Below are 41,528 nucleotides of genomic sequence, written 5' to 3'. Positions count from 1 at the left end.
CATAGATCAACCTCGCGTCTATCTGACACGAATTGATCTAACAGGCCTGTTTCCGCCGCATAATGCGGGCAATTCAGATTGCCCGCCCCTCTACTCTAGCGACCGCTCCGGGCCCTGTAAGTTGCCAAGGCTTCGGATATCCCCGGATGTTCTAGCGTGCTGACAGAGTAGTCGCGAGAAGGATCATAAAATCGAGCCAAGCCGGGCAGCGCCGTCCAACGGCAATCATCCCCGCTGGCCTTCGTCAGCACATCGCTCAGCATCTCAGAATTTACCAGAACCTCTGCCAGTATTTCCCTGCTGAGCATCATGCTGTTGATCGTTCTGCCGCCCACGCTCGATCCACCGCGCCCGTCGGATCGAGCAATTCCTACTGCAGCCCATAGGTGCGCCACAGAGGAATATTGAGAAAAAGCTCTTCCCAGCCTACGCGGCTCCCTAGGATACGATCCTCCATCCTCCGTCCTGCGCTTCGCAAACATCTCATGAACCACGTGAGCGGCTTTCGATTTGCTGTACGCCTTTCCATTCAGGTGGTCCTCTACGAGCTGTAGCGCCATCTCACCGACTAATGTTAAGAGCGGCATGTTAACCGCCCCCATCACCGCTCGGAAAAGAGTTCCTTCTCGATATTCGCTCCCCGCGATCCAGGCCTGATTCTCCTGCACGATAATCTGAGAGAACTGCCGCGCACTGCGCTCGCACTCTGGGTACACCATGAAGCCGAATAGAAGCGCTCCTGGGTTTTCCACGAACCCGCTGTCATCAAAGAGCGGAAGGCTTTTTGTCACTGCTGGTCGCTCCCATCTCTATCCACTGAGCTATGACCGATTGCCGCCAGCCTACGGCACGTTGACCGATCCGCGCTGGGCGGGGGAACTCGCCCCGGTCCATCATGCGGTACAGGGTGCTGCGGCTCAGTCCGGTCATCTCTTCCACGGCGGCGCGGCGAAGGATCTTGTCGTTCATGGTGTCTGCTCTCGTGTTGTCGTTGCCTCGACACACGGCATACAGAGGCCCGGTTTAACCGTGGTTAACGATCCGTTACCGAGCAAGCTGCACAACCTTGCCGGCCCCCTCGCCAGTTACGAGTTGCGCCCAGCGCTCCATCAGCACTCGCCGCTGATCAAGGTAGTCAGTGCGGTTGTAAGTCCGTTGCACCGCTGTCCCAACAACATGCTGCAAGACGGTCTCCGCGACCTCGTATGGAGCATCTGTCGCTTCTGCTAGCCATGTCCGAAGACTTGACCGAAAACCGTGGGGACGCTCTGGCATTCCCCGCCGCTCCATCAGACGTGACATGGCAGCATCGCTGATGACGCCTTGGCGCGACGAAGGAAAAAGGTAGCCGCCTCGCTCGAATGGCTTCGCTTGCTCGATGACCTCTAGTGCCTCTCGCGACAATGGCACCCGGAAGTCCTCGGTCTTGCCCTTGCGGCCCTTCAGGCTCTCACCCGGCACGGTCCAAACATCGCCGTCAATCTCATCCAAGCGGATATGGCGGAGAGGACGGGAACGGAGGCCCGTGAGGATCAGCAGCCGCAGCGCCAAATGCGTGACAGTCGGATCTTCAAGCGTTGCATAGAACGCCGGGACCTCCTGCCAGGGCATGGACGGAATGTTCTTCGCGATATGCCGTGTTTTTCCGAGAAGGGCCTTCGCCTTGTCTGGAGCTTGCAGATCCACGTTCAGGCCCAGCGCCGCCGCGTGTTTCATGACGATGCTCAGCCGGTTCATGGCTTTGCGTGCGGTGTCTGCCTTCGAATGCCAGATGGGCATGAGAGCGTTCTTGATGTCCTGCTGGTCCAGTTCCTCGACCGGGATCTTTCCCAGCTTGGGCAGGACGTGGAGTTCGAGAGGCGAGAACCAACGTCCCGCTTTCCCGTCGCCCTTTAGCTCTGCCTTGCGACTCTCGAATGCATCGAGCGCGATGTTCTGAAGCGTGTTCTCAGGACGTGCGGCTTCCCGCCTCTGGCGCTCGCGCTCCTTGATCGGGTCCTGCCCCCTCCGCACCATGGCTCGCCACTTCTCAGCCTGCGCGCGGGCCTCCTTGAGCGGAACGTCAGACAAGCGGCCAAGGCCCATCTCTCTGCGCCGACCATGAACAGTGACCCGGAGCACCCACTGCGCTCCACCGTCCTCGCGCTTGTGCAGCCAGAGGCCGCCCCCGTCAGAGTACTTGCCCGGCCCCTTGGCCCTCACCTCGACCGCACTCAGCTTATTCAGGGCCGCCATATTCTATCCCCCGCCCAATCCACCTCTAGGTATAGTATGGCCTGAGAATGAATGATACCCCCTGAGAACGTCAGTCTGTTGTTTGCATGGGACTTGCGCGGATAGCGCGATTACATGAGAACACATGATATAGGAATTCAATGCCCTATCCGGGCACCGACCCGCATGGGATGATGCTCGAGACCTTCTATTCCAGCGCCACGATCGACGGCCATGAGGGCGCGCTGGTGGTCAAGCGCAACTACGGCCCCGAGGGGGTGACGGTGGACGAGGTGCTGGGCGCGCCCGAAGAACATCTCGGCGCGGTGACGGTGATGTTCATGCGCGAGGCGGGCTATGACGACGAGACGGGCAACTGGTTCTACGCCAAGTACCTGCCCGACGGATCGCTCGACCAGAACCCCAAGGGCATGTCGCTGGCCGGTCTGGTGGGCAAGAACGCCGATGCGGGCTGCATCGCCTGCCACCAGAACGCGGGCGACAACTACCTCTTCACCACCGATGCCGACATGGGCACGATGATGATGGAGTGAACGGGACGCCGCGCGCGAAATGCGCGCGGCCCTTTTCAGAGGCTGAAGAAGCCCGGCCCGGCGATGCGGCGCAGCGCCTCGCCCAGCTCGCGGCCCAGATCCGCGCCATCGGCGATGGCGCAATCGCCCGCCTCGGCCAGCACCTCCGAGCCGTCGGGGCGCAGGATCTCGCCGCGAAAGCGCAAGCGCCCCTCCGACAGCTCCGCCAGCCCCGCGATCGGCGTCTGGCACGAGCCGTCGAGCGCGGCGAGAAAGGCGCGCTCGCAGGCCAGCCGCTGCGCGGTTTCCTCGTGGTGGATCGGCTCCAGAAGCGCCGCCACGCGGGTATCCGCGCCGCGCCGCTCGATGCCGATCGCACCTTGCGCGATGGCGGGCAGCATCTCGTCCTCGCCGATCGCCGTGGCCGGCACCTCGCCGAGCATGCGCAGCCGGTTCAGCCCCGCCATGGCGAGGAAGGTCGCCTCGGCCACCTCGTCGCCGAGCTTTCTCAGCCGGGTCTGCACGTTGCCGCGAAACTCGACCACCTTCAGGTCGGGCCGCCGGGCGAGGATCTGCGACTTGCGGCGCAGGCTCGAGGTGCCGACGGTCGCGCCCTCGGGCAGGTCGGGGATCGCGGCGTGCTTGAGGCTGACGAAGGCGTCGCGCGGGTCCTCGCGCTCCAGATAGCCGTCGAGCACCAGCCCCTCGGGCTGCGCGACCGGCATGTCCTTCATCGAATGCACCGCGATGTCGATGCTTTCGTCGAGCAGCGCGTCCTCGATCTCCTTGGTGAACAGCCCCTTGCCGCCGATCTGGCTCAGCGGCCGGTCGATCACCCTGTCGCCGGTGGTGCGGATGACCACCACCTCGAAGGCCTCCGAGGGCAGATCCCAGGCCCGCCCGAGAAGCGCGCGGGTCTCGTTGGCCTGCGCCAGCGCCAGCGGCGAGCCGCGGGTGCCGATGCGAAGCGGTTGGGCGGGGGTGGGAAGAGCATGGGTCATGCGCCTGTCTCTACGCGCAGGCCGCGGGCGCGGCAACACGTGCGGGCCGCGCGCGCGGCAACCGCGACCGCCTGCCGCGGCCCCGCCCGGCTTGACTTTGCCCGCCCGGGGCGGGACGAGGATGCATGAGCATTGCCACCACCCCCCCGTCGAAGCTTCTGCTGCGCGCCCTCGCGGGCGAAACCCTGCCCGTGCCGCCGATCTGGATGATGCGGCAGGCCGGGCGCTATTTGCCGGAATACCGCGCGACGCGGGCCAAGGCGGGCGATTTCCTGTCGCTGTGCTACAACCCCGAGCTTGCCGCCGAGGTGACGCTGCAGCCGATCCGCCGCTACGGCTTCGATGCCTCGATCCTCTTTGCCGACATCCTGCTGGTGCCGCAGGCGCTGGGCCTCGACCTGTGGTTCGTCACCGGCGAGGGGCCGCGGCTGTCGCCGATCATGGAAAAGGGCGGCGTCGCGGCATTGAAGCCCGCCGACGCGATCCATGAGCATCTCGCCCCGGTCTACGAGACGGTGAAGATCCTTTCGCGCGAGTTGCCGCGCGAGACGACGCTGATCGGCTTTGCCGGCGCGCCATGGACGGTGGCGACCTACATGATCGCCGGGCGCGGCACGCCCGATCAGGGCCCGGCCCATGCGCTGAAGGACGAAAACCGGGCCGAGTTCGAGGCGCTGATCGAGCGGATTACCGAAGCGACGATCGAATACCTCTCCGCGCAGGTCGCGGCGGGCGCCGAGGTGGTCAAGCTGTTCGACAGCTGGGCCGGATCGCTCAAGGGCGACGATCTCGACCGCTATTCCATCGCGCCGATGGCGCGGATCACCGCCGCGCTCAAGGCGCGCCACCCCGGCCTTCCGGTCATCGCCTTTCCGCGCGGCGCGGGGACGCGCTTTGCCGATGCCGCGCGCGCCATCGGCGCCGACTGCATCGCCATCGACGACGCGGTGAGCCCCGAATGGGCGGCCGAGCATGTCCAGCCCATCGCCTGCGTGCAGGGCAACCTCGCCAGCCGCCACATGGTCACGGGCGGGCAGGACCTGATCGACGAGACGCGGCGCATCCGCGACGCGCTCTCGAAAGGCCCGCATGTGTTCAACCTCGGCCACGGCATCACGCCCGATGCCGACCCCGAGAACGTGGCGCTGATGATCGAGACGCTGCGCGAGACGCGCTGAGGCCTATCCCATGCCCGAGGGGCGCTGGGTCGAACCCCAGCGCCGCCGGTCGTGCAGCCAGCTCTGCAAGGCCCAGCCCGCCCAGGCAAGGACGTAGAACGCCCCGGCGGCCAGCACGATGAGCCCCGGCACCGGGCCGATATCGGCCCGGTCCACGAACATCTCCAAGTTCTCCACCGGCGTCGGATGCACGATCAGCTTGCCGATATAGGCGGCCGACTGGATCAGCAGGATCCACAGGTAATTGCGCCGGATGCGCCGCCCGACCGAGACCCGGAACGAGACGTGGTAGCGCGGCACCCAGTAATCCTCGGCCAGCTCGCGCTGCCAGCCCTCGCCCAGCCGCAGATTGCCGTCCTGCAGCATCGGCGCGTAGAAATGCGTCTCCATCCAGCGGCAGCGCGCGCGCCAGACGTTGAAGTAGCGGTAGCGCCGCGCCTCCAGCATCAGGAAGAACAGGATCAGGATGCCGACGAGCACGAGAGGCAGCGGCGAGGCCTCGCGCGAGGCGAAGGCGATCGACAGCGCGATCCCCAGCGTCACCACCGCCCAGTTGGTGGTGGTGTCGAGCCGGGTGCGCCAGATGGTCGAGCGGTAGACCTCGCCGCGCCACAGATGCGCCAGCGCCCCGATCTCGGCCGAGCTCATCTCGCGCTGCGCGTCGCTTTCGTCTCTCACCATGCCGCGATCCTCCCCGCGCCCATCTGACACGGGCGCGGGCGAGCGGTCAAAGCCCTTGGAAGATCAGGCCCATTTCGCCAGCGGCGGCAGGCTCATCAGCACGGCGTCCGGGTCGTGCCCGGTGGCCAGCCCGAACTTGGTGCCGCGATCATAGACGAGGTTGTACTCCGCATAGAGCCCGCGATGGCGCAGCTGCGTGTCGCGGTCGGCCTCGTCCCAGGGCGTGGCGCGGCGCGTCTCGGCCAGCGGCAGCCATGCGGGCAGGAAGGCGCGGCCCATGTCCTGCGTCAGGGCGAAATCGGCGCGCCAGTCGCCGGTGCAGCGATCATCCATGAAGACACCGCCGACGCCGCGCGCGCGCTTGCGGTGCGGGATGTAGAAATACTCGTCGGCCCAGTCCTTGAGGCTGGGGTAGAGATCGGCCCCGTGCGGGTCGAGATGGCGCTTCAGCGTGTCGTGGAAATGCGCCGTGTCCTCGGCGTATTCGATGCAAGGGTTGAGATCGGCGCCACCGCCGAACCACCACGCACCCGGCGTCCAGAACATGCGGGTGTTCATGTGGACCGCCGGAACATGCGGGTTCTGCATATGCGCGACAAGGCTGATGCCCGAGGCCCAGAAGCGCGGGTCCTCCTCGATGCCGGGCACGCCGCGCGCGGCCATGGAGGCCTGCGCCGCCTGCCCGAGCGTGCCATAGACGGTCGAGACATTGACCCCGACCTTCTCGAACACCCGGCCGCCGCGCATCACGCACATGCGCCCGCCGCCCGCATCCTCGCCGTCATCCCCGGTGCGTTTCGTCGGCGTGATCTCGAAGCGGCCCGGCGCGCGATCCGACATCGGCCCCTGCGTCTGGCTTTGCTCCAGCGCCTCGAAGGCGGCGGTGATCTCCTCTTGCAGGCTGCGAAACCAGCCTGCCGCCTCTTCCTTCTCGACCGTCATGATGTCCGAGGTCATGCGCGCCCCCTGCTATTGAATATCGCGCCCGTCTAGCATCCTCTCGGACGGCCCGCCATGCGACCTGCTGGCCCGACCGAATCGACCGGAGATCTGCCGATGCGCCCCGCCTTGATGCTCGTCCTGCCCCTCGCCCTCGCCGCCTGCGCGACCCCGCGCGAAAGCTGCCTCTCCTCGGTCGGCCGCGAGGGCCGCGTGCTCGACGCGCTGATCGCCCAGACCCGCGGCAACGTCATGCGCGGCTATGCCATCGAGGAGCGCGAGGAGCTGCGCACCAGCCGCCAGCTCTGCCGCTACCGCACCGATGAGGGCGCGATCGCGCGGCGCTTTTGCGATCGCACGGTGGTCGAGGAGCTGCGCGTGCCGGTGACGATCGACATTGAGGAGGAGAAGGTGAAGCTCGACCAGCTGCTGCAGCGGCGCGAGCGGGTCGCCCGCGTGCAGGCCGAGGCACGGGCGCAATGCGTGGCGCGCTACCCCGAGTGAGGGGGCCGGGCGGCGCCTAGTGCGCCGCCACGTGGCTCGGGTCGATCAGGCTGCGCCCGCCATCGACGGTGATCACCTGTCCCGTGACGAAGGCCGAGGCGTCGGAGGCGAGGTATTGCACCGCGTCCGACACCTCTCCCGCGCCCGCGATGCGGCCCAACGGCGTGCAATGCAGGATCGCCTCGCGCATGTCGTCATGCTCCGACAGCGTCTGCTTGAGCGAGGCGCTCATCACCGAGCCGAAGGCCACGGCGTTGACCCTTATCCGCTTGGGCGCCAGCGCCACCGCCATGGAGCGGGTCATCTGATCGAGGGCGGCGCAGCTCACCGAATAGGCCAGAAGCTGCGGATGTGTGAGCCGCGCGGCGATCGAGCTGAGATTGATGATCGAGCCCAGCGGCGCGTCGCTGTCGGGATCGGCCTGCTTGATCATCCGCTTGGCCGCCGCGCGGCTGAGCCGCAGCGCCGACATCAGGTTCTGATCGAGCAGCCGCTCGACCGAATCATCCTCCGTGTCGAAGGGGTCGGACATGCGCACCTGCCGCGCCGCGTTGACGAGGATGTCGATCCGGTCGAAGGCGTCGATGGTGAAGGACAGAAGGTTGGTGATGGTCAGCCGCTCGCGCAGATCGCCCGCGAAGTGGCGCACCGGGCCGTCGGCCTCGCGCAGCACGCTGGTTTCGCGTTCGAGCGCGGCCTCGTCGCGGTCGACGAAGACCACATTGGCCCCCGCCTCGACCATGGCGCGGGCGATGGCGAGGCCGACGCCATGCGCCGCCCCGGTCACGATCGCGGTCTTGCCGGCGATGGAAAAGCTCATGACGATCTCCTGTGGAGGGAACGTGTCAGCGGTGTTTCTTGTCGGTGGGCTTCAGGGGCCGGACCGCGTGGAACAGCTTGAAGGCGCCGTCGCCGCCGATCTCCTCGACATGGCGGAAGCTGTCGCGCAGCGCCGCCTCGTAGGGCAGGTGCCGGTTGGCGACCATCCAGAGCTGCCCCGAGGGCGCGAGCATCCGCGCGGCGGCGGCGATGAAGGCGCGGCCCAGCGCGGGGTCTGCGGCGCGGCCGACATGGAAGGGCGGGTTCGACACGATGCCGTCATAGAGGTGATCGGGCCTGAAGCGCGTCGCATCGGCCCAGTGGAAGGCCGCGCGCGGATCGGTGACGTTGCGCCGCGCGCAATCGAGCGCCAGCTTCTCGGCCTCGACCAGATCGAGGGATTTCACGCCCTCGCGCTCAAGCACCGCGCGCGCGAGATAGCCCCAGCCCGCGCCGAGATCGGCCATGCGCGACGGCAGTTTCTTCGGCAGCGCCGCCACCAGAAGCTGCGAGCCGCGATCGGGGCCGTCAGAGGAGAAGGCCCCCCATTGGGTGACGAAGCCGCCCTCGACCTCGGCCGGTGCGGGCGCCTGCCAATCCGACAGGTCGACCGCCTCGGAGGCGAACCAGAACAGCCGCCCATGCGCGCGGGTCACGCAAGGCAGGTCGTTCACCCGCGTGCGCATCTCGCGCCACAGGCTGTCGACGCCGTCGGTCTTCTGCCCGTCGACGATCACCATAGGCGCGAGGGAAGCGGCCTGCGCCACCATGGCACGGGCCAGCGGCTTGGAGCGCGGCAGGAAGACGACCACGGCGCTGGCGGGCGCGGGCTCGGCCACGCTCCAGCCCTGCGCCTCCCAGGCCTCGATATCGGGGCGAAAGCCATGCGCGATGCGGGTGCGGTCCTTGGGCAGGGCCGAGATGTCGGTGCCGGCGGCGGGGCGCAGCGCGAGGATCGCGCCCTCGGGCAGGACGAGCGTGCCGCTCTCGATGGCGGTGGTCAGACGGGCATCGGCCATGGGCACTCCGAAGGCAGGGGATCAGACAAGGGCATCGCGGCCCCTATTCCCTTTCCATCGTGCATTGCAACGGGTGCTGGTGTCGCTGGGCGAAATCCATCACCTGCGCGACCTTGGTCTCGGCGATCTCGTAGGAGAACACGCCGACCACGGCGAGCCCCTTCTTGTGCACGGTGAGCATGATCTCGAAGGCCTGCGCGTGGCTCAGCCCGAAGAACCGCTCCAGCACATGCACGACGAATTCCATCGGCGTGTAGTCGTCGTTGAGGATCAGCACCTTGTAGAGCGGCGGCCGCTTGGTCCTGGGGCGGGTCTCGACCTTGATGCCGGTCAGGTCGTCGCCCTCGCCGTCATCCCGGCCCGCCATCCGCACCGCCATCCGCGTCGTCATGCCTTGCATCGTCATCCGCTCTCCGGCCATCACGGCATCTGCCTTCGGGTTACGTTGCCAATCTCGTTCGCGCTTCGTTATATAAGCGCCTGCGCCCCGGTGAAAAGCCCGCGCGCCGAGCAGGAGTGTTCCCCGATGCCGCACCGCTGGACCATAGGCTTCGATGCCGATGACACGCTGTGGCACAATGAGCGGTTCTTCCGCTCCACCCAGTCGCGCTTCGTCGAGCTTTTGCGCGACCATGCGGGCGAGGATCACCTGCGCGAGCGGCTTCTCGCGGCCGAGCGGCGCAACCTCGGGCGCTACGGCTTCGGGGTGAAGGGATTCGTGCTGTCGATGATCGAGACGGCGATCGAGGTCAGCGAGGCGCGGGTGCCGGCCGGTGCCATCGCCGAGATCATGGCGCTGGGCCGGGAGATGCTGGCCCATCCGATCGAGCTTCTGCCGGGCGCCGAGGAGGCGATCGGGGCGCTGGGCGATCGCGCGCGGCTGGTGCTGATCACCAAGGGCGACCTGCTCGACCAGGAGCGCAAGCTGGCGCAGTCGGGGCTGGGCGAGGCCTTCGAGGCGGTGGAGATCGTCTCGGACAAGACCGCCCCCGTCTATGCCTCGATCTTCGCGCGCCATGCGATCCGCCCCGAGCGCGCGGTGATGGTCGGCAATTCGCTCAAATCCGACGTGATCCCGGTGATCGAGGCGGGCGGCTGGGGCGTTCACGTGCCCTCGGAGACGGTCTGGGCGCTCGAACAGGCCGAGGCGCCAAAGACGCATCCGCGGTTTCGCCGGATCGAAACCCTTGCGGCACTGCCCGCCATGGTTGCAAATCTGGGCGACTGACTGGCTGTTTTGGCATCTTGCCTGCGCCTTTCGCATCACACCCCGGCGGCGGTGCCGATGCGCTAGCGCCCTGTGGGGGCTGCAATCCTTTAGTATAGGACGAGTCGCGCGGCACCGCTTCGGGCATCGCTCGAACTCCTTCGCCAAAGCGATTGGAAACATACCTATTTTCGTGACGTCACGTTCATGCTACGCTTTCAGGATAATTTGAGGTGACCGCGACATGACGGTCACCCGCGAGGCAAGATAAAGGGCAATCACGTGAGCAGTCGTCTGTTGCGGACGGCCCGTTTGGGGCTGTTTCTGATCACCACCCTCTCGGCGGGCATCACCATCGCCACCGGCGTGCAGGCCGCGCCCTACGCGGCGATGGTCGTGGACGCCAAGACCGGGGCCGTCATCCACGAGGAAAACGCCGACACGCGGCTGCACCCCGCCTCCCTGACCAAGATGATGACGCTCTACATCGCCTTCCAGGCGATCCAGCGCGGCGAGATCAGCCTCGATTCGCAGATCACCATCCCCAAGGCCGCCGCCGCCCAGCCGCCCTCGAAGCTGGGGCTGCGCACCGGCCAGAAGATCAAGTTCCGCTACCTGCTGCGCGCGGCGGCGGTGAAATCGGCCAACGACGCCGCCACCGCGATCGGCTTTGCCATCTCGGGCAGCGAGGAGGCCTTTGCCAAACGGATGAACGCCACCGCCCAGGCGATGGGGATGCGCAACACCACCTTCGTCAACCAGCACGGGCTGACCCACCCCAACCACCTGTCGAGCGCGCGCGACATGACGGTGCTGGGCCGGCACATGATCTACGATTTCCCGCAATATTATAACCTGTTCTCGCGCCGCACCGCCGATGCCGGGATCAAGCAGGTCAACAACACCAACCGCCGCTTTCTCGCCGCCTATGAGGGCGCGGACGGCATCAAGACCGGCTTCACCAATGCCGCGGGCTACAACCTCGTGGCTTCGGCCAAGCGCGGCGACCGCCGGATCATCGCCACCGTCTTCGGCGGCACCTCGACCGCGAACCGCAACGCGCGGGTGATGAAGCTGCTCGACAAGGGCTTTGCCAGCCCGGCGGGCAAGCCCGCGACCGGGCGCGCCCCCGCCCTCGTCGCCGCCGCCCCCGCGCTCGGCCCGACCAGCGGCGCGCATACCATCCGCGTGAGCGGCGTGGTCCGGCGCAGCCTGCGGCCGCAGACCCGCCCGGGTGCCGCGGCCCCCGCGCCGGTGCAGGTCGCCAGCACCTCGGGCATCGAGGATGCGCTCGCCGCGGCGCTGCTCGTCTCCGCCGCGCCCGCGGCGGCGGCCACCGCGCCGCAGGAGGCCCCGGCCCGCGTTGCCGTTGCCGCCCCCGTCACCGAGTTCGACGACATGGCCCCCGAAACGGCCGAGATCTTTGCCGAGGCCGGGATCGCGCCCGAGACCACGCCGCAGCCGCGCCCGACCGAGCGGATCATGACCGCCGCCGCGATCGCGCCGGTCGACGCCTCGCGCATGCAGGCGGTGCCCGAGGTCGTCACCCGTGTCTCGACCTCGGGCGGCCGGCTCTGGGGCATCAATGTCGGGCGCTACAACAGCCGCAACGCCGCCGAGCGGGTGTTGATCCAGACCGCGCTGAACGAGCCGGGCGCGCTCGACGGCGCGCTGCGCCGGGTGACCCAGCGCGCGGGCGGCTTCGACGCCAACTTCATGGGGCTGACCAATGAATCCGCCGATCTCGCCTGCCGCAGGCTGCAGGCGCGCGGCGCGATGTGCTTCATGATCGGGCCGTCCTGAGCCTTTTCCTCCCGGGCCCTGCACGACCCTTGCGCCGCCGCGATCTCCTCCCGGATCGCGGCGGCGTCTTGTCTTCGGGGCGGCGCGGGCGTTTCATGCCCCTGTCTTGAACCGGAGCCCGCATGACCCGTCTCGCCGTCACCCCCCCTGCCCCGCCACGCTTCGCCACGACCGACCCGGAGGTCGAGGTCGGGCTGCACCGGATCTTCTGCGTCGGGCGCAACTACGCGGCCCATGCCCGGGAGATGGGCAATGACGATCGCGAGCCGCCCTTCTTCTTCACCAAGCCCGCCTGCGCCGCCGTCGCCACCGGCGCGGTGCTGCCCTATCCCCGCGCCACCGCCAACCTACATCACGAGGCGGAGCTGGTGGTGCTGATCGGCGAGGGCGGCGCCGACATCCCCGAGGCGGAGGCGCTCGATCATGTCTGGGGCTACGCCGCGGGCAACGACCTGACCCGGCGCGACCTGCAGGCCGAGGCCAAGGAGATGCGCCGCCCCTGGGACATGGCCAAGGGATTCGACGCCTCGGCGATCCTCGGGCCGTTCCACCCTGCCGCAGAGATCGGCCACCCCGCGCAAGGCCGGATCACCGCCCATCTGAACGGCACCCTGCGGCAACAGGGCGACCTCTCGGACATGATCTGGAGCGTGGCCGAGATCATCTCGCACCTGTCGCACCTCGTGACGCTGTATCCGGGCGACCTGATCATGACCGGCACGCCCGAAGGCGTGGGCTCGGTCGCGCCGGGGCAGGACTGCGTCGTGGCGATCGAGGGGCTGGGCGAGGCGCGGTTCAGCTATCGAGGCTGAGCCGCGCGGCCCCCTTCCCGGCGTGGCGCGGCCTGCCGCCGTCGGGATATGCGTATTTTCGGAAAGATGAACCATGGGGGCGCGCCCTATGGTTCATCTTTCTTCAAATACGCATGGCGACCGGCCGCCGCCGGGCGGCCGGCTTCGGATTCAGAACGCCGCGGCCATCAGCTCGCGCGTGTAGTCGCTGCGCGGCGCGTCGAAAATCTCCTCCGCCGGCCCGGCCTCGACCACGTCGCCGTTCCTCATCACCATCACCTTGTGGCTCAGCGCCCGCACGACCTTGAGGTCGTGGCTGATGAAGACATAGGCGAGGCTGTATTTGCGTTGCAGATCGCGCAGCAGGTCGACGATCTGCACCTGCACCGTCATGTCGAGCGCGCTCGTCGGCTCGTCGAGCACGATCAGCCGGGGCCGCAGGATCAGCGCGCGGGCGATGGCGATGCGCTGGCGCTGCCCGCCCGAGAACTCGTGTGGGTAGCGGTCCATCGCCGCCGGATCGAGCCCGACCTCGCGCATGATCTCGGCCACCATCCCGCGCTTGTCGCGCCCCTTCTCGACGCCGTGCACGCCCAGCCCCTCGGAGATGATCTGCTGCACCGTCATGCGCGGAGAGAGCGAGCCGAACGGGTCCTGGAACACGATCTGGATCTCGGAGCGCAGGGGCCGCATCCGGCGTTCGTTGAGCGACTGGATCTCCTGCCCGTCGAACAGGATGCGCCCCTCCGAGCCGATCAGCCTGACCATGGCGAGCGCCAGCGTCGTCTTGCCCGAGCCGCTTTCGCCGACGATGCCCACCGTCTCGCCCGCGCGCACGCTGAACGTCGCGTCGTTCACGGCCTTCACATGGCCCACCGTGCGCTTCAAAAGCCCGCGCTGGATCGGGAACCAGATCTTGAGATGCCCGGTCTCGGCCACCACCGGGGCGGCCTCGGGCACGGGCTCCGGCAGGCCGGTCGATTCGGCCTCGAGCAGCATTCGGGTATAGGGGTGGCGCGGATTGGCGAAGATCTCCGCCGTCGGCCCCTGCTCGACGATCTCACCATCCTTCATCACGCAGACCCGGTCGGCGATGCGGCGCACGATGCCGAGGTCGTGGGTGATGAACAGCATCGACAGGCCGGTGTCGCGCTTGAGCTCGGCCAGAAGCTCCAGGATCTGCGCCTGGATCGTCACGTCGAGCGCGGTGGTCGGCTCGTCGGCGATCAAAAGCTCGGGGTTGTTGGCCAGCGCCATGGCGATCATCACCCGCTGCCGCTGCCCGCCCGAAAGCTGGTGCGGATAGGCGCCGAGCCGGCTTTCGGGATCGCGGATGCCGACGCGGGTCAGAAGCTCGAGGATGCGCGCGCGCACCGCGCCCCCCCGCAGGCCCTGATGCAGTTCGATCGATTCCGACAGCTGCCGCTCCAGCGTGTGCAGCGGGTTGAGCGAGGTCATCGGCTCCTGGAAGATGAAGGAGATGTCGTTGCCGCGTACGCGTCTGAGATCGGCCTCGGGCGCGCCGACCATCTCGCGCCCCTCATAGGCGACCGAGCCTTCGAGCTGCGCCGTCTCGCCCAGAAGCTGCACGGTGGAGAGCGCGGTCACCGATTTGCCCGAGCCGCTCTCGCCCACCAGCGCCACGGTCTCGCCGCGCGCCACGTGAAACGACACGCCGCGCACCGCCGGGATCAGCGCGCCGTCCTGCCTGAAGCTCACGCGCAGATCGGAGACGTCGAGAATCCTGTCGCTCATGAAAAAGTCTTTCTGGGATCGAAGGCATCGCGCACGCCCTCGAAGATGAACACCAGAAGCGACAGCATGATCGCGAAGGTGAAGAAGGCGGTGAAGCCGAGCCACGGGGCCTGCAGGTTCTGCTTGGCCTGCAATGTCAGCTCGCCCAAGGACGGTGCCGAGGATGGCAGGCCGAAGCCGAGGAAATCGAGCGCGGCCAACGTGCCGATCGCCCCGGTGACGAGGAAGGGCAGCATGGTCACGGTGGCGATCATGGCGTTGGGCAGCATGTGGCGGAACATGATGGTGCTGTCGGAGACCCCGAGCGCGCGGGCGGCGCGGATATATTCGAAATTGCGCGCGCGCAGGAATTCGGCCCGCACCACGCCCACCAGCGCGGGCCAGCCGAACAGCACGGTGAGAAAGACAAGCAACCAGAAACTTCGCCCCAATATCGCGAAGACGATGATGATCACGTAAAGCGAGGGCGTGCCGGTCCAGATCTCGATGATCCGCTGGAATATGAGATCGGTCCAGCCGCCGAAATAGCCCTGCACCGCCCCCGCCACGATGCCGATCAGCGAGGAGGCCAGCGTGACGATGATCGCGAAGACCACCGAGAGGCGGAAGCCGTAGATGACGCGGGCCACCACGTCGCGCTTGGTGTCGTCGGTGCCGAGCCAGTTGGTCTCGGAAGGCGGCGCAGGCGCGACACCGGGCACGTCGACGATGGTGTCGTAGGAATAGGGGATCGGCGGCCAAAGGAGCCAGCCCTTCTCGAACTCGGAGATGTCGTTGGCGATGAGCGGCAACGCCTCGCCGGCCTCTGCCGCGGCCATGATCTCATCGGGCGCGTCGAAGCAGTCGGTCAGCCCGCCGGTGACGATCAGGCATTGCACCTCGGGGTCCGAATAGGCGGCCTCGGTCGGGAAATCGCCGCCGAAATCCTGTTCGGAGTAGAAGCTCACGATCGGGCTGCGGATCTCGCCGCGATAGCTCACCAGCAGGGGGCGGTCATTGGCCAGAAGCTCGGCAAAGAGGCTCAGCCCGAACAGCACCGAGAAGATGATGAGCGACCACAGCGCCCGGCGGTTGCGCTTGAAATTGCGCCAGCGGCGCGCGTTGAGCGGCGACAGCGCCATTCAGCCTCTCCGTTCGAAGTCGATGCGCGGGTCGATCAGCACATATGTGAGGTCGGTCACGATGCCGACGACCAATCCCAGAAGCGAAAAGGCGAACAGCGTGCCGAAGACCACCGGGTAGTCGCGCGCCACCGTCGCCTCGAAGCCGAGGCGTCCCAGACCGTCGAGCGAGAACAGCGTCTCGATGATCAGCGAGCCGCCGAAGAACACGCCGATGAACAGCGCCGGAAAGCCCGAGATCACGATCAGCATCGCGTTGCGAAAGACGTGGCCATAAAGCACGCGGCGCTCGGTCAGCCCCTTGGCCCGCGCGGTCATCACGTATTGCTTCTTGATCTCGTCGAGGAAGGAGTTCTTGGTCAGCAGCGTCAGCGTGGCAAAGGCCGAGATGGTCGAGGCGAGCACCGGCAGCGCGATGTGCCACAGGTAATCGAGCGCCTTGCCGATCAGCGACAGCTGCTCCCAATTGTCCGAGGTCAGCCCGCGCAGCGGAAAGATCCGCCAGTAGGAGCCGCCGGCGAAGAGCACGATCAGGAGGATCGCGAAGAGAAAGCCGGGGATGGCGTAGCCCACGATGATCGCGCCCGAGGTCCAAGTGTCGAAGGAGGAGCCGTCGCGCACCGCCTTGCGGATGCCCAAGGGGATCGAGATCAGATAGGCCAGAAGCGTCGACCACAGCCCCAGCGTGATCGAGACCGGCATCTTTTCGAGCACGAGATCGACCACCGAGATCGAGCGGAAATAGCTCTCCCCGAAATCGAAGCGCATGTAGTTCCACATCATGGTGAGGAAGCGTTCCACGGGCGGCTTGTCGAAGCCGAATTCGCGCTCCAGCTCGGCGATGAATTCGGGCGGCAGGCCGCGCGCGCCGACATAGTCGCTCTCGCCGCCCTGGCTGACCTCGCTGCCGCCGCCGGCGATGCCCTCGAACACGTCGCCGCCGCCCTCCATCTGGGCGATGATCTGCTCGATCGGTCCGCCGGGCACGAACTGCACGAGGGCGAAGTTGATGATCATGATCCCGAGCAGCGTCGGGATCACGAGCAGCAGTCGTCTGAGGATATAGGCGCCCATGCGGTCGGAAGCTCTCCCTTATCGCAGCGCGCCTTCGGCGCGCAGCTCTTCTGCGGCTTCGGCGTCGTACCACCAGAAGTCCATCTCGCCCAGAGCCAGCGGCGGCATGTTCTCGGGATGGCGGTACTGGTCGTAATAGGCGACCGTGTGGACGTCCTTGTACCACTGCGGCACCCAGAACATCTCGGCGCGCAGCACCCGGTCGAGCGCATGGGTCGCGGTGGTCAGCTCATCGAGCGTGTCCGCGTCGATCACCGCCTTCACCAGCCGGTCCACCGCCTCGCTGCGCAGCCGCATCAGGTTGCGCGAGCTGTCATCGGCGGTCTTGGAAGCGTACCACTGCTCCAGCCCGACGCCCGGCTCGAAGCCCATCGAGAAGGTGTGGTTGACGAGGTCGAAATCGCCCGAGCGCAGGCGCTCCACATATTGCGAGGTGTCGACCCGCTCCAGCACGCCGCGCACGCCCAGCCGCGCGAGGTTCTCGATGAAGGGGTTCACGACGCGGTCGAATTGCGGGCTGCGCTGCAGGAAGACCACTTCGAGCAGCTCGCCATCCTTGCGCCGCAGCCCGTCATCGCCGACGGTCCAGCCCGCCTCGTCGAGAAGACGCCCCGCCTCGCGGTAGGTGCTTCGCGCGGGCGTGTTGCTCGCCGCATCGAGCACCGGCGCGCGGCGCGCCTCCTCGGTCAGGATGCTTTCGTCCAAGAGCCCCTCCTCGACCAGCGGCGCGAGGATCGCGCGCTCGGCCTCGGACGGCGTGCCGGTGGCTTCGAGGTCGGAGTTCTCCCAGAAGCTCTCGACCCGCTCGTAGAGCCCGTAGAACAGCGACTCGTTGGACCATTCGAAATTGAACATCAGGCCGATCGCCTCGCGCACGCGCGGGTCCTGCCATGTCGGATCGTCGAGATTGAAGACGAAGGCCTGCGCCGTGCCGATATCGCCCCTCGGGATCTCCTCGGTCACGACCCAGCCCTTCTGGATGGCGGGGAAGTCGTAGCCGGTGGCCCAGTCCTTGGACGAGTTCTCGATGCGGAAGGTGTATTCGCCCGACTTGAACCCCTCGAAGGCGGCGGCGCTGTCGGCGAAATACTCGATGCGGATGCTGTCGAAGTTGTTGCGGCCGATGTTGAGCGGGTGATCGGCGCCCCAGAAGTTCTCGTTGCGGCCATAGACCACGCGGCGGTTGATGTCGAAATCCTTCAGCTCATAGGCGCCGGTGCCCAGAAACGGCTCCTTGCGGCTCTCGTCGATCCGCGCGCCGGTCTTTTCGAACCAGTCCTTGGAAAAGGCGATGGTGCCGCCCGCAAAGCCGATCACGTCGCGGCGCGGCGCCTCTTCGGCGAAGGTGAACTTGATGCGGTGCGGGCCGAGCACCTCGACGCTGTCGAGAAAGCCGTCGACCACGTTGCGGTATTCGGTGATGCCCTGTTCGAGGAACAGCTCGTTGGTGAACTTCAGATCCTCGGCCGTCATCGGCGTGCCATCGGCGAATGTCACGTCGTCGCGCAGGTTGAAGATCACCCAGTCGCGGCTTTCGGGATATTCGAGCGTGGTGCACAGGTAGCAATAGAGCCCGTAGGGATCGTCGGCCACCGGGGTCATGATCCGCTCATAGGGCAGCGCGTTGAGCGCCGCCGCCACGCCCTCGCGCGAATAGGAGTTGAAGCTGTCGAAGGTGCCCATCGTCCATTCGCTGATCTCGCCGCCCTTGGGCGCGTCGGGGTTGACGTAGTCGAGATGCTCCATGTCGGGGCCGTATTTCAGTTCGCCGACATTGGTGTAGCCATGGCTGGTGATGATGGTCTCGCCGCTCTCCTGCGCGCCCGCGGGCAGCGCCAGCACCAGCGCCCCCAGCGCCAGCGCGGCGCCCGCGATCCGGTGATGCGGCGCACCCATGGGGCGGATCGCGGCGCGGGCGGGATGACGGGTCGGTCGCATGGTGCACTCCTCCGGCAGGACAGCCTGAAGGCGAGGCTAGCGGCGCAAGCGCCTGACGTTCAAGGCGAGAATGCGTGAGCGGCGCGTGTCCGCCGCCGCGGCGCATGCGAAAAGGGCCGCCCTGTCGGGGCGGCCCTTCGATGGATCAACCTGGGGCTGAGATCAGCCGCCGATGGTTTCGAGATAGGCGATGAGGTTGGCGCGGTCCTCGACGTCCTTCAGACCGTTATAGGTCATCTTGGTGCCCGGGGCGTAGTCGCGCGGCGCCTCGAGGAAGCCGTCGAGGTTTTCGGGCGACCAGACATCGGCCACCGCCTTGAGCGCGCCCGAATAGCTGTAGCCCGGCTCGGCGCCGACCGCGCGGCCGACCACGCCATAAAGCGAGGGGCCGGTGCCGTTCACGCCCTCTTCGAGCGCGTGGCAGGAGCGGCAGTTGCGCCACACGCCCTCGCCCGCCGAAGCGTCGGCCGCGGCATAGATCTCCTCGAAGGGCACCGCCTCTTCCTCGGGCGCGGCTTCGCCGCTGTCCTCGACGGGAATGGAATAGGCCTGCGCGACCTCGCCGTGACCGCCGCCGTGGCCTCCGCCATAGATGATGTCGGCGGCCCAGCCACCAAGGAGGAAGACCAGCAGCGTGCCGCAAAGGCCGCCAACGACCTTGGTCAGGGTCATCGTGTCGAACATGTCGCGTTCCATTCCGTTCGGCGTTTCGCGGCTATGTATCCGCTTCCCGCGCGATGTTGCAAGGTGTAGAGCCGCGACGAAATGCCCTTTGGGGAACGCCTGTCGAGGGAGGGCACCGCATGGCCGGTCGTATCGCATTCCAGGGAGAGCTCGGGGCCTACGGCCACCAGGCCTGCGCCGAGGCGCGCCCGGGCTTCGAGCCCATGCCCTGCACCACATTCGAGGACGCGATCGAGGCGGTGCGCCGCGGCGATGCCGAGCTGGGCATGATCGCGGTCGAGAATTCGACCTATGGCCGCGTGGCCGACGTGCATCACCTGCTGCCCGAAAGCGGGCTGCACATCGTCGGCGAGGCCTTCGTGCGGGTGCATATCAACCTGCTGGGCGTGAAGGGCGCGCGGCTCGATCAGGTCGAGACCGCGACCAGCCATACCGTCCTGCTCGGCCAGTGCCGCGGCTTCCTGCGCGAGCACGGCATCTCGACGATCACCGGCGCCGACACCGCAGGCTCGGCCCGCGCCATCGCCGAGGCGGGCGATCCGCGCCACGCGGCGCTGGCCTCCGAGATCGCGGCCGAAATCTACGGGCTCGACGTTCTGGCGCGCCACATCGAGGATCACGCGCGCAACACCACGCGGTTTCTCGTCATGGCGCGCGAGCCCGACCTCAGGCGGCGCGGCGATGCGGGGATGATGACCAGCTTCGTGTTTCGCGTGCGAAACATTCCCGCCGCGCTCTACAAGGCGATGGGCGGCTTCGCGACCAATGGCGTCAACATGACCAAGCTCGAAAGCTACATGGTCGGCGGACAGTTCACCGCGACGCAGTTCTATGCCGAGATCGAGGGCCACCCCGACGACCGCAACGTCCAGCTCGCCTTCGACGAGTTGGATTACTTCACCGACAGCATCAAGCTGATGGGCGTGTTCCCGGCCGCGCCGCGCCGGCACGAGCCCGCGCCGCGCGGCTGAAGGCGGGAGCCGGCCCCGCGCGGGGTCAGGCGCCCGAACGGCGCTTCCAGCGGGCCTCGAGCTCCTGGCCATAGCCCTCGAAGCGCCCTTGCAGACGCGCCTCTATGCGGGGGCGGAACAGCTTGATCGACTGCATGACGAGCCGCCCCGTCATGTTCAGGGGCCTGAGCTTCGCCCGGGCGGAGAGCTGCGACTGCTGGGTCTCGACCGGATCGGCGCTGACCTCGATGCCGATCTCGATGCCGGCGACCTGCGCCACGATGCGGTAGCTTTCGGGCGGCGCATGATCGGCAAGATCGACGACCACCTCGCGCCCGCCGAGCACCGGGATCGAGCCGGGCAGATCGACCTGCCAGCCCTGCCGCGCCCCGGCCGCGTCGTCCCGGCCGCGCACCTCGATCCCGCGCCGCATCGCCTGCCGCTCGAAGGCGGTGAAATCGCTGGCCTGCGCGAAGACGAAGTCGCGCGGCGCGGCGACCTGCTGCTGGGACGAAAATTCCATGGTCGTGCCTCGCTTTGCCTCGGGGGGAGCGCCGCGCGCTCTGCGGCCCCGGTTCTCGCGTCAATCGAGCCGGCCCGCAAGCCGGTTCCACGGCAGGTGCCGCGCGATCGGCAGCCTGCCGCGCCAGGGCGGCGGCACCCGCGCATCGCCGCGCGCCAAAAGCGCCGCCAAGGGCCCGCGAATCGGGCCGGACCCCGGCCGCGCGATCGGGCCCGCCGCCGCCGAAGATGATGTCGTCCGAGGGCCTCCGTCTCCGCCTGCCTCCCCGATCCGCCCATAGTGACGCTGCGGCGCGGCCCATACAGCGCAACGTCGCGCCCTGGCAAAGCTAGGCAGGGCCCGGCGCACAACCTAAAGAGTTTCGACCATGCGGGGCGGCAACCGCCGTCACCGGGGTTCGAAAGGACGCGGCATGCATGTCGGCACGGGGGTGACGCGGCGCGAGGGGGGCGATTCGGTCCATCTGCGGCTGATCTGCACGACGGATCTGCACGGGCATGTGCTGCCATGGGATTACCTTTCGGGGCGGCGCGATCCCGGGGTCGGGCTGGCCCGGCTGGCGCCGCTGATCCGCGCGCATCGCCGCCGGGGCAACACGCTGCTGTTCGACAATGGCGATTTCCTGCATGGCACCCCGATGGCCGACGCCGAAACCGAGCGCCTCGCCCGGCGCGGCGCCGGGTCGAGGGATGGGCCGGGAAATGGGCCGCATGCCGGGCCGCACGCCATGATCGCGGCGATGAACGCGCTGGCCTATGACGCGGGCACGCTGGGCAATCACGAGTTCGACCGGGGGTTGCCGCTGTTGCGGCGCGCGCTGCGCGGGCTCGACCATCCGGTGACCAGCTGCAACCTCGCGCTCGCGCCGGAGGCCGGGGCGTCCCTGGCCCCGCCGGGGCTGATGCTGCGGCGGCGGTTCCGCTGCCGCGACGGGCGCAGCGTCGGCCTGCGGATCGGCGTGCTCGGCCTGGCGCCGCCGCGCACCGCCGAATGGGACCGGCTGCGCTTTGCCGGGGGGCTGGTGGCCGAGGACATGGTGGGCGCGGCGCGGCGGCAGGCGGCGCGGCTGCGCGCCGATGGCGCCGATCTGGTGGTGGCGCTGGCCCATAGCGGCCTTGGCGCGGCGCTGCCGCCGCCGGGCGCCGACAATGCCGGGCGGGCTCTTGCCGCCCTGCCCGACATCGACGCGCTGTTTCTGGGGCATACCCATGTGCCGCGGGCCAGGGGGGCCAGCGGCCCGCCCGGCTGCCCGCTGGCACAGGCAGGCCGCCATGGCAGCCATATCGCGGTGATCGAGCTGGGGCTGCGGCGCGATGCGGCGGGGCGCTGGCGCAGCCGGGGCCAGGGCCGGGTCGAGACGCCGCCCGCCACCGGCTGCGACGCGGCGACCGCCGCGCCCGTCCGGCGCGCGCATCGCGCGGCGCTGGCCGCATTGCGCCGCCCCGTGGGCCACAGCACCGTGCCGATCGACAGCCATTTCGCCCTCGTCGCGCCCGAAACCTCGCTGCAGCTCACCGCCGATGCGCTGCGCGCCGCCGCGCGCCGGCTGCTTTGGGGGCGCCCCGAGGCGGCGCTGCCGCTGCTTGTCGCCGTGCGGCCCTTCCGCGCGGGCGGGCATGGCGGGGCGGGGCATTACCTGTCGCTGCCCGCGGGCGCGCTGACCGAAGGGCATCTGCAGGCGCTCTACCCGCATCCCGACCGGCTCTGCCTCGAGGTGGTCGACCGCGAGGCGCTGCTTGCCCAGCTCGAACGCGGCGCGGCGGCGTTTCGCCGGATCGTGCCCGGGCGGCGCGACCAGCCTCTGCTCGACATGTCCCGCCCGCCCTACCGGTTCGAGCTGATCGACGGGCTCGACTGGCGCATCGATCCGAGCCGGCCCGCCGGCGATGGCCGGATCGACCATCTGCGCCATGCGGGCCGCGGCCTCGGGCCGCGGGACCGCTTCGTCCTCGCCTCGGCGGGCCAGGGGGCGGGCGGCGACGATGCCGTGCGGCGCTGCCTGCGCGCGCGGCGCATCGCGGTCGAGGGACCGCTGATGCGCGAGGCGCTGCGCGCGCATCTGGCGCTCGGCCCGGTGACGCCGCGCCCGCGCAATTCCTGGCGCTTTGCCGCGCTGCCGGGCACCGCCGCCTGGTTCGACGCCCCGCCCGAGGCGCGGGCGGGCGCGGCGCGGATCGCGCGGCAGGTCGCGCCGCTCGGCCCGGCGGCGGGGGGCTATCACCGCTTCGAGCTGCGCTTCGGCCCCGAAGGCGTGGCCCATCCCATCGACTCGGGGCCGCGGCTCGGCTATGGCGGCCCGGCCAGGACAAGGACGCCCCGATGCCCCGCCGCTATGACGCCGTGATCTTCGACCTCGACGGCACGCTGGTCGACACCGAAACGCTGTGCAACACCGAGGCGCTGCCGGCGCTGGCCGCGCAGGGCATCGAGGTCGCCCCCGATTTCTTCGAAAGCCTCGCAGGCGTGCATGACGAGCGCCGGGTCGAGCTGATCCGCGAGCATACCGGCCAGCCGCTCGACAAGAGCCGCTTCTACGCCGATTGGGACGCGCGGGTCGAGGCGCGGCTGAAGGACGGGCTCGCGCTCAAGACCGGGGCCGAGCCGCTGATCGCCGCGATCGCGGGTCTCGGCCTGCCGATGGCGATCGCCACCTCATCGCGCCGCGCGCCGGGTCTGGCCAAGATCCGCGCGGCCGGGCTCGACGCGCATGTCGAGACCATCGTGACGGTCGAGGACATCGAGAGGGCCAAGCCCGCCCCCGACGCCTATCTTGAAGCCGCGCGCAGGCTTGGCGCAGCACCCGAGCGCTGCCTCGTCTTCGAGGACAGCGACACCGGCGCGCGGGCGGGCATGGCCGCGGGCATGACCGTGGTGCAGGTGCCCGAGGCCGACGGCACGACCGGCGAGCACGCCGCGCATCTGGCGCGCGAGCTGATGGCGGGCGCGCGGGCGGCGGGGCTTCTGCCGCTGCCGGCCTGATCGCGGCGCCTCTTCCACCGACTTCCATCGACGCGGTCTTGCGTCCCGCGCCGCCCTTCCCTATATCGCGGATCGAGAGGTTGGCGCGGGCAAGCGCCTCGCCAACCCGGTCAGGTCCGGAAGGAAGCAGCCGCAACGAGCCCCGCTTGGGTCGTGTTCAGCCTCTCACCCACCCGAAGAACGGAGGACATCATGGAGATTGTGATCGCCCTCCGGGCCGGGGCCGCCTGAGCCGCCCTGCGCCCGACGCGAAACTGCCCGCCCCGGCGGGCCCGTGTTCTTTCGTGACGGGACCATTCCATTGACAGACCTGACACTTTCCGATCTCGGCTGGTCGGAGCATTTCGCGCGCCAGCTCGAAGAGGGCGACGCGCCCGCGCGCGTGGCCGAAATCCATCGCACCCTTCTCGTGGCGCTCACCCCCGACGGCCCGGTGAAGCTTCTCGCCCCTTCGGGCGCGGGCTCCTTCGCCGTGGGCGACTGGGTCGGCATGCAGGGCGGCGCGGCGCGCGTTCGCCTCGCGCCGCGCAGCCAGATCGCCCGCAAGGCCGCCGGACACACCGTCTCGCGCCAGCTCGTCGCCGCCAATGTCGACACACTCGGCATCGTCACCAGCTGCAATGACGACTTCAACCCGGCGCGGCTGGAGCGCTACGTGGCGCTGGCGATGGCGGGCGATTGCCTGCCGCTGGTGATCGTGACCAAATCCGACATGGTCGAGGACGTGAGCCCCTATCTCGCGCAGGCGCGCGCGATATCGCCGCTCGTGGTGGCCATGGCGCTCAACGCGCGCGACATCGACGACGCGGCGCGGCTGGAGCCCTGGTGCAAGCCGGGGCAGACGCTGGCGCTTGTCGGCTCCTCGGGCGTCGGCAAGACGACGCTGCAAAACGCGCTCACCGGCGGGGCCGAAGCCACGGCGGGCATCCGCGAGGACGACGCCAAGGGGCGGCACACCACCACGCACCGCGCGCTCCGGCGCTGCCGCGCCGGGGGCTGGCTGATCGACACGCCGGGGATGCGCGAGCTGCAGCTCACCGACACCGCCGAGGGGATCGAGGAGCTGTTCGACGATGTGACCGATCTGGTGGCGCAATGCCGCTTTTCGGATTGCGCGCACGAGACCGAGCCGGGCTGCGCGGTGCGCGCCGCCGTCAAGGCGGGCGATCTCGACCCCGAGCGCCTCGCGCGCTGGCGCAAGCTCGAGGCCGAGGACCGGCGCAATTCCGAGACGCTGGCCGAGGGGCGCGCGCGCGGGCGCAGCTTCACCAAGCATATCAAATCGACCCAGCGCGGGGCGCGCCGCCGCAAGGGCGGTTGACGCCCCCTCCTTCGCCGGGCCTGATGGCGCGGCGAAGGAGGCCACATGGACAAGACCGAGGGCGACCGCGAGGTCGACGCCAAGACCAAATGGGCCGAGGATCGCACCGACTGGGCCGAGGACCGCACGCTTCTGGCCAATGAGCGGACCTTCGCGGGATGGATGCGCACCGGCATGGCGGCGCTCGCCGTGGCGATCGGTCTCAAGGCGGTGTTCGGCGAGTTCCAGCCCACATGGGTCGCCAAGGCGGTGGCCTCGGTCTTCATCCTCGGCGCGCTGCTGATCTTCGCCGCCTCGGCGCATGAGGCGCGCAAGGCGCAGGCGCGCATTTCCAGCCACGACGCCGAGGCGCAGAGCACCCGCCGCATGCTGGCGCTCGCCGTGCTGCTGTCGTTCGGCGGATTGGCCACGGGCGCGATCCTGTGGCTGTTGTGAGCGCCCGCGAGGTGGACCTCACCGCGCCCAGCGCATAGTTTGGCCCGGTCCCGATTTCCGGAGCCGATGCATGACCGACGCCCCCGCTGCCTACCAGGTTCTCGCCCGGAAATACCGGCCCGAGACCTTTGCCGATCTCGTCGGGCAGGACGCGATGGTGCGCACGCTGAAGAACGCCTTCGCCGCCAACCGCATCGCGCAGGCCTTCATCATGACCGGCATCCGCGGCACCGGCAAGACGACCACCGCGCGGATCATCGCCAAGGGCATGAACTGCATCGGCCCCGACGGCACAAGCGGCCCCACCACCGAGCCCTGCGGTGTGTGCGAGCATTGCGTGGCGATCATGGAAGGCCGCCATGTCGACGTGATGGAGATGGACGCGGCCTCGAATACCGGCGTCGCCAATATCCGCGAGATCATCGACAGCGTGCATTACCGGGCGGCCTCGGCGCGCTACAAGGTCTATATCATCGACGAGGTGCACATGCTGTCGACGGGGGCGTTCAACGCGCTTCTCAAGACGCTGGAGGAGCCGCCCGAGCATGTGAAGTTCATCTTCGCGACCACCGAGATCCGCAAGGTGCCGGTGACGGTGCTGTCGCGCTGCCAGCGATTCGACCTGCGCCGGATCGAGCCCGAGGTGATGATCGGGATGCTGCGCCGCATCGCCGATGCCGAGGCCGCGCAGATCGCCGATGACGCGCTGGCGCTGATCACGCGGGCCGCCGAAGGCTCGGCGCGCGACGCGACCTCGCTTCTCGATCAGGCGATCAGCCATGGTGCGGGCGAGACCACGGCCGAGCAGATCCGCGCGATGCTCGGCCTCGCGGATCGCGGCCGGGTGCTCGACCTGTTCGACATGGTGCTCAAGGGCGACGCGGCCTCGGCGCTGACCGAGCTTTCGGCGCAATACGCCGAAGGGGCCGACCCGATGGCGGTGCTGCGCGATCTGGCGGAGATCGCGCATTGGGTCTCGGTCATCAAGATCACCCCCGAGGCCGCCGACGATCCGACGGTGGGCCCCGACGAGCGGGCGCGCGGCGCGCAGATGGCCGAGGCGCTGCCGATGCGGGTGCTGACCCGGCTATGGCAGATGCTCCTGAAGGCGCTGGAAGAGGTGGCCCACGCCCCCAACGCGATGATGGCCGCCGAGATGGCGGTGATCCGGCTCACCCATGTGGCCGACCTGCCAAGCCCCGAGGAGCTGGTCCGCAAGCTGGCCGACGCGCCTGTCCCCCCGCCCCCTTCGGGCGGTGGCGGCGGCGCGCGCCCGGCGCAGGGCGGCGGAGCCCAGGCGCGCGGCGCCCCCGCCCCGACCCATGCCGCGCCTTCCGGCCCTTCGGCCCGCGGCGCGGCCCAGCCCGCCGTGGCGCAGCAGGAAAACCCGCTCGCCCGCTATGCCAGCTTCGAGCAGGTGGTCGAGCTCATTCGCACGCATCGCGACGTTCACATGCTGATCGAGGTCGAGACGACGCTCAGGCTGGTGCGCTATGCCCCCGGTCGGATCGAGTTCGAACCGACGCCGGACGCCCGCTCCGACATGGCGCAGCGGCTGGGCCAGAAGCTTCAGGCCTGGACCGGGGCGCGCTGGGCGATCAGCGTGGCCAATGAGGGCGGCGCGCCCACCATCGCCGAGACTCGCGACGCGGCGGCCAATGCGCTCAGGCAGGAGGCTGAGGCGCATCCGCTGGTGCGCGCGGTCTTCGCGGCCTTTCCCAAGGCGAAGATCACCGAGATCCGCACCGAGGCCGAGCGCAGCCAGCACGCCGCCGAGGAGGCGCTCCAGGAGGTCGAGGACGAATGGGACCCGTTCGAGGAAGAGTGAGCCCAATCGCCGCGCCGCCCTTGTGACGCGGCCCTCGCGACCGTATCTCTGGGCCAACGCATTCGAGGAGATCAGCGATGTTCAAGGGGCTCGGTGGCCTGGGCGACATGTCCAAGATGATGAAGGCCGCGCAGGAGATGCAGGGCAAGATGGAGAAGATCCAGAAGGATCTCGAAACCATCACCGTGACCGGCGAAAGCGGCGCGGGTCTCGTCAAGGCGACGGCCACCGCCAAGGGCGAGCTGACCGGGCTCGACATCGATCCGTCGATCTTCGTGGCCTCCGAAAAGGAGGTGGTCGAGGACCTGATCCTTGCCGCGATCAAGGACGCGCAATCGCGCGCGACCGAGCGTTCGCACGAGGAGATGAAGAAGATCCAGGACGAGCTCGGCCTGCCCGCCAGCATGAACCTGCCATTCTGAGGACCGCCCTTCTGGTTCATCTTTCTTCAAATACGCAAATCCGCCGCGTCGGCCCGCGCGAGGCCCGGTCATGAGCGAGGACCGCGAGGCGATCGACCGGCTGATCGAGCTGATGTCGCGTCTGCCCGGGCTCGGGCCGCGCTCGGCCCGGCGCGCGGTGCTGCATCTGGTCAAGAAGCGCGGCACGCTGCTCACCCCGCTCGCCGAGGCGATGACGGAGGTGGGGGCGACCGCGCGCGAATGTCTCAATTGCGGCAATGTCGGCACGGGCGATGTCTGCGGCATCTGCGACGATGCGCGCCGCGCGACGGGGCAGATCTGCGTGGTCGAGGACGTGGCCGATCTTTGGGCGATGGAACGCTCGGGCGTGTTCAAGGGCCGCTACCACGTGCTCGGCGGCACGCTCTCGGCGCTCGACGCGGTCGGCCCCGAGGAGCTGCGCATTCCGCGGCTGATGGACCGGGTGCAGTCCGAGGCGGTGAACGAGGTGATCCTCGCGCTCGGCGCCACGATCGACGGGCAGACCACGGCGCATTACATCGCCGACCAGCTGCCCGGCGTTTCGGTGACCTCGCTGGCGCAGGGCGTGCCGGTGGGCGGCGAGCTCGATTACCTCGATGACGGCACGATCAGCGCGGCGCTGAGGGCGCGGCGCAGCCTCTAGGCCCTTGCGGCAGGCCCGCGAGACGGTCTATCCCCGCCCCCAAGCGAGGACGACCTCCGCCCCCCGGCCCGGGGGCCCACAGGCCGGGACGACCCGGCGGACATGGCCAGAGCGGAGACCTCCATGCGCACGAAATCAGACCGGATCCGGCAGGCCGTCAGCTTCGAGCTGATCGGGCTGGCGCTCGTCACGCCGCTGGGCGCGTGGCTTTACGGTTTTCCGCTGCTCGACATCGGCGCGATCAGCGTGATTTCCTCGCTGGTGGCGACCTGCTGGAACTACGCGTTCAACTTCGCCTTCGACCACGCGCTCAAGCGCTGGCGCGGCACCACCGCCAAGACCTTGCCGCTTCGGGCACTGCACGCCACGGCGTTCGAGCTGGGGCTGCTGGCGATCCTGCTGCCGATCTTCTCGTGGTGGCTGGGGCTGGGCTACGTGGAATCCTTCATGGTGCAGCTCAGCTTCGCGCTGTTCTATCTCGGCTACACCTTCGTCTTCACCTGGTGCTACGACCGGGTCTTTCCCGATCCCGAGGCACGGGTGGCGGCCTGAGGCCCAGGCCGAGGGCCGCGGCCCCCGGCGCAGGCGAGGCTCACTTCTCCTCGTCGCCTTCGTCCTCGTCGCCCTTGCCCGGCAGGTTGAAGAAGCTGTCGGCATCGGTGACGTCGCGCTCGTCCTTGGGCTCCTCCTCTTCCTCGGCGTTGCTTTCGGAGAGGGTGAAGCCTTCGAGGCCGCTCATCGAGGCGGGCATCTTGGGCTCGGGCGACATGCCAAGGCTCTGTTCGGTCGAGACCAGCTTGCGGCGCTCGTCGTCGCTCATGGCCGAGCCGTCGCGCAGGCGCTTGGCATTGGCCTGCTGCACGGCGGCATCAAGCTCGGACTGGCGGCACAGGCCCAGCGCCACCGGGTCGATCGGGTCGATATTGCCGATGTTCCAATGGGTGCGCTCGCGGATCGCCTGGATCGTCGGCTTGGTGGTGCCGACCAGCTTGGAGATCTGGCCATCCGAAAGCTCGGGGTGGAACTTGACCAGCCACAGGATCGAGGCCGGGCGGTCCTGGCGCTTGGACAGGGGCGTGTAGCGCGGGCCGCGGCGCTTTTCCTCGCCCACGGCGGAGGCGTTGAACTTGAGCTTCAGCTTGTGCAGCGGGTTCTTTTCGGCCTTGTCGATCTCGTCCTGCGTCAGCTGGTTGTTGGCGACCGGGTCGAAGCCCTTCACGCCCGCGGCGACGTCGCCATCGGCGATGCCCTGCACCTCGAGCTCGTGCAGCCCGCAGAAATCGCCGATCTGCTTGAAGCTGATCGTCGTGTTGTCCACCAGCCAGACGGCGGTGGCCTTGGCCATGAGCGGTTTGTCAGCCATGTGAACACCCTTTCGAAAAACACGTCTTCCCCCGGCCCCGGCCTGGGGCGGACCGCCTGGCGGTCCTTGGTTTCCATTTTCGGGGAACTCAACGCGCTATATAGGGACCGTACAGGCAGGAGGAAAGACATAAATGACCTTTGCGGCAAGAGCCCTGATGGCGCTGGCGCTCTGCGCCGGCACGGCGCGGGCCGAAACGCCGGGCGATTTCGACTACTACGTGCTGGCCTTGAGCTGGTCGCCCGGCTGGTGCGCGCGCGAGGGCGCGGCGCGCGGCTCCGAGCAATGCGACGAGAGCCGCGATCTCGGCTGGGTGCTGCACGGGCTCTGGCCGCAATACGAGACGGGCTGGCCCGATTATTGCACCACCACCCAGGCCGCGCCATCGCGCCGCGAGACGGCGGCGATGGCCGACATCATGGGCAGCGGCGGCTCGGCCTGGCACCAGTGGAAGAAGCACGGCACCTGCGCGGGGCTGTCGTCGCGGGCCTATTTCGAGACCGCGCGCGAGGCTTACGGCGCGGTGCGCCGCCCCGAGGAATTCCGCCAGCTCGAGGACGAGATCACCCTGCCCGCATCGCTGGTCGAGGAGGCGTTCCTGCGCGACAACCCCGATCTTTCCGCCGACGGGCTCACCGTGACCTGCCGGGATGGCATGGTGCAGGAGGTGCGGATCTGCCTCACCCGCGATCTGGAGCCGCGCGATTGCGGCGCGGACGTGATCCGCGACTGTTCGCTCTCCGATGCGCTGATGCTGCCGATCCGCTAGGGCGCGCCCAGCATGTCGAAGAAGGCGACCGTGGCGGAGACCATGTCGTCGAGCCGCTCGGGGCCTTGATAGGCGTCGAAAGTGTGATCCATCTCGCGCAGCCAGAGCTCCTGCGGCCCGTCATGCGCCTTGAGCCACATCTCGGCCTGCGCCGGATCGACGGTGGCGTCCTCGCTGCCCTGGGCCACGAAGAGCGGGCCGTCATAGCGGGCGATCTCGGCCAGCGGGTCGGCGTCGAGCACGCCTTCGAAGAAGGGCTGGTTCAGGGTGATCTCGGCCCCCCATGGCAGGGCGACGCTGGTAGGCGCATCGGATAATACCCCCTGCTCCAGCGTCTTGGGCCCGAACAGGGTGGCGAAGGTGATCTGCGGATCGGCCACCGCCGCCCAGAGCGCCACCGCCTCCAGATCCGCGCCGCGCCCCGCCAGCGTGGCCGCGACAAGCCCGCCCTGGCTCCAGCCGATCAGGTAGAGCGGCCCGGCGCTGCGGTCATCGGCGGCGAGCCAGTCGAGCGCGGCCTGCGCATCGGCGATCTGGCTTTCGAAGGTGGTGTCGGCGAAATCGAACCCTTGGGTGCTTTCGCCCGAACCGCGGAAATCGATGCGCAGGCTGGCATATCCCGCCTCGGCCAGCAGCCGCGCGGTGCGGCGGAACACCCCCTCGCCCGTGCCCGCGATATCGAGCTCGTCGCGGTCGCCGGTGAAGCCGTGCAGCAGCAGCACGGTGGGCGCAGGGCCATCGGGCGGCAGCGCCAGCGTGCCATAGACCGGCGTGTCCCCGACCTCGAAGGAGACGCGGTCCGACAGCCCCGCGCGCCCATCCGAGAGCGGCAGCGGGCGCGGCCATGGCGCGTGGATCATCAAGGTGGAAAGATCGTCCTGCGCCGCCGCCACGCCCTCCTCGGGCGTATCCGCCGCCTCGGGCGCGGCCGCCTCCTGCGCGAGCGCGGGCATCGCGGCGAAAAGCGCCGCGGCGAGCGTGGTGCCGAACGGTCTGGTCATGCTGGATCTCCGTCGCCTGCGCCGCCATTGGGCGGCGCAGGCGACGGCGTGTCAAGCGCCGCGCGGGGGCCTCCCCTCCCCCGCGCGGGCGGTGCTGCGCTCAGCCGATGGCGGCGGCGCGCACGTCCTCGTCGATATGCGGCGTGTATTGCGCGAAGTTGTCCGCGAACATCTGCACCAGCTTGGCGGCCTGCGCGTCGTAAGCCGCCGGATCGGCCCATGTGCCGCGCGGATCGAGCAGCGCGTCATCGACGCCCTCGACCGAGACCGGCACGTCGAAGCCGAAATTCGGGTCCTTGCGGAAGCTGCCCTCGGCGAGGCTGCCATCGAGCGCCGCGGCCAGAAGCGCGCGGGTCGCGGCGATCGGCATGCGGCGGCCGGTGCCATAGGCGCCCCCGGTCCAGCCGGTGTTGACGAGCCAGCAGGTCGCGCCGTGATTGCCGATCTTCTGCTGCAGCAGCTTGCCGTATTCCTCGGGGCGGCGCGGCATGAAGGGCGCGCCGAAGCAGGTCGAGAAGGTGGGCTCGGGCTCGGTCACGCCGCGCTCGGTGCCCGCGACCTTGGAGGTGAAGCCCGACAGGAAGTGATACATCGCCTGCGCCGGGGTCAGCCGCGCGATCGGGGGCAGCACGCCGAAGGCGTCGCAGGTCAGCATCACGATGTTCTTGGGATGCCCGCCCAGAGCGCTCTCGGAGGCGTTGGAGATGTAGTGCAGCGGATAGGCGCAGCGCATGTTGGCGGTGAGCGAGCTGTCCTCGAAATCGAGCTCCAGCGTGTCCTCGTCATGCACCATGTTCTCGATCACGGTGCCGAATTTCTGCGTGGTGGCATAGATCTCGGGCTCGGCCTCGGCCGAGAGCGAGATCGTCTTGGCGTAGCAGCCGCCCTCGAAGTTGAAGGTGCCGCGCTCGGACCAGCCATGCTCGTCATCGCCGATCAGCACCCGGCCCGGATCGGCCGAGAGCGTGGTCTTGCCGGTGCCCGACAGGCCGAAGAACACGGCCGTGTCCACCGGGTTGCCCGGCGCGTGGTTGGCCGAGCAATGCATCGGCATCACGCCCTTTTCGGGCAGCAGGTAGTTCAGCAGGGTGAAGACCGATTTCTTGTTCTCGCCCGCATATTCGGTGCCGCCGATCAGGATCACCTTCTCGTCGAAATTGAGCGCGATCACCGTGCCCGAGCGGCAGCCGTGGCGCTCGGGGTCGGCGCGGAAGCTCGGCGCGTTGATCACGGTGTATTCGGGGGTGAAGCTGTCGAGTGCCGCGCGCTCGGGGCGGCGCAGCAGGTGGCGGATGAACAATCCGTGCCAGGCCAGCTCGGTCACCATGCGCACGTCGATCCGGTGCGCGGGATCGGCCCCGGCGTAGAGATCCTGCACATGCATGGACCGGCCCGCGAGATGGGCCAGCATGTCGGCCTTGAGCGTGGCGAAGGCCTCGGGCGCCATGGCTGCGTTGTTCTCCCACCAGATCGTGTCTTCGGTGGTGGCGCTGCGCACCACGAACTTGTCCTTGGGGCTGCGGCCGGTGTGCTGGCCGGTGGTGACCAGAAACGTGCCGCCCTGGCCCAGCTTGCCCTCGCCGGCGCGGATCGCGGCCTGCATCAGCTGCGGCTCGGTGAGGTTGTAATAGACCTCTCCCAATCCGCAGACCCCCTGCGCCTCGAGGGTCATCTCGGGGTTCACGCGTCCATGCTGCATCGTCCGGCTCCTCTCTGCGGGGCGGTCATCCTGGGCCCCTGCAACCGGCATAACACGAGGTTTTTAAAGGCGACCATGCAGTTAGCGCAACCAGTCTGACTGTTAGCGCAACCGCGGCCCGTGCCACCCCCGATCGCCCGCCCGCGCGCCCCGGCGCGGGGGCCAGGGGGGGCATCCGGCGCAGGAAAGGTGCGGCATTTTAGCCATTGGTTATCGCATTTCGGCGCAAATGGGGCGTCTTTGGGGCCGCGATTCGTCCTGCAGGCTTGATATGTGGCCGCCAAACCGGGAAGACGGTTGGGGGCCGTGAACAAGAATCCATGCTGGAAAGGGATCTCGATGTCGAAAATCGCACTCGTGGATGACGACAGGAACATCCTGACGTCGGTGTCGATGACGCTCGAGGCCGAGGGCTTCGAGGTCGAGACCTACAATGACGGGCAGCAGGCGCTCGACGCCTTCAACAAGAAACTGCCCGACATGGCCGTGCTCGACATCAAGATGCCGCGCATGGACGGCATGGACCTGCTGCAGCGGCTGCGCCAGAAAACCCAGATGCCGGTGATCTTCCTGACCTCGAAGGATGACGAGATCGACGAGGTTCTGGGCCTGCGCATGGGCGCGGACGACTACGTCAAGAAGCCCTTCTCCCAGCGCCTGCTGGTCGAGCGGATCCGCACCCTGCTGCGCCGTCAGGACGCCATCTCGGGCGAGACCGTCGAGGTCACCGAGGACAACAAGGTCATGGAGCGCGGCCACCTGACCATGGACCCGCTGCGCCACGCGGTGAAATGGAAGGGCAACGACGTCTCGCTCACCGTCACCGAGTTCCTGCTGCTGCAGGCGCTGGCCCAGCGCCCCGGCTTCGTCAAGAGCCGCGACCAGCTGATGGACGTGGCCTATGACGACCAGGTCTATGTCGACGACCGCACCATCGACAGCCACATCAAGCGGCTGCGCAAGAAGATGCGCAACGCCGACCCGGATTTCTCCGCGATCGAGACCCTCTACGGGATCGGCTATCGCTACAACGAGGAATAGGCCCCGCCAGCCGAGGATGGACCGCGCATGACCGCCGCCCCCAAGATCGACGTGAGGGACCTCAACTCGGTCCGCCGCGCCGCCCATGAGGGGGGGCGCGAGACGCGGGAGGGGGTCGTTCTCGGTGAGGACTGGGTCTCGCCCGAGACCTCAGACCAGCGGCGCCGCCGGCCCCGGCTGGTGCGGCTCAACCGGTCGCCGCTGGCGCGCAAGATCATCACCTTCAACCTGATCGCGCTGCTGCTGCTGGTGGCGGGGATGCTCTACCTCACCCCCTCGCGCGACAATCTCGCCTTCCAGCGGGCCTCGTCGCTGGTGAGCCAGGCCGAGCTGGTGGCCGACCTGTTCGAGGTGCAGCTGCCCGGCACCGCCCCGGTCGACCTGATGACCGGCGACGGGATCGACGTCGCCGCCAGCCTCGAGGCGCTCGAGCTGCGCGACGGCATCGAGCTGCGGGTCTTCGACGCTTCCGGCCGGCTGGTGGGCGAAGCCGCCGCCGAAGATGGCGCGGCGGTGAGCGGGCTCGATCTCGAACCGGGCGGCACGGTCCTGACCGATCTTCTCAATTCCGGCTGGGAGGCGCTGGCCGGGCTGCTGTCGCCCGCGAGCGCGCCGCCGCCCACCTTCGGCACCGCCGATGCGGCCCGCGCGCTGGTCTCCCCGGCGCTGGCCGGCGGCACGGCGGTGCAGACCCGCACCGACGCGCAGGGCCGCACGATCTTTGCCGTGGCCACGCCGATCGAGCAGGGCCGCCGCGCCGTGGGCGTGGTGGCGATCACCTCCGCGGCGGGCGAGATCGACGCGCTGGTGCGGCGCGAGCGCGAGCAGGTGCTGCAGATGTTCGTGGTCGGCATCCTCGTCTCGATCGGGCTGAGCCTGGTGCTCGCCTCGACCATCGCCAACCCGCTCTCCGAGCTGGCCGCCGCCGCCGAAACCGGCCGCGACCGCAACGCCCGCAAATTCGCCCCCACCCGCGTGCGCATCCCCGACCTGACCGCCCGGCCCGACGAGATCGGCCGTCTTTCGGCGGCGCTCAGGGGCATGGTCGCCGCGCTCTACGACCGGATCGAGGGCAACGAGCAGTTCGCCGCCGACGTGGCGCACGAGATCAAGAACCCGCTCGCTTCGCTGCGCTCGGCCGTGGGCAGCCTGCGGGTCGTCAAGCGCGAGGATCACCGCGAGAAGCTCCTCGACGTGATCGAGCACGACGTGCGCCGGCTCGACCGGCTGGTCTCGGACATCTCCAACGCCTCGCGGCTCGACGCCGAGCTGGTCAAGGAAGAGGAGGAGAGCTTCGACCTCCTGAAGATGCTGTCGAACCTCAACGATTTCCTCGGCCGCGAGGCCGCTCTGAAGGGGATCGACTTCATCACCGACCTGCCCTCGCGCCCGATCCACATCCAGGGCCTCGAAGGGCGGCTGGCGCAGGTCTTCGTCAACCTGATCACCAACGCCATCTCGTTTTGCGAGGATGGCGACGCGATCCGCATCTGGGCGCGGCAGCGCGAGAACCGGGTGCTCGTCGTGGTCGAGGACACCGGCCCCGGCATCCCCGAAGAGGCGCTGACCAAGGTCTTTCAGCGCTTCTACTCCGAGCGCCCCGAGCAGCAGTTCGGCAACAATTCCGGCCTCGGCCTCGCCATTTCCAAGCAGATCGTCGAGGCGCATGGCGGCGTCATCTGGGCCGAGAACATCCGCCCGACCGAGGCCGACCCCACCTCGGAGCCGCTCGGCGCGCGCTTCGTGGTGGGCCTGCCGGTCTGAGACCCGGTGCAGAGCATCGGCCTTCACGCCAGCTGCGTCGCGTGGCGCGGGCGCGGCGTGCTGATCACCGGGCGCTCGGGCAGCGGCAAATCGGCGCTGGCGCTGGCGCTGATGGCGCTGGGCTGCGATCTGGTGGCCGATGATCGCACCGAGCTGAGCCTTTTGCCGGATGGCGGGCTGCGTGCGAGCTGCCCCGCCGCCATTGCCGGCATGATCGAGGCGCGCGGCGTCGGGCTGCTCGGCGCGGTGCCGGCGGGGCCGGTGCGGCTGCACCTCGCGGTGACGCTCGACGTTGCGGAAACCGCGCGCTTTCCGCCGAAACGCAGCGTCGCCCATCTGGGCTGTTCCCTCCCCTTGCTTCACGATATCGGGACGGGCCATTTCGCGCCCGCGATCCTGCAGTATCTGAAGGCAGGACGGAGAGAGCCATGATACCCGACCCTGCCCTTGCCACAGATCACCGCGCCGCCCCCGAGGGCGAGCAGAGCCTCGTGCTCGTCACCGGCCCTTCGGGCGCCGGGCGCACCACCGCCATCAACGTGCTGGAGGATCTCGGTCACGAGGTGATCGACAACCTGCCGCTGTCGCTTCTGGAACGGCTGCTCGAAGGGCCGCCGCTGACGCATCCGCTGGCGCTGGGGCTCGACGTGCGCAACCGCGACTTCACCACCGACGCGCTGATCGACGCGATCGACCGTCTGGCGCGGCGGCCGGGGCTGCGGCTGCAGGTGCTCTATCTCGATTGCAACGAGGACGAGCTGGTGCGGCGCTATTCCGAGACGCGGCGCCGCCACCCGCTCGCCCCGGCCGAGAGCCCCGCGGCGGGCATCGCGCGCGAGCGCGATCTGTTGGGGCCGGTGCGCGCGCGCGCCGACGTGCTGATCGACACCACCGGCCTGTCGCCGCATGAGGGCCGCGCCGAGATCGAGCGCTGGTTCGCCCCGCCGGAGGGGCGGATGCTCGCGGTGACGCTGCAGAGCTTTTCCTACAAGCGAGGCCTGCCGCGCGGGCTCGATCTCGTCATCGACTGCCGCTTCCTGCGCAACCCGCATTGGCAGCCCGAGCTGCGCCCGCTCGACGGGCGCGACGCCGAGGTCGATGCGCATGTCGCCGCCGATCCCCGCTTTGACGGCTTCTTCACTTCGATGTGCGACTTTCTCCTGCCGCTGCTTCCTGCCTATCATGCCGAGGGCAAGACGCATCTCGCGGTGGGATTCGGCTGCACCGGCGGGCAACACCGTTCGGTCGCGGTGACCGAACGTCTGGCCGAGGCTCTTGCACAGGAAGGGTGGCAGGTGTCTAAACGTCACAGGGAGCTGGAACGCCGGGCCGGGACAGGGCGCCCGACAGCCGCACGGGGACAAGTCGGGTGATTGGAATCGTCATCGTGGCCCATGGAGGCCTCGCACGCGAATATCTTTCGGCCGTGGAGCATGTGGTGGGCCATCAGCCGGGTGTCATGGCGATCACCATCCTGCCCGACGACGACCGCGCCGCCAAGCAAGACGAGATCTGCCTTGCCGCCGACAGTGTCGATGCGGGCGACGGCGTGGTCATCGTCACCGACATGTTCGGCGGCTCGCCCTCGAACCTGTCGCTCAGGGCCTGCTCCTTCGCCGACAGGCGCATCCTTTACGGGGCCAACCTGCCCATGCTGATCAAGCTTGCCAAATCCCGCGGCAAGAGCGTGCCCGACGCGGTGCGCGCGGCCCTCACCGCGGGGCGCAAATACATCGACAGCCTGATCGTCGATGCGGACCTGCAGACGGAGACACGAACCGGAACATGACGACTTCAAGACGCCTGCAGATCATCAACGTGAAGGGGCTTCACGCCCGCGCTTCCGCCAAGCTCGCCGAAACGGTGGAATCCTTCGACGCCGAGGCAACCGTGAGCCGCGACGGCCTTTCGACCACCGGCGACAGCATCATGGGGCTTTTGATGCTCGCCGCCTCGCGCGGCACCTGGATCGAGGTCGAGACCTCGGGCGCCGAGGCCGAGCGCCTCGCCGACGCGATCGAGGCGCTCGTGAGCGACTGCTTCGGCGAAGGGGGCTGAGCCCCCTCCCCCGCTTCGTTCAGCGCGTCGGCACCGGGGTCTCGCCGCGGTAGTCGTAAAAGCCGCGCCCGGTCTTGCGGCCAAGCCAGCCCGCCTCGACATATTTGGTCAGCAGCGGACAGGGCCGGTACTTGGTGTCCGCCAGCCCGTCATGCAGCACGTTCATGATGGCGAGACAGGTGTCGAGCCCGATGAAATCCGCAAGCTCCAGCGGCCCCATCGGGTGATTCGCCCCGAGCTTGAGCGAGGTGTCGATCGAGGAGACCGAGCCCACGCCCTCATAGAGCGTGTAGACCGCCTCGTTGATCATCGGCATCAGGATGCGGTTGACGATGAAGGCCGGGAAATCCTCGGAGGTCGCCGCCGTCTTGCCCAGCCGGTCGACCACTTCGAGACAGGCGCGGAAGGTCTCCTCGTCGGTGGCGATGCCGCGGATCAGCTCGACGAGGCTCATCACCGGCACGGGGTTCATGAAGTGGAAGCCCATGAACTTCTCGGGCCGGTCGGTGCGGCTCGCCAGGCGGGTGATCGAGATCGAGGAGGTGTTCGAGGTCAGGATCGTGTGCTCGGCCAGATGCGGCACCAGCTCCTCGAAGATCGCGGTCTTGACCGCCTCGCGCTCGGTCGCGGCCTCGATGATCAGGTCGCAGGGGCCCAGATCGGTCAGGGTCTGCGTGGTCGAGATCCGGCCCAGCGCCTCGGTCTTCTGCGCCTCCTCCAGCGCGCCCTTGGCGATCTGCCGGTCGAGATTGCGCTCGATCGTCTTCATCGCCTTGTCGAGCGCCTCGGCCTGCACATCGGTGATCAGCACCTCGTAGCCCGCCCGGGCAAAGACATGCGCGATGCCGTTGCCCATCTGCCCGGCGCCGATCACGCCCACCCGTTCGATCGTCATGGTCCTGCCTTCCTCTCCTGTTCGCGCGCAACATAGGTCCGCTCTCGCCCCCGTCACAAGGGGAGCGGCGCGGCTTAGCGGTATCGCAAGGCTTCCGTGGTCTCTTGGCAGGCGGGAAACTGGGTGAGGGTGTGCCATGGGGCATGACGGAAACGGCCAATTGGCCGGTACGATCGCGCGTGTGCGTTACGAAGGATCACGGCTCGATGTGCGGGGGCCGCGGCGGCGTCTGGCGGGGCGCTACATCGCCTGCCCCGGCGGGACGGAGACCTTCGGGCCGGGGCTGGAGGCGCCCTTCGTGGCGCTCTTGGAGCGGCGCATCGGCCAGAGCTGCATCAATCTCGGCACGCTCAATGCCGGCGCGGGGGCGCATCTGAATGATGCGGCGCTGCTCGACATCTGCGGCCGCGCCGAGCGGGTGGTGTTGCAGGTCACGGGGGCGCATGGCGTGTCGAACCGGCTCTTTACCGTGCATCCGCGCCGCAACGACCGGTTTCTCAAGGCCTCCCCGGTGCTGCGGTCGCTCTACCCGGATATCGACTTCACCGAATTCTGCTACACGCGCCACATGCTGCTGGCGCTCAAGGCGCATGATGCGGCGCGCTTCGAGACGCTGCGGGAGGAAATGTGCACCGCCTGGACCATGCGGATGCGCAAGCTGATCAGCAACCTCGCCCCGCCGGTGACGCTGGTCGTCATGTCTGAGCGGCGCGGCAAGGCGGGGCTGGGAGAGGATCCGCTGTTCGTGACCCCTGCCATGGTCGAGGCCCTGCGCCCGATCGTCGATGGCATCGTCACCGCGCCGCGGCCCCATTTGCCCGAAGCCGCGCGGCACCGCGCCGTGGCCCGGGCGCTGGGCGAAGCCTTCGCCCTGCAGGCGGCCTGAAGCGGGGGGCGGCGCGGTGCCGCCCCCTGCAAGGCTCAGAGCTTCTCGGTCAGCTCCGGCAGGGCAGTGAACAGATCGGCGACGAGGCCGTAATCGGCGACCTGGAAGATCGGCGCTTCCTCGTCCTTGTTGATCGCCACGATCACCTTCGAATCCTTCATTCCCGCGAGATGCTGGATCGCGCCCGAGATGCCGACCGCGACGTAGAGCGCGGGTGCGACGACCTTGCCGGTCTGCCCGACCTGCCAGTCGTTCGGCGCAAAGCCCGAGTCGACGGCGGCGCGCGAGGCCCCCACCGCCGCGCCGAGCTTGTCGGCGAGCTTCTCGATCAGCGCGAAGTTCTCCTCCGAGCCGACGCCGCGCCCGCCGGAGACGACGATGCCGGCGGAGGTCAGCTCGGGCCGGTCGCTCTCGGCGAGCTTGTCCTCGACCCAAGCCGACAGGCCCGGATCGGCGGCCGCCGCCACATCCTCGACCGGGGCCGAGCCGCCATCGCCCGCCGGCTCGAAGCCGGTGGTGCGGATGGTGAAGACCTTGGTCGCGTCCTTCGACTTCACCGTCTGCACCGCGTTGCCGGCATAGACCGGGCGGTCGAAGCTGCCGTCCTCGTGGATCGCCAGCACGTCGGGGATGATCATCACGTCCAGGAGTGCGGCGACGCGCGGCATGATGTTCTTGGCGTCCGTCGTCGCGGGGGCGGCGACGTGATCATGCCCCTCGGCCAGCTGCGCCACCAGTGCGGCGACCGGCTCGGCCAGACGGTGGCTGTAAAGCGCGTCCTCGGCGCAGAGCACCTTTGCCACGCCCGCGATCGCGGCGGCGGCGTTGGCCGCGTCCTTGGCCTTGGCGCCGACGCACAAGAGCGTCAAGTCGCCCAGCGGTGCCGTGGCGGCGACGGCGCGGGCGGTGGCGTCGTGGTTCAGTTCGCCGTCCGTGACCTCGGCCAGAAGAAGAACGCTCATCACACCACCCCCAGATCTTTGAGCTTTTCGACCAGATCGTCGACCGAGCCGACCATCATCCCCGCCTTGCGCTCCGGCGGCTCGGCGGTCTTCACCACCTCCAGCCGGGGCGAGACGTCGACGCCGAAATCGGCGGCGGTCTTCTCGTCCAAGGGCTTCTTCTTGGCCTTCATGATGTTCGGGAGCGACGCGTAGCGCGGCTCGTTGAGCCGCAGATCGACGCTGACGATCGCCGGCAGCTTGACCGAGATGGTCTGCAGGCCGCCATCGACCTCGCGCGTCACCTGCGCGCTCTCGCCCTCGATCTTCACCTCGGAGGCGAAGGTGGCCTGGGACCAGCCCAGGAGCGCCGAGAGCATCTGGCCGGTGGCGTTCATGTCGTTGTCGATCGCCTGCTTGCCGCAGAGCACCATCTGCGGCTGCTCTTCTTCGACCACCTTGGCAAGGATCTTGGCCACGGCCAGCGGCTCGATGTCCTGGGTCGGATCATCGGCGGCGACCACGAGGATCGCGCGATCCGCGCCCATGGCCAGCGCCGTGCGCAGCGTCTCCTGAGCCTGTTTCACGCCGATCGAGACGGCGACGACCTCCGTGGCGGTGCCCGCCTCCTTCAGCCGGATCGCCTCTTCGACCGCGATCTCGTCGAACGGGTTCATCGACATCTTCACATTGGCCAGATCGACGCCCGAGCCGTCCGACTTCACCCG

44 protein-coding genes and 1 other RNA gene (1 of these 45 cut by a window edge) are annotated in these 41,528 nt (G+C 68.5%); 24 read left to right on the top strand and 21 right to left on the bottom strand.

All coding sequences use genetic code 11. The features are described from left to right. Nucleotides 1-95 precede the first annotated feature (95 nt). The 3 genes from CJ301_RS18715 to CJ301_RS09520 all read right to left on the bottom strand — a co-directional run bounded on the left by CJ301_RS18715 (nucleotide 96) and on the right by CJ301_RS09520 (nucleotide 2,235). A complete protein-coding gene (locus tag CJ301_RS18715; RefSeq protein ID WP_162620484.1) occupies nucleotides 96-791 on the bottom strand; it encodes a hypothetical protein in 696 nt (231 codons plus the stop codon). Then, the gene (locus tag CJ301_RS09525) at nucleotides 766-969 is read right to left on the bottom strand and encodes a helix-turn-helix transcriptional regulator (RefSeq protein ID WP_099276698.1); all 204 of its coding nucleotides are present in this window, start codon (nucleotides 967-969) and stop codon (nucleotides 766-768) included. Before CJ301_RS09525 ends, CJ301_RS18715 begins: the two co-directional genes overlap by 26 nt. A gap of 75 nt (nucleotides 970-1,044) precedes the next feature. Beyond that, nucleotides 1,045-2,235 (bottom strand): tyrosine-type recombinase/integrase, encoded by a 1,191-nt coding sequence (locus CJ301_RS09520; protein WP_099276696.1) that lies wholly within the window; start codon nucleotides 2,233-2,235, stop codon nucleotides 1,045-1,047. 140 nt (nucleotides 2,236-2,375) lie between these two features. Between CJ301_RS09520 and CJ301_RS09515 the strand changes: the two genes are divergently transcribed. Next, nucleotides 2,376-2,768 carry a cytochrome P460 family protein gene (locus CJ301_RS09515; protein ID WP_254050115.1) on the top strand — a complete coding sequence of 131 codons (393 nt, stop codon included), beginning with the start codon at nucleotides 2,376-2,378 and terminating at the stop codon, nucleotides 2,766-2,768. A 35-nt stretch (nucleotides 2,769-2,803) separates the two neighbouring features. Here CJ301_RS09515 and hemC read toward each other — a convergent pair whose 3' ends face one another. Then, nucleotides 2,804-3,748, bottom strand: a complete 945-nt coding sequence (gene hemC / locus CJ301_RS09510) for a hydroxymethylbilane synthase (RefSeq protein WP_099276694.1) — start codon at nucleotides 3,746-3,748, stop codon at nucleotides 2,804-2,806. A 125-nt stretch (nucleotides 3,749-3,873) separates the two neighbouring features. Here hemC and hemE point away from each other — a divergent pair, with 125 nt between their 5' ends. Then, nucleotides 3,874-4,926, top strand: a complete 1,053-nt coding sequence (gene hemE / locus CJ301_RS09505; RefSeq protein ID WP_099276692.1) for a uroporphyrinogen decarboxylase — start codon at nucleotides 3,874-3,876, stop codon at nucleotides 4,924-4,926. Nucleotides 4,927-4,929: 3 nt separating this feature from the next. Here the strand turns inward: hemE and CJ301_RS09500 are convergent, their stop codons facing one another. Further along, entirely contained in the window at nucleotides 4,930-5,607 is a 678-nt protein-coding gene (locus CJ301_RS09500) for a DUF2270 domain-containing protein (RefSeq protein WP_099276690.1), read from the bottom strand. 63 nt (nucleotides 5,608-5,670) lie between these two features. Beyond that, complete coding sequence (hemF, locus tag CJ301_RS09495; RefSeq protein ID WP_099276688.1) at nucleotides 5,671-6,564, bottom strand: oxygen-dependent coproporphyrinogen oxidase; 894 nt, start codon at nucleotides 6,562-6,564, stop codon at nucleotides 5,671-5,673. A 99-nt stretch (nucleotides 6,565-6,663) separates the two neighbouring features. Here hemF and CJ301_RS09490 point away from each other — a divergent pair, with 99 nt between their 5' ends. After that, nucleotides 6,664-7,050, top strand: coding sequence for a hypothetical protein (locus tag CJ301_RS09490; protein ID WP_254050114.1), 387 nt, complete (start codon nucleotides 6,664-6,666; stop codon nucleotides 7,048-7,050). A 16-nt stretch (nucleotides 7,051-7,066) separates the two neighbouring features. Here the strand turns inward: CJ301_RS09490 and CJ301_RS09485 are convergent, their stop codons facing one another. From CJ301_RS09485 to clpS, 3 genes are read right to left on the bottom strand one after another with little or no spacing between them, the layout of a single operon-like run. Further along, a complete protein-coding gene (locus CJ301_RS09485) occupies nucleotides 7,067-7,870 on the bottom strand; it encodes an SDR family NAD(P)-dependent oxidoreductase (RefSeq protein ID WP_099276686.1) in 804 nt (267 codons plus the stop codon). Nucleotides 7,871-7,895: 25 nt separating this feature from the next. Further along, nucleotides 7,896-8,888 (bottom strand): class I SAM-dependent methyltransferase, encoded by a 993-nt coding sequence (locus CJ301_RS09480; RefSeq protein WP_099276684.1) that lies wholly within the window; start codon nucleotides 8,886-8,888, stop codon nucleotides 7,896-7,898. Between the two features lie 43 nt (nucleotides 8,889-8,931). Next, a complete protein-coding gene (gene clpS / locus CJ301_RS09475) occupies nucleotides 8,932-9,267 on the bottom strand; it encodes an ATP-dependent Clp protease adapter ClpS (RefSeq protein WP_420215834.1) in 336 nt (111 codons plus the stop codon). A 147-nt stretch (nucleotides 9,268-9,414) separates the two neighbouring features. Here clpS and CJ301_RS09470 point away from each other — a divergent pair, with 147 nt between their 5' ends. From CJ301_RS09470 to CJ301_RS09460, 3 genes are all read left to right on the top strand, one after another. Further along, nucleotides 9,415-10,116, top strand: coding sequence for an HAD family hydrolase (locus tag CJ301_RS09470; protein WP_099276680.1), 702 nt, complete (start codon nucleotides 9,415-9,417; stop codon nucleotides 10,114-10,116). A 261-nt stretch (nucleotides 10,117-10,377) separates the two neighbouring features. Further along, nucleotides 10,378-11,898 (top strand): D-alanyl-D-alanine carboxypeptidase family protein, encoded by a 1,521-nt coding sequence (locus CJ301_RS09465; RefSeq protein ID WP_420215802.1) that lies wholly within the window; start codon nucleotides 10,378-10,380, stop codon nucleotides 11,896-11,898. 122 nt (nucleotides 11,899-12,020) lie between these two features. Further along, on the top strand, nucleotides 12,021-12,710 hold the full coding sequence (locus CJ301_RS09460) for a fumarylacetoacetate hydrolase family protein (protein ID WP_099276678.1): 690 nt from the start codon (nucleotides 12,021-12,023) through the stop codon (nucleotides 12,708-12,710). A 150-nt stretch (nucleotides 12,711-12,860) separates the two neighbouring features. Here CJ301_RS09460 and CJ301_RS09455 read toward each other — a convergent pair whose 3' ends face one another. From CJ301_RS09455 to CJ301_RS09435, 5 genes are all read right to left on the bottom strand, one after another. Beyond that, nucleotides 12,861-14,444, bottom strand: coding sequence for an ABC transporter ATP-binding protein (locus CJ301_RS09455; protein ID WP_099276676.1), 1,584 nt, complete (start codon nucleotides 14,442-14,444; stop codon nucleotides 12,861-12,863). Then, the gene (locus tag CJ301_RS09450) at nucleotides 14,441-15,565 is read right to left on the bottom strand and encodes an ABC transporter permease (RefSeq protein WP_099276674.1); all 1,125 of its coding nucleotides are present in this window, start codon (nucleotides 15,563-15,565) and stop codon (nucleotides 14,441-14,443) included. Before CJ301_RS09450 ends, CJ301_RS09455 begins: the two co-directional genes overlap by 4 nt. Next, a complete protein-coding gene (locus CJ301_RS09445; RefSeq protein ID WP_099276672.1) occupies nucleotides 15,566-16,639 on the bottom strand; it encodes a microcin C ABC transporter permease YejB in 1,074 nt (357 codons plus the stop codon). 18 nt (nucleotides 16,640-16,657) lie between these two features. Beyond that, nucleotides 16,658-18,577, bottom strand: a complete 1,920-nt coding sequence (locus CJ301_RS09440) for an extracellular solute-binding protein (RefSeq protein WP_099276670.1) — start codon at nucleotides 18,575-18,577, stop codon at nucleotides 16,658-16,660. A 162-nt stretch (nucleotides 18,578-18,739) separates the two neighbouring features. Next, nucleotides 18,740-19,261: a c-type cytochrome gene (locus CJ301_RS09435; RefSeq protein WP_099276722.1), complete on the bottom strand. Its 522-nt coding sequence runs from the start codon at nucleotides 19,259-19,261 to the stop codon at nucleotides 18,740-18,742. Nucleotides 19,262-19,380: 119 nt separating this feature from the next. Here CJ301_RS09435 and CJ301_RS09430 point away from each other — a divergent pair, with 119 nt between their 5' ends. Continuing rightward, nucleotides 19,381-20,232 (top strand): prephenate dehydratase, encoded by an 852-nt coding sequence (locus tag CJ301_RS09430; RefSeq protein WP_099276668.1) that lies wholly within the window; start codon nucleotides 19,381-19,383, stop codon nucleotides 20,230-20,232. Nucleotides 20,233-20,257: 25 nt separating this feature from the next. Here the strand turns inward: CJ301_RS09430 and CJ301_RS09425 are convergent, their stop codons facing one another. Beyond that, a complete protein-coding gene (locus CJ301_RS09425) occupies nucleotides 20,258-20,734 on the bottom strand; it encodes an SRPBCC family protein (RefSeq protein ID WP_099276666.1) in 477 nt (158 codons plus the stop codon). 412 nt (nucleotides 20,735-21,146) lie between these two features. Here CJ301_RS09425 and CJ301_RS09420 point away from each other — a divergent pair, with 412 nt between their 5' ends. From CJ301_RS09420 to CJ301_RS09380, 9 genes are all read left to right on the top strand, one after another. Further along, complete coding sequence (locus CJ301_RS09420; RefSeq protein WP_162620483.1) at nucleotides 21,147-23,078, top strand: metallophosphoesterase; 1,932 nt, start codon at nucleotides 21,147-21,149, stop codon at nucleotides 23,076-23,078. Continuing rightward, entirely contained in the window at nucleotides 23,054-23,713 is a 660-nt protein-coding gene (locus CJ301_RS09415; protein ID WP_099276662.1) for an HAD family hydrolase, read from the top strand. The genes CJ301_RS09420 and CJ301_RS09415 overlap by 25 nt, the downstream gene beginning before the upstream one ends. 73 nt (nucleotides 23,714-23,786) lie before the next feature. After that, nucleotides 23,787-23,884: signal recognition particle sRNA small type (gene ffs, locus CJ301_RS09410), an RNA gene on the top strand. Nucleotides 23,885-24,014: 130 nt separating this feature from the next. After that, nucleotides 24,015-25,034, top strand: a complete 1,020-nt coding sequence (gene rsgA / locus CJ301_RS09405) for a ribosome small subunit-dependent GTPase A (protein ID WP_099276660.1) — start codon at nucleotides 24,015-24,017, stop codon at nucleotides 25,032-25,034. 45 nt (nucleotides 25,035-25,079) lie between these two features. Further along, nucleotides 25,080-25,469, top strand: coding sequence for a YidH family protein (locus CJ301_RS09400; RefSeq protein WP_099276658.1), 390 nt, complete (start codon nucleotides 25,080-25,082; stop codon nucleotides 25,467-25,469). Between the two features lie 70 nt (nucleotides 25,470-25,539). Then, on the top strand, nucleotides 25,540-27,297 hold the full coding sequence (locus tag CJ301_RS09395; RefSeq protein ID WP_099276656.1) for a DNA polymerase III subunit gamma/tau: 1,758 nt from the start codon (nucleotides 25,540-25,542) through the stop codon (nucleotides 27,295-27,297). 77 nt (nucleotides 27,298-27,374) lie between these two features. Next, complete coding sequence (locus tag CJ301_RS09390; RefSeq protein WP_099276654.1) at nucleotides 27,375-27,719, top strand: YbaB/EbfC family nucleoid-associated protein; 345 nt, start codon at nucleotides 27,375-27,377, stop codon at nucleotides 27,717-27,719. Nucleotides 27,720-27,789: 70 nt separating this feature from the next. Continuing rightward, the gene (gene recR, locus CJ301_RS09385) at nucleotides 27,790-28,383 is read left to right on the top strand and encodes a recombination mediator RecR (RefSeq protein WP_099276652.1); all 594 of its coding nucleotides are present in this window, start codon (nucleotides 27,790-27,792) and stop codon (nucleotides 28,381-28,383) included. Nucleotides 28,384-28,506: 123 nt separating this feature from the next. Further along, complete coding sequence (locus tag CJ301_RS09380; RefSeq protein ID WP_099276650.1) at nucleotides 28,507-28,935, top strand: PACE efflux transporter; 429 nt, start codon at nucleotides 28,507-28,509, stop codon at nucleotides 28,933-28,935. Nucleotides 28,936-28,975: 40 nt separating this feature from the next. On the opposite strand, the gene CJ301_RS09375 is transcribed toward CJ301_RS09380, so the two are convergent. After that, nucleotides 28,976-29,746 (bottom strand): DUF1013 domain-containing protein, encoded by a 771-nt coding sequence (locus tag CJ301_RS09375; RefSeq protein WP_099276648.1) that lies wholly within the window; start codon nucleotides 29,744-29,746, stop codon nucleotides 28,976-28,978. 133 nt (nucleotides 29,747-29,879) lie between these two features. Here CJ301_RS09375 and CJ301_RS09370 point away from each other — a divergent pair, with 133 nt between their 5' ends. Further along, nucleotides 29,880-30,515, top strand: a complete 636-nt coding sequence (locus CJ301_RS09370; protein WP_099276646.1) for a ribonuclease T2 family protein — start codon at nucleotides 29,880-29,882, stop codon at nucleotides 30,513-30,515. Here CJ301_RS09370 and CJ301_RS09365 read toward each other — a convergent pair. Both CJ301_RS09365 and CJ301_RS09360 read right to left on the bottom strand, forming a co-directional pair. Further along, a complete protein-coding gene (locus tag CJ301_RS09365; protein ID WP_099276644.1) occupies nucleotides 30,512-31,516 on the bottom strand; it encodes an alpha/beta hydrolase family protein in 1,005 nt (334 codons plus the stop codon). The genes CJ301_RS09370 and CJ301_RS09365 overlap by 4 nt on opposite strands. A 100-nt stretch (nucleotides 31,517-31,616) precedes the next feature. Continuing rightward, entirely contained in the window at nucleotides 31,617-33,215 is a 1,599-nt protein-coding gene (locus CJ301_RS09360) for a phosphoenolpyruvate carboxykinase (RefSeq protein WP_099276642.1), read from the bottom strand. 339 nt (nucleotides 33,216-33,554) lie between these two features. Here CJ301_RS09360 and CJ301_RS09355 point away from each other — a divergent pair, with 339 nt between their 5' ends. From CJ301_RS09355 to CJ301_RS09330, 6 genes are read left to right on the top strand one after another with little or no spacing between them, the layout of a single operon-like run. Continuing rightward, nucleotides 33,555-34,256, top strand: a complete 702-nt coding sequence (locus CJ301_RS09355; protein ID WP_099276640.1) for a response regulator transcription factor — start codon at nucleotides 33,555-33,557, stop codon at nucleotides 34,254-34,256. A gap of 27 nt (nucleotides 34,257-34,283) precedes the next feature. Continuing rightward, a complete protein-coding gene (locus CJ301_RS09350; RefSeq protein ID WP_099276638.1) occupies nucleotides 34,284-36,020 on the top strand; it encodes a sensor histidine kinase in 1,737 nt (578 codons plus the stop codon). Nucleotides 36,021-36,026: 6 nt separating this feature from the next. Beyond that, a complete protein-coding gene (locus CJ301_RS09345; RefSeq protein ID WP_099276636.1) occupies nucleotides 36,027-36,452 on the top strand; it encodes an HPr kinase/phosphorylase in 426 nt (141 codons plus the stop codon). Next, nucleotides 36,449-37,393 carry an RNase adapter RapZ gene (rapZ, locus tag CJ301_RS09340; RefSeq protein ID WP_099276634.1) on the top strand — a complete coding sequence of 315 codons (945 nt, stop codon included), beginning with the start codon at nucleotides 36,449-36,451 and terminating at the stop codon, nucleotides 37,391-37,393. Before CJ301_RS09345 ends, rapZ begins: the two co-directional genes overlap by 4 nt. Then, nucleotides 37,390-37,809, top strand: coding sequence for a PTS sugar transporter subunit IIA (locus CJ301_RS09335; RefSeq protein ID WP_099276632.1), 420 nt, complete (start codon nucleotides 37,390-37,392; stop codon nucleotides 37,807-37,809). Before rapZ ends, CJ301_RS09335 begins: the two co-directional genes overlap by 4 nt. Further along, complete coding sequence (locus CJ301_RS09330) at nucleotides 37,806-38,078, top strand: HPr family phosphocarrier protein (protein ID WP_099276630.1); 273 nt, start codon at nucleotides 37,806-37,808, stop codon at nucleotides 38,076-38,078. The genes CJ301_RS09335 and CJ301_RS09330 overlap by 4 nt, the downstream gene beginning before the upstream one ends. Nucleotides 38,079-38,097: 19 nt before the next feature. On the opposite strand, the gene CJ301_RS09325 is transcribed toward CJ301_RS09330, so the two are convergent. After that, complete coding sequence (locus CJ301_RS09325; RefSeq protein ID WP_099276628.1) at nucleotides 38,098-38,973, bottom strand: 3-hydroxybutyryl-CoA dehydrogenase; 876 nt, start codon at nucleotides 38,971-38,973, stop codon at nucleotides 38,098-38,100. Nucleotides 38,974-39,109: 136 nt separating this feature from the next. Between CJ301_RS09325 and CJ301_RS09320 the strand changes: the two genes are divergently transcribed. Continuing rightward, nucleotides 39,110-39,859, top strand: coding sequence for a DUF6473 family protein (locus tag CJ301_RS09320; RefSeq protein WP_301553814.1), 750 nt, complete (start codon nucleotides 39,110-39,112; stop codon nucleotides 39,857-39,859). Nucleotides 39,860-39,894: 35 nt separating this feature from the next. On the opposite strand, the gene CJ301_RS09315 is transcribed toward CJ301_RS09320, so the two are convergent. Beyond that, entirely contained in the window at nucleotides 39,895-40,821 is a 927-nt protein-coding gene (locus CJ301_RS09315) for an electron transfer flavoprotein subunit alpha/FixB family protein (protein ID WP_099276624.1), read from the bottom strand. Continuing rightward, on the bottom strand, nucleotides 40,821-41,528 hold the 3' portion of the coding sequence (locus CJ301_RS09310) for an electron transfer flavoprotein subunit beta/FixA family protein (protein ID WP_099276622.1). It continues 51 nt past the right edge of the window; 708 of the gene's 759 nt are visible here — the last part of the coding sequence; the start codon falls outside the window, past its right edge; it ends in the stop codon at nucleotides 40,821-40,823. Before CJ301_RS09310 ends, CJ301_RS09315 begins: the two co-directional genes overlap by 1 nt.

The sequence above is a fragment of the Limimaricola cinnabarinus genome, from assembly GCF_002723615.1.
GTDB classification, from domain to species: domain Bacteria; phylum Pseudomonadota; class Alphaproteobacteria; order Rhodobacterales; family Rhodobacteraceae; genus Limimaricola; species Limimaricola cinnabarinus_B.
Note: the sequence above shows the minus strand (reverse complement) of the source record. Positions and strands in the feature narration are given on the sequence as shown.

Bases quoted from the DNA above. Each gene is read 5' to 3' on its own strand.
- CJ301_RS09525 (WP_099276698.1), bottom strand. From the start codon at position 969: ATGAACGACAAGATCCTTCGCCGCGCCGCCGTGGAAGAGATGACCGGA.
- CJ301_RS09520 (WP_099276696.1), bottom strand. From the start codon at position 2,235: ATGGCGGCCCTGAATAAGCTGAGTGCGGTCGAGGTGAGGGCCAAGGGG.
- CJ301_RS09515 (WP_254050115.1), top strand. From the start codon at position 2,376: ATGCCCTATCCGGGCACCGACCCGCATGGGATGATGCTCGAGACCTTC.
- hemC (WP_099276694.1), bottom strand. From the start codon at position 3,748: ATGACCCATGCTCTTCCCACCCCCGCCCAACCGCTTCGCATCGGCACC.
- hemE (WP_099276692.1), top strand. From the start codon at position 3,874: ATGAGCATTGCCACCACCCCCCCGTCGAAGCTTCTGCTGCGCGCCCTC.
- CJ301_RS09500 (WP_099276690.1), bottom strand. From the start codon at position 5,607: ATGGTGAGAGACGAAAGCGACGCGCAGCGCGAGATGAGCTCGGCCGAG.
- hemF (WP_099276688.1), bottom strand. From the start codon at position 6,564: ATGACCTCGGACATCATGACGGTCGAGAAGGAAGAGGCGGCAGGCTGG.
- CJ301_RS09490 (WP_254050114.1), top strand. From the start codon at position 6,664: ATGCGCCCCGCCTTGATGCTCGTCCTGCCCCTCGCCCTCGCCGCCTGC.
- CJ301_RS09485 (WP_099276686.1), bottom strand. From the start codon at position 7,870: ATGAGCTTTTCCATCGCCGGCAAGACCGCGATCGTGACCGGGGCGGCG.
- CJ301_RS09480 (WP_099276684.1), bottom strand. From the start codon at position 8,888: ATGGCCGATGCCCGTCTGACCACCGCCATCGAGAGCGGCACGCTCGTC.
- clpS (WP_420215834.1), bottom strand. From the start codon at position 9,267: ATGGCGGTGCGGATGGCGGGCCGGGATGACGGCGAGGGCGACGACCTG.
- CJ301_RS09470 (WP_099276680.1), top strand. From the start codon at position 9,415: ATGCCGCACCGCTGGACCATAGGCTTCGATGCCGATGACACGCTGTGG.
- CJ301_RS09460 (WP_099276678.1), top strand. From the start codon at position 12,021: ATGACCCGTCTCGCCGTCACCCCCCCTGCCCCGCCACGCTTCGCCACG.
- CJ301_RS09455 (WP_099276676.1), bottom strand. From the start codon at position 14,444: ATGAGCGACAGGATTCTCGACGTCTCCGATCTGCGCGTGAGCTTCAGG.
- CJ301_RS09450 (WP_099276674.1), bottom strand. From the start codon at position 15,565: ATGGCGCTGTCGCCGCTCAACGCGCGCCGCTGGCGCAATTTCAAGCGC.
- CJ301_RS09445 (WP_099276672.1), bottom strand. From the start codon at position 16,639: ATGGGCGCCTATATCCTCAGACGACTGCTGCTCGTGATCCCGACGCTG.
- CJ301_RS09440 (WP_099276670.1), bottom strand. From the start codon at position 18,577: ATGCGACCGACCCGTCATCCCGCCCGCGCCGCGATCCGCCCCATGGGT.
- CJ301_RS09435 (WP_099276722.1), bottom strand. From the start codon at position 19,261: ATGTTCGACACGATGACCCTGACCAAGGTCGTTGGCGGCCTTTGCGGC.
- CJ301_RS09430 (WP_099276668.1), top strand. From the start codon at position 19,381: ATGGCCGGTCGTATCGCATTCCAGGGAGAGCTCGGGGCCTACGGCCAC.
- CJ301_RS09425 (WP_099276666.1), bottom strand. From the start codon at position 20,734: ATGGAATTTTCGTCCCAGCAGCAGGTCGCCGCGCCGCGCGACTTCGTC.
- CJ301_RS09420 (WP_162620483.1), top strand. From the start codon at position 21,147: ATGCATGTCGGCACGGGGGTGACGCGGCGCGAGGGGGGCGATTCGGTC.
- CJ301_RS09415 (WP_099276662.1), top strand. From the start codon at position 23,054: ATGCCCCGCCGCTATGACGCCGTGATCTTCGACCTCGACGGCACGCTG.
- CJ301_RS09400 (WP_099276658.1), top strand. From the start codon at position 25,080: ATGGACAAGACCGAGGGCGACCGCGAGGTCGACGCCAAGACCAAATGG.
- CJ301_RS09395 (WP_099276656.1), top strand. From the start codon at position 25,540: ATGACCGACGCCCCCGCTGCCTACCAGGTTCTCGCCCGGAAATACCGG.
- CJ301_RS09390 (WP_099276654.1), top strand. From the start codon at position 27,375: ATGTTCAAGGGGCTCGGTGGCCTGGGCGACATGTCCAAGATGATGAAG.
- recR (WP_099276652.1), top strand. From the start codon at position 27,790: ATGAGCGAGGACCGCGAGGCGATCGACCGGCTGATCGAGCTGATGTCG.
- CJ301_RS09380 (WP_099276650.1), top strand. From the start codon at position 28,507: ATGCGCACGAAATCAGACCGGATCCGGCAGGCCGTCAGCTTCGAGCTG.
- CJ301_RS09375 (WP_099276648.1), bottom strand. From the start codon at position 29,746: ATGGCTGACAAACCGCTCATGGCCAAGGCCACCGCCGTCTGGCTGGTG.
- CJ301_RS09370 (WP_099276646.1), top strand. From the start codon at position 29,880: ATGACCTTTGCGGCAAGAGCCCTGATGGCGCTGGCGCTCTGCGCCGGC.
- CJ301_RS09365 (WP_099276644.1), bottom strand. From the start codon at position 31,516: ATGACCAGACCGTTCGGCACCACGCTCGCCGCGGCGCTTTTCGCCGCG.
- CJ301_RS09360 (WP_099276642.1), bottom strand. From the start codon at position 33,215: ATGCAGCATGGACGCGTGAACCCCGAGATGACCCTCGAGGCGCAGGGG.
- CJ301_RS09355 (WP_099276640.1), top strand. From the start codon at position 33,555: ATGTCGAAAATCGCACTCGTGGATGACGACAGGAACATCCTGACGTCG.
- CJ301_RS09350 (WP_099276638.1), top strand. From the start codon at position 34,284: ATGACCGCCGCCCCCAAGATCGACGTGAGGGACCTCAACTCGGTCCGC.
- rapZ (WP_099276634.1), top strand. From the start codon at position 36,449: ATGATACCCGACCCTGCCCTTGCCACAGATCACCGCGCCGCCCCCGAG.
- CJ301_RS09330 (WP_099276630.1), top strand. From the start codon at position 37,806: ATGACGACTTCAAGACGCCTGCAGATCATCAACGTGAAGGGGCTTCAC.
- CJ301_RS09325 (WP_099276628.1), bottom strand. From the start codon at position 38,973: ATGACGATCGAACGGGTGGGCGTGATCGGCGCCGGGCAGATGGGCAAC.
- CJ301_RS09320 (WP_301553814.1), top strand. From the start codon at position 39,110: ATGGGGCATGACGGAAACGGCCAATTGGCCGGTACGATCGCGCGTGTG.
- CJ301_RS09315 (WP_099276624.1), bottom strand. From the start codon at position 40,821: ATGAGCGTTCTTCTTCTGGCCGAGGTCACGGACGGCGAACTGAACCAC.